The organism is Pelatocladus sp. (genome assembly GCF_059505505.1).
In genome coordinates, this window is sequence record NZ_JCACKS010000212.1 from 1 (window position 1) to 51,074 (window position 51,074).

Annotated in this window: 14 protein-coding genes; 7 read left to right on the forward strand and 7 right to left on the reverse strand. The window is 38.1% G+C overall.

All coding sequences use genetic code 11. From position 1 onward, the window contains the following. Positions 1-1,466, reverse strand: a 1,466-nt coding sequence (locus tag AC5JMK_RS18470) for a condensation domain-containing protein (protein ID WP_495910753.1), incomplete at its 3' end; no start/stop codon positions are given. Between the two features lie 16 nt (positions 1,467-1,482). Further along, on the reverse strand, positions 1,483-9,873 hold the full coding sequence (locus AC5JMK_RS18475) for an amino acid adenylation domain-containing protein (RefSeq protein WP_495910754.1): 8,391 nt from the start codon (positions 9,871-9,873) through the stop codon (positions 1,483-1,485). Positions 9,874-10,764: 891 nt separating this feature from the next. Between AC5JMK_RS18475 and AC5JMK_RS18480 the strand changes: the two genes are divergently transcribed. The 7 genes from AC5JMK_RS18480 (at position 10,765) to AC5JMK_RS18510 (ending at position 45,532) form a co-directional block, all read left to right on the forward strand. Continuing rightward, positions 10,765-18,687: an SDR family NAD(P)-dependent oxidoreductase gene (locus AC5JMK_RS18480; protein WP_495910755.1), complete on the forward strand. Its 7,923-nt coding sequence runs from the start codon at positions 10,765-10,767 to the stop codon at positions 18,685-18,687. 71 nt (positions 18,688-18,758) lie between these two features. Further along, positions 18,759-30,395 (forward strand): SDR family NAD(P)-dependent oxidoreductase, encoded by an 11,637-nt coding sequence (locus tag AC5JMK_RS18485; protein WP_495910756.1) that lies wholly within the window; start codon positions 18,759-18,761, stop codon positions 30,393-30,395. Positions 30,396-30,474: 79 nt separating this feature from the next. Then, positions 30,475-31,404 (forward strand): SAM-dependent methyltransferase, encoded by a 930-nt coding sequence (locus AC5JMK_RS18490; RefSeq protein ID WP_495910757.1) that lies wholly within the window; start codon positions 30,475-30,477, stop codon positions 31,402-31,404. Between the two features lie 35 nt (positions 31,405-31,439). After that, the gene (locus AC5JMK_RS18495; protein WP_495910758.1) at positions 31,440-41,831 is read left to right on the forward strand and encodes an amino acid adenylation domain-containing protein; all 10,392 of its coding nucleotides are present in this window, start codon (positions 31,440-31,442) and stop codon (positions 41,829-41,831) included. Positions 41,832-41,878: 47 nt separating this feature from the next. Continuing rightward, positions 41,879-42,643 (forward strand): aspartate/glutamate racemase family protein, encoded by a 765-nt coding sequence (locus AC5JMK_RS18500; RefSeq protein ID WP_495910759.1) that lies wholly within the window; start codon positions 41,879-41,881, stop codon positions 42,641-42,643. 36 nt (positions 42,644-42,679) lie between these two features. After that, entirely contained in the window at positions 42,680-43,705 is a 1,026-nt protein-coding gene (locus AC5JMK_RS18505) for a hydroxyacid dehydrogenase (RefSeq protein ID WP_096679357.1), read from the forward strand. A gap of 21 nt (positions 43,706-43,726) precedes the next feature. Next, positions 43,727-45,532: an ABC transporter ATP-binding protein/permease gene (locus AC5JMK_RS18510; protein WP_495910760.1), complete on the forward strand. Its 1,806-nt coding sequence runs from the start codon at positions 43,727-43,729 to the stop codon at positions 45,530-45,532. Between the two features lie 183 nt (positions 45,533-45,715). Here AC5JMK_RS18510 and AC5JMK_RS18515 read toward each other — a convergent pair whose 3' ends face one another. The 5 genes from AC5JMK_RS18515 to AC5JMK_RS18535 form a co-directional block, all read right to left on the reverse strand. Then, positions 45,716-46,147: a hypothetical protein gene (locus tag AC5JMK_RS18515; RefSeq protein WP_096679354.1), complete on the reverse strand. Its 432-nt coding sequence runs from the start codon at positions 46,145-46,147 to the stop codon at positions 45,716-45,718. Positions 46,148-46,215: 68 nt separating this feature from the next. Continuing rightward, the gene (locus AC5JMK_RS18520) at positions 46,216-47,883 is read right to left on the reverse strand and encodes a GUN4 domain-containing protein (RefSeq protein WP_495910761.1); all 1,668 of its coding nucleotides are present in this window, start codon (positions 47,881-47,883) and stop codon (positions 46,216-46,218) included. A gap of 155 nt (positions 47,884-48,038) precedes the next feature. Continuing rightward, on the reverse strand, positions 48,039-50,066 hold the full coding sequence (locus AC5JMK_RS18525; protein ID WP_495910762.1) for an ABC transporter ATP-binding protein/permease: 2,028 nt from the start codon (positions 50,064-50,066) through the stop codon (positions 48,039-48,041). Positions 50,067-50,194: 128 nt separating this feature from the next. Beyond that, entirely contained in the window at positions 50,195-50,599 is a 405-nt protein-coding gene (locus tag AC5JMK_RS18530; RefSeq protein ID WP_495910763.1) for a hypothetical protein, read from the reverse strand. A 243-nt stretch (positions 50,600-50,842) separates the two neighbouring features. Continuing rightward, the coding region (locus AC5JMK_RS18535; RefSeq protein WP_495910764.1) for a microviridin/marinostatin family tricyclic proteinase inhibitor at positions 50,843-51,074 on the reverse strand (232 nt) is incomplete at its 5' end.

Genomic DNA, 51,074 nt, shown 5'->3' on the forward strand with positions numbered 1-51,074 from the left:
ACTGCATTGGGGCTACGCTCTACTTGGTCTTCAAATAGCTGATGCAGACATTTATCTAAAGGATAGTCAGCCTGAATATCGTTCCACTCTAACAATAACTGATGTCGTTCTACTTGTGTCAATAGCGGTAGTTCAGCCACCTGCTGCTGAGGATTAGCGACAATGGTTGTTAACAAGGTCTGCAAATGACCAGCCATCCGCACAATTGTGTCGCTTGTAAAACGATTAGTATCGTAACCAAATTTTATAAGCAACTCTTTTTTGGGTATTGCTGCCACAGTCAAAGGATAGTTTGTCTCTTCAAAATTCTCCACCTCCCTGACTGACAATAATTGACTTGGCTCTTCTGACAAGCTATCCATAGGATAGTTCTCAAACACCACCAAACTTTCAAATAAGGGGACTCCTGGTGGCACATCACTCATCCTTTGTACTTCCGCCAGAGTGCTATAAGCGTACTCCTGAAGTTCCGCTTGCTTTTGCTGCAATTTTTGTAGCCAAGGTATAATTAATTCTGATTTGGGGATGGATACTCGCAGTGGTAAAGTGTTAATAAACAATCCCACCATATTTTCTACCATCGGCAAATTAGCAGGACGACCGGAAAGTGTAACACCAAATAAAACTTCAGACTCTCCACTGTAGCGACTGAGTAGGATAGCCCAAGCTGCTTGGATCAAAGTTGATAAAGTCAGACCATACTGCAACCCCAAGGATTGCAATCCTTGAGTGGTTGCACGGGATAAATGAATTTCCTGTTCTTGATAAGTTGGTTGTACCCTAGAACCATTTACCTGGGGTCTGTCTACCATCAGTGAAGTAGGAGCAGTAAAGCTCTCAAGGGTTCGCCGCCAAAAATTTTCAGCAACAGACAAGTCTTGCTGTTTTAACCAAACAATATAGTCTTGGTAGGGACGAGGAGGAGGAAGATAGCAGCTTTGACCTTGATTTTCAGAGGTATAGAAAGTTAAAACTTCTTGGTAAATGATGGGTAAGCTCCAACCATCTAATATAATATGGTGCCGATTCCAGAGAAATTTATAGATTTGGTCAGATAGCCGAATTAAATGGCAGCGCATCAAAGGTGCTTGGTTAAGTTGAAACCCGGTTTGGCGTTCAGTTTGCAACAATGAATCTAAACGCTCTTGTTGCTCTGTAGGGGAGAAGTTGCACCAATCTTGATAGTTCCAGGGTAAATCCACCTGCTTTCGCACTACTTGTAGAGGCTGTTGACGCTTTTCCCAGAGGAAAAGCGTCCGCAACACTGAGTACCGCTCTACAACTTTTTCCCAAGCTCGCTGAAAAGCAACAATGTTAATTGGGGAGGAGATGGTGATCAGCGTCTGGGTGCAATAAACTCCTGAGTCTGGAGTATATATGCTATGAAAGAGCATCCCCTGTTGCATGGGGGAGAGAGGATAAATTGACTCTACATTTTTACTTTTTTGAGATTTTTCGGCTATCACGTGTTTTTATCCTCCCTTAGTCAATTTCCGCCAGAATTTCGTCTAGTTCTTGTTGATTTAAGTCCGCCACTGGAAAATCTGAGGGAGTGTATCCCCCAATCTCAGGAGACAGACAATGGTCAATCAGTTTTAGCAAAGCTTGGAGATATTTCTGAGCTAGTGATTCCACTGTAGAATGCTGATGGACGTGACGACTGTAGCTCCAGTTAACTTGTAACTGCCCTTCTAATACTCTGGCAGTAATATCTAATAAATGAGTACGATGTCCCTCCAGACTTTGATTAGATCCTTTAGACTCAGCAGCCAATTTCCAATCAACTCCAAGTAACTCTCCCTGGTCGAATTGACCCAAGTAGTTAAAACTAACTTCTCTTAAAGGTAGTGCGGCTATTTGAGAACAAATTTTTTGATCCTGACTCAGATAACGTAAAATTCCATAACCGATACCTCGTTGAGGAATGGCTCGCAACTGTTCTTTAATTGATTTGAGAGCCTCTCCCGGATGATTTTGATTTTGTAGTTGCAATATTACTGGAAATATGCTAGTAAACCAGCCTACTGTTCTAGATATGTCCACATCTGCAAATAAATCTTCTCGGCCATGTCCTTCTAGGTCAATGCAGACTGTAGATTTTTCTGTCCATTGTGTCAAAGTTTGCACTAATGCTGTCAGTAGCACATCGTTGATTTGGGTATTGTAGGCAGAGGGAACTTTTTGTAAGAGAGCGCGAGTTTGTTCTTTACTGAGAGAAACAGATACATTAACAGCACTAGCTACTGAGTTATTGTGTTTTCCTATCGGATCATCTACTGGCAAAGAATTTACTTCAGACCAAGGCTGCTTTAACCAATAATCTAATTGCGATCGCATTACCTCAGCTTGTCCATATTCTTGCAAAAGAATAGCCCAATCTTTAAAAGCCAAGGTCTTAGGTGGCAATTGTATAGTTTCTTGTTGTTCTAGCTGCTGGTAAGCTGTGAACAAATCTTCTAATAAAATCCGCCAGGAGACTCCATCAACGGCTAGGTGATGAATGATAATCAGTAATCGGCTAACGTAGTTATTACCTAATTTAAACAATACCACTGTGATCAACGGGCCCGCCGACAAATTTAGGCTAGTCTGTTGGGTATTTGCTATTTGCTCTAAACTTTGTGCCAGTTGTGATTCAGGAGTTTGGCATAAGTCGATCACTTGCAAAGGTAATATATCAGAAACTCCAGAGTTTATTTGTTGCCATTTACCATCCTCAAAGTTAAACCGCAGACGCAAAGCATCATGATGTTCTAGTAATTTACCAATAGCTTGGGACAATAACTCCGATTTCAGATGCGAGGAAACTTGCAGTAGTACCGATTGGTTAAAATGGTGAGGCTGAGACTGATTCTGCTCAAAAAACCAATGTTGAATCGGAGTCAGAGGTACAATTCCCGTAACTAAACCCTGTTGAGCCAATATCGATTTAGCAATATCAGCTACAGCAGCTAATTCAGCAAGGGTAGGATATTGAAATATCTGTCTGGGAGTGATTTTGATTCCTGCTTGACGAGCGCGACCGACTACTTGAATACTGAGGATGGAGTCACCACCAATTTCAAAGAATTTATCGTAGCGACTTACTTGCTTGAGTCCCAAAACATCTTGCCAAATAGTCGCTAAAATCTGTTCAATAGCTGTCTGGGGATGGACAAATTCTTGTTCTCGTGTCGGTTGTGCTTCTGGTACAGGTAAAATTTTACGGTCTACTTTACCATTAGGAGTTAATGGTAGAGCTTCTAAGCACACAAAGGCTGAAGGAATCATATAATCTGGTAATTTCTGCTGTAAGAAACGGCGCAGATCACTAATATTTGTTGATTGATTTTGTGTGACTAAATAAGCTACCAACTTTTTATTACTAGGGATATCTTCCCGCAGAATCACTACTGCTTGTTTGATTTGAGGATATGTCTCTAGAACTGCTGCAATTTCTCCTAACTCAATGCGGAAACCACGCAGTTTAACTTGATTATCGCTCCGACCGAGAAATTCAATATTGCCATCAGGTAAATACCTAGCTAAATCACCTGTTTTATACAATTTGCCATCCCCAAAGGGATGAGAAATAAATCTCTGGGCTGTTAATTCGGGTTGGTTGAGGTAGCCACGGGCTAGACCCTCGCCACCAATGTATAATTCCCCGATAGTACCAATGGGGACAGGCTGGAGATATTGGTTGAGAATATAGATTTGGGTATTAGAAATCGGTCGCCCAATACTTGGTGACTGAGTTGACCCCTTTGTCACTAAACTAAATGTAGAGTAGGTTGTGTCTTCCGATGGCCCATAAAGATTGTAAACGCGTTCAATATTTTCTTGTTGGTAAAGCTGTTGTGCTAGTTGATTTGATAAAGGTTCACCTGCGAGGTTAATTGTCCGCACACTACTCGGTATAGCTTGAATTTTCAGCAATTGCGCGATCGCAGTTGGAACAGTATTAATTAATGTCACCTTTTGAGCAGCCTTTATACTAGGTAAATCTAAGGCATTCTCTGCAATAATTACCTTACCTCCCCAAGCCAAAGGTACAAAAAGCTCAAAGATTGACAAATCAAAACAAATCGAAGTTGTAGCTAAAATACCAGCTAGTTCCTCACTAGTAAATATTTCTTTAGCCCAATACAGCAGAGCTACACTACTTTGATGTTCAATGATTACGCCTTTGGGTTTACCTGTTGAGCCAGAAGTATAAATTACGTAAGCAGAGTTGCGAGGATTAACCTGACTTATGGGACTTTTCTGACTCTCCAAGGAAATGGCAGTTTTATCTGTATCTAATGTCACTACATTAGCTGTAGTTTTAGGTAATATTGCCAACAACTTCTGCTGTATGAGCAGCACTGATACCTGGGAGTCAGCCAAAATCATTTCTAGACGCTCAGTTGGGTAGGCTGGGTCTAATGGTACATATGCTCCACCTGCTTTGAGAATTCCCAACAGTCCTATCACCATTTCTAGGGAACGCTCTACGCAAATACCTACTAGTACTTCTGGTTTTACACCTTTGGTTTGCAAATAATGAGCTAATTGATTAGCTTGCTCATTTAACTGGCGGTAGGTTAATTGTTGATTTCCAAATATTACCGCTACTGTATCAGGACTACGCTCTACTTGCTGTGTAAATAACTGATGAAGGCATTTGTTTTGAACATAATCAGCTTTGGTGTGATTCCATTTCACCAACAACTGATGCTGTTGTGCATCTGTAAGCAGACAATGCTGTTCATATAGTTCTGACGATTGACTGGCCATTGCTGTCAGAGCTTCCCGATAATATCCACCAATCATTTTGATCTGTTCTTCACCTAATTGGTTGGCATCGTATTTCAGAGTTAACTCTACTTGCGAAGAAATGGGATGGAGACTAAAATTTGCTAGTAAAGTGAAGTTGGTTTGATTAAAAAACTTTCCACCTAATATTTCTAAATCTTTAACGTTTATGATGCTTTGGTAAACGTGGAAATGAACAAAGTTAAACGCAGTTTCAAACAACGGCTGTCCACCAAAAGTCCGTTGCAATTCAGCTAGGGGATATCTTCGTAAATGCAAGCATTCCCGTTCAGTATCGAAGGTCTGACGCACTAGGTCTATCCAACTGCCCCCAAGGAGTTGTAAACGCAATGGTAAAGTATTGAGAAATAATCCTAATACTTTTTCTCCGTCAGTATCCTCTAATCTGCCATTAGATATCAAACCTGTGAGAATATCTGTCTGGTTAGTTAATAAACTCAATACCCTAAAATGAGCGGCTAACAAAACACTTTTGAGGGGTACTCCCGTCGCTTTACTGAGCTGTTTTAAACCTTGAGAAACCCCAGAAGATATGGAAACTGACAACTCCCAATTTTTATTAGCATGGTTCGATTCCGACCACCGTGGCAGTTTAGTAATAGTAATATCGCTGAGTTTCTGTTGCCAATACCCTCGGTACTCTTGAGATTTCAGAGTTATTTGCTCTAATGCTACAAAATCTCGAAAGGTAATGGTGGGTGGTGCTAACAGAGGCAGAACTTTTTTACCGAGAAGATACAGATATTGTTGCAATAATTCAGTTAGCAATGAGGCTACACTCCAGCCGTCAAGAATAGAGTGATGAAAGCTCAAGGTCAAATTAAAGGTTTCAGAAGTGCGGCGATGCACATGAAAGCGCAGTAACGGCGGAACATTCCAATCAAAATGCCGTGTTTTCTCTTGTTCAATCCAAGTATCCAGAGCTACTTCTTGTTCAGTAGTCGATAAATGACTTAGATCATCTAAGTTTAAGGGAACATCCACTTGCTGATGAACTAGTTGTAGTGGCTGTTGGTAATTAGTCAGAGCAAAGCTAGTACGTAGCACTGCATGACGATTAACTACTTGTTTAATGGCACTGTGTAAAGCTTGGAGGTTGAGAGTGGCTCGAATGTGATAAGTAAAGACATCGTGGTAGATCGGAACGTTAGTACTATACTCACTGTGGAAGATCATCCCTGCTTGTAGTGCCGCGAGTGGATAAGCATCCTCCACACCCTGTGGTAGATTTAGACGCTGCTCTTCAGAGATCAGGCTGAATGCTTCTGTCTTCTGTGTGGTTAAAGAACTAAGTTCACTGCTGACTAAACTAGCCAACTCTTGAATTGTTTGATGTTGTAATAGCTGTAGTAGGGAAAAATCGAAACCAATTTGCCTAGCTTTGGCGATCGCCTGGATACCCCGAATTGAGTCTCCCCCTAGTTCAAAGAAGTTGTCGTGGATACCCACCTGTTCAATCCCCAGAACTTCAGCCCAGATCAGAGCTAACATTTCCTCAATAGGAGTACATGGCGCGACAAAGGTATCTGCTAACTCCAGACGGATTTGTTCGGGAGACGGTAAAGCACGACGGTCGATTTTGCCATTGGCCGTCAGTGGGATGGTATCCAACATGACAAAAGCATTTGGCATCATGTACTCTGGTAGATGCGTTTCTAGATAACTACGCAGTTGGGGTATGAGTTGACGGTTCAGCTTTGGCTGTAAAGGTTGGTTGGCATAAAATCGCGCCTCACGCTTGGCTTGCTTCTTGCTGGGAGCAAATACTCTTAGAGGGACTTGCCCCTGAGTTTGGCGTTGCACAAAAATAACATCATAGTAGTCTAAAACACTGCTATCTGACCAAGTAACAACTACAGAATAAGATAAAGCCTCAGCTAGAGCATAAAATTCATGGGGTTCTACTCCGGTTTCTGGAGCGATCGCATTTATGACTGCACGTAATTGGCTGGCTGTCTGGTATTCCTGGGGATTTTTCAGGAATTCTGCGCTCTTTAAGGCTGTAACTAATCGTGCATTAGATATGCGTGTAAACCCCAGTACTTCAGGTTGTGTATCTACTAGCAAATGTCGCACCGCAGACAATGTGAGTTGTTGGTTGTGCCAATCTATCCACTGAATATTCTGGGGGACATCCATCGCAGTTCCCACATACAGTAGGACGTTGTAGCGAAATTGAGTCAGTTCATTGTGGTGCTGACCTTGCTGTAGCTGAATCTGCACATGAGTAATTTGGGGAAAACGCTGCTGAATAGCCGTAAAGAAGGCTGGGTCAATGAGCAGTTCATTCTCTTGGGCAATTTGCCTCTGCACACGCTGTTGCCACTGGGCTACAGATAGATCAGGCGGAGCTTTATGCAGATCTACAGAGGCGTGGAAAGCTTCCAGTAATTGCAGATTTCGCACATCTCCCAGGAAAATACAGCCTCCAGGGGCAACCGCATTCACTGCACTTTCTAAGACCCGCAACAAATAATCAATATGAGGAAAGTACTGCACAACCGAGTTGAGGATGATAGTGTCAAATCCTTGTGCCTCTAAACCCTCAAAATTATCTGCTGCAAGTTGTAGTAGATTCACATGATCTAGGTTTGATCCTAGTTGGCTCAATTGCTGCTGAATGTAGTTTAGTGCTACAGGTGAGATGTCTGTACCCCAATAATGGCAACAGTGGGGAGCAACTTGAAATAATATTAGTCCTGTGCCGCAACCAATTTCGAGGACTCGCTTTGGTTGCTGGGCCAGAATTGTCTCCACTTTGTCGTTGAGCCAATCACGCATTTGTGTTGCTGGAATGGGCTGGTCTGTGTAGCTGCTGTTCCAACCAACTATATTAAATACCGGGTCTGGCTCTACATTAACTTGACTGTAAGTCTGGTTGTAGAGCATCTGCCATTGCCATACTTGTTCGTCGAATAACTCTACTTCTTGGTTATGCTCAACAGAAGTGCTGGATTGAGAATTCTGGACGATGTAAGCAATCAGACTTTTATTTCCAGTTTCTGCCTCGTGAGCTAGGACTACAGCCTGTTCTACTGCTGGGTGCTGGCTGAGTACAGTTTCAATTTCTCCTAATTCGATGCGGAAGCCACGAATCTTCACTTGGTTGTCGATGCGACCAAGATATTCAATATTGCCATCACTTAGATAGCGAGCTAAATCTCCAGTTTTATATAATCTACCCTGACCAAAGGGATTAGAGATGAATTTTTGGGCAGTTAATTCTGATTGATTGAGGTAGCCACGAGCTAACTGCACACCTCCAATATGCAATTCTCCCGCTATACCAACAGGAACTGGTTGCAGATATTGATCGAGGATGTAAATCTGGGTGTTGGCAATGGGACGACCAATGGGAATTATCTGCTGTTGAATCTGTGGTAAACAACGCCAATATGTAACATCAATTGCTGCTTCTGTTGGGCCGTAGAGATTGTGTAGTTCGCAGTTGAAACGCTCAAAGAAACGTTGTGTCAGTTCATAGGGTAGTGCTTCTCCACTACAAATGACTTGCTTTAAGCAACTGCAATCTGTTAACTCTGATTCTTGCAGAAACACTCGCAGCATTGAAGGCACAAAATGGATAGTAGTAATTTGCTGCTGTTGTATCAATTTGATTAAGTAAGCACTATCTTTATGTCCTTCAGGTTTCGCCACTACCATAGTTGCGCCTGCTAATAACGGCCAAAAGAATTCCCACACTGAGACATCAAAACTGAAGGGAGTTTTTTGGAGAATGCGTTGGCTTTGCCCACCGTAGGTATTGCTTGGTGTTAACTGATAAGTATCCTGCATCCACAGCAAGCGATTACTAATACCTTTATGGGTATTCATTGCTCCCTTCGGCTTACCTGTAGAACCCGAAGTATAAATTACATAAGCTAGATTCTCCCCTTTGACTCCACTGTTGAAATTGTTCTGATTTTCTTGAGCAATAACTTGCCAATCTGTATCCAAAGACACCACGATTGCCTGATGCTCTGGTAACAATTGTGTGAGCGATCGCTGGGTGAGCAACACTTTCACCCCTGTATCTTCAAGCAGATAACTTAAGCGTTCTGTTGGATAACTAGGGTCTAATGGCACATAAGCTCCCCCTGCTTTGAGAATTCCCAATAGTCCTACGACCATTTCTAGAGAACGCTCTATGCAAATACCTACTAGTACCTCTGGTTTCACCCCTAGTTTTTGTAAATAATGAGCTAACTGATTAGCTCGCTCATTCAACTGTTTATAGGTTAATTTTTGGTCTGCAAATACTACTGCTACTGCATCTGGGCTTTGCTCTACTTGCTCTTCAAATAACTGATGGATACATTTGTCTTGGGGATATGGAATGGCTGTATTATTCCATTGTGTCAGTAACTGGTCACGTTCTGCGGTGGTGAGGATGTCAATTGCTGACAATTCGCAATCAGGATTTGCTGTAATAATTTCCAGGATTTGCTGAAAATGCCCCGTCATTCTGTGGATAAAATCTGTATGAAAGGCATCCTTAGAGAAAGTTACAGCCACAGAAGTATCTTGAGCATCAATTTCAAAAACTAATTGAAAATTGTTTAACAAAGAACTACGACTACACAATCCCTGTTGTATGAGAGCAATATCCAAAATTGCTGCTGGATTTCCACCTCTAGCCAAAAACGTTTCTATCAGAGTGTCTACATCATAGTTTTGATAACGATACCCTTCTTGCAGATGATTACGGGTTATTTGGAGTAAATCTTTAAATGTAATAATTTTTTGGTGGTGAAATTGGGAGAATATCAGGCTATCAGATTTGTCTAGGTTCAAAGCTCCCGTGGCTATAACAAATTCTTCTTGAGTCGTATATTTAAATATTAAAATTTTAATAGCTGATAGATATAAAGCCAGTTTATTAACAGAAGAATTAGTAGTTAACTTGTATATTCGATTACGTGACTTGGCAGGTATAGCAGTAATTATTTTATCTTTATTTTTTGTTTGCTTCTGAGTTACATTGTTAATATTAAATAAAGGTGTGACTGCCTGGATTTCTCGAATTTGTCTAATTTGATAATCTATGGCAACAAGATTTGCTTTCCTCACTTCCATAAATTTCTCCATAAATGGTGTTGCATAATAAAGCTATCAATAATACATAAGTTGGCGTGTATAGTTCAATATATTATTGAGCTAAATTAAATAGTCAATTATTTGTTGGGTTAGAACAGTAGTAACTACCGGAACCATAGAGATTCAATTTACACCATAAGCATTTGGGACACAATAAGTCATTAACAACAAATTGCATCTATTTTTCACGATCTGATGAAAGTAACAGCCAGAATGCTTATATAAATAGAATTTCATACATTTAATTTATTTGTAAAATTTTTTAATAGGAATGCGATCGCCACTTTTACTCATGCAATATTTTATTTTTCATAAATACTTTAGTAATTAGCCTCCTTACTCATGCTAATCGAATTACTAGCTATTGTTCTTTTAGTTTGAGTATAAATATTCTTCAAACCACGCTAATTCTAGCATAATAGCGATTTCAACTATGATAATTGTGAGCAATTATTTAAGGACAGTTAAGACAGTTAAGACAGTTAAGAGAATAGTTAGCTTTAGTTAAGACAGTTAAGACAGTTAAGACAGTTAAGATAAAATAATCTATTTGCTATTTCATCTTTACTCTAATAGTGTAGTTATGTTAAAACATTATAAAGTTCAAGACTACCCATAGAATTAAGTAATAGCGTTAAGTTATGTATAAATATATATAAAAAATTAATAGTAAAATTTATATTCTTTTCTACAAAGAGCAGTTTATTCAGTAGGCAATACTATAGACTTGATGTTAGATGACAGACGAATGAGTAGTCGGGCAAGCTTTTTCCGTAAACAGTTAAAAAGACATTATGAAAATATTCAGGTAGAAATAAAATTGATTATTTAGTCAATAAAGCTTGAATCAATTGTCAAAAATTAAGATATATGGATATACCTCAGAACAGAAAACTAGCCGAAACTTATTTTCATAAAGAATCTTGTGGTGAGCATTTTCAAGAAGAAATTCTCAAAAGTTCTATATATTTTGGTGGACAATTAGAAGAGAATTTGCAAACTCTTCCAAATGTACTAGCTGATGCTGCCAAACATGAAAGCAAAGGAATTACATACATCCAAAATGATGAAACAGAATATTTTCAAAATTATAAAGATTTATATAAAGATGCTCTAATTATTTTAAATGGACTTTATCAGTGCGGACTCAAGCTAGGAGATAAAGTCATATTGCAAATTGGCAGAAATCAAGATTTTATTCCCGCACTCTGGGCTTGTTTTTTAGGTGGAATCATTCCTGCACCTCTGAGCGTAGCGCCTAATTATGATCTAGAAAACGCCGCAGTCAAAAAACTTTACAATGTCTGGCAGATTTTAGATAAGCCTATTATTTTATCGGATTGCGAGTTAATTAGCGATATAGAAAAATTAGCTACTCAACCTGATCTAGAGGGATTGCGAGTAGTGTCAGTCAATAATCTACGAACTAATCAATTTTTATCAAATCAACAGTCAGATGTAATTGTTGATCTTGCACCACAAGATCCGGCGTTGTTACTCTTCACATCTGGTAGTACAGGTCTTCCCAAAGGTGTGATGTTGACTCATTGCAACCTCTTATCCATGTCCGCCGGTACGGTGCGGATGAATAATTTTACTCAGCAAGAAGTTACACTAAATTGGATGCCCTTAGACCATGTGGGCGCGATAGTATTTTTAGGAATTATGGCTATGGATTTGGCTTGTGATCAAATCCATGTACCAATTGAATTGATTTTGCGTCAACCACTCAAATGGTTAGATTTGATTCAAAAGCATCAAGCTACTATTTCTTGGGCGCCCAACTTTGCATTCTCCTTAATTAATCAACACAGCGAAGAACTTAACGATTCTTGCTATAACCTCTCCTCAATGAAATTTTTAGTGAATGCAGGAGAACAAGTTTCAGTCAAAACGATTTGCTCATTCTTAGAACTTCTGGAAAAACATCAATTACGAGATAGAGTAATTAAACCAGCCTTCGGAATGACTGAATCTTGTTCTGGAATCACTTGGTCAGCAGGTTTAAGCAAAGATGAATTAACACAAGAAAATAGTTTTGTCTCTCTGGGACGACCTATTTTGGGAGCGACTATTAGGATTGTTGACCAGCAGAATAATATTTTACCAGAAAACGAAATTGGCAGACTTCAGATCAAAGGCCCTTCTGTAACCGAAGGATATTACAATAACCCAGAACTCAATCAAGAAGTTTTTCAAAATGGAGGTTGGTTTACTACAGGAGATTTGGGTTATCTATACAATGGGGAATTATTTATTACTGGCAGAGAAAAACAAGAAATTATTATTAACGGTATTAATTACTTTGCCCATGAAATTGAAACAGCGATAGAAGAATTAGATGGTGTAGCTATTTCCTACACAGCTGCTTTTGCAGTTTTTGATCAAAATAGAGAAACAGATTTATTAATTATTACCTTTAGTCCCGAATCAAATAATTTTGAGCAGTGGGTGAAATTAGTCAAAAAAATTCGCAGCCATTTGACACAAAAGGTGGGAATTGCGGCTACTCATGTGATCCCCTTAGAAGTTGATATAGTTCCAAAAACATCTATTGGTAAGGTACAAAAAGCTAAATTAAAAAAAGATTTTACCCAGGGATTATTTAGCGATCGCATCCAAAAAATCAATGAATGTTTAGCGAGCGATCGCAGCAAAAATCAAACTTTACCTCAATCTGAAACTGAACGTCAAATCGCAACAGTTTGGTGTGAAGTTTTGCAACTGACATCAGTTGGTTTACATGATAACTTCTTTGAGTTGGGAGGTCATTCTCTCCATCTAATTCGTCTACAAAACGAACTAGAAAAACTTTTTCATCGCCAGATACCTGTGGCTGAAATGTTTAAAAATTCTACAGTTGCCACACTAGCTCGTTTCTTAACTGAAGAATCAGATTCTACCACAAACATATCACAAAAGAGCCGCGAGCGTGCCGAAAATCGTTCGCGTCGTAGTCATGAAACTCATGACATTGCCATTATTGGCATGGCTGGGAGATTTCCTGGTGCTAACAATCTAGAAACCTTTTGGGAAAATCTCAAAAATGGTATCGAAACCATATCTTTCTTTTCGGAAGCAGAATTACTCGAATCGGGGGTTGAACCTGAACTGTTCAATCAGCCTAACTATGTCAAAGCTAGACCAATTATTGACAACGTTGAATGTTTTGATAGCGAATTTTTTGGCTACACAGATCGGGAAGCAGAATTACTCGATCCCCAGCAGCGTTTACTACTGCAATCTAGCTGGGAGTGTTTAGAAAACGCCGGCTATAATCCTCACTCCTACCAGGGAGCGATCGCGATGTTTGCTGGGGCTAGTATGAACACTTATTTGATTAATAACTGTTATCCCCATCGCGGTCAATTAGATGCTAATGATGAGTTGCAACCCTTCACATTAGATTCGCTGGGAGGGTTTCAAACGATGGTGGCTAACGATAAAGACTATTTGACAACGCGCATTTCCTATAAACTGAATCTGCGTGGCCCTAGTGTTAATATCCAAACAGCCTGTTCTACCGGATTAGTGGTTGTGCATATGGCTTGTCAGAGTCTGTTGAGTGGAGAAAGTGACATGGCTCTGGCTGGAGCTGCTTCCATTAACTCTCCCCAAAAGATAGGTTATTTATATCAAGAAGGGTTGATTGTTTCTCCTGACGGTCATTGTCGCGCCTTTGATGCTCAAGCTGAAGGGACTATTTTTGGTAGTGGGGTTGGGGTTGTCTTGCTGAAGCGATTAGAAGATGCTCTAGCAGATAACGATCATATCTATGCTGTCATCAAGGGTTCGGCGATCAATAACGATGGCGGGACAAAACTGGGATTTACAGCACCGGGAGGAGAAGGTCAGACTTCAGTAGCAGCCGAAGCCCTAGCTTTTGCAGGAGTCGAAGCTGATACTATTGGTTTTGTAGAAGCTCATGGTACGGGTACAAAACTCGGAGATCCCATCGAAGTCGATGCTTTAGCCAGAGCATATAGTGCTGCTGATCAGGGAGAGTGTGCTTTGGGGTCTGTGAAGACAAATATCGGACATATGCAAATCGCTTCCGGAATTGTCGGTCTGATTAAAACTGCGTTGGCTCTTAAACATCAAATTATTCCCCCGACTCTCCACTTCCAAACACCCAATCCCCAAATTGATTTCTCCAAAACTCCCTTTTACGTCAATACCCAAGCGATACCCTGGACTGCAAAACAACGAGATGGTAAAGAACTACCTCGACGCGCCGGGGTTAACTCTTTAGGAATTGGTGGCGTCAATGTCCATGTTGTGCTAGAAGAAGCTCCCAGCATCATTCCTCAGCAGCATGACAGCCAGCGTCCCCACCATTTACTCACACTGTCTGCCAGAACAGAACAGGCTTTGGTAGACTTGGCGAACAGCTATGCAGAATTTCTCGAAAATCATCCCGAAAGCGATATCTGCGATGTTGTCTTCACAGCCAATACTAGCCGAGTTCACTTCCAAAATCGTTTAGCGGTGACTGGTTCTCAAACTGGTGATTTGATCACTAAATTGCGTCAGTTTGGACAGTCAGATCAAGAGTCAATCATTCACGCTCAAATTGATGAAAAGCAGCCTCCTAAAATTGCCTTTTTGTTCACAGGACAGGGTTCTCAATATGCGGGAATGGCTCATCAACTTTATCAAACCCAACCAACTTTCCGGCGAACTTTAGACCAATGTGAAACAATATATCAAGAATTAACTGGTCAATCTTTACTGGAAGTTATATTTGCTAATTCTGATGCAGCTTTAACTCATACATCTTATACCCAACCAGCATTATTTATTGTTGAAGTCGCACTAGCTCAATTGTGGCATTCTTGGGGTATTCAACCGACTGCTGTTTTAGGACACAGTTTGGGAGAATATGCTGCTGCTTGTTTTGCAGGAATTTTTGATATTGAAAGTGGCTTAAAACTAATTATACGGCGAGCAAATTTAATTGGTGAATTACCCGCAGAGCAAGGAGCGATGGCGGCGATTTTTGTTGATGAAAAATCTGTGCGCCAAGTGTGTGAGAATCAGGGGATTAAAGTTGCGATCGCAGCGATCAATACAGATCAGCATACAGTCATTTCTGGCGAAAAAGAATTAATTAAACAACTGTGCGAACATTTTACCAACATCGGAATTAAAGTTCGTCAACTCAAAGTTTCTCATGCGTTTCACTCACCACTCATAGAACCTGTCTGCGAAGAATTTAAAAATACTCTGCGGGAAATTAAGTTTACCAAACCTCTAATTCCTATTATCTCCAACTTAACAGGAGAAATTGCTGATGACAGCATTGTGACTCCTGAATATTGGATTCAACATTTGTTGCACACTGTGCAATTTAACCAAGGAGTTCTGTCTTTACAATCTCTAGGATGTGATACTTTTATTGAAATCGGTTCCCAACCTGTTCTACTAGGAATTGTCCAATCATCAATAGCTTTATCTAACTCTTTAAGCTTACCGAGTTTGCGCTCAGGATTTTCTGACTGGGAAGTTTTACTAGAAAGTCTGGGTAAGCTTTATGTACGCGGTGTAAATATAGATTGGTTTGGCGTTGAGCAAGATTATCAACCCAGAAGATGCGCTTTACCAACTTATCCTTTTCAGCAACGCCGACATTGGATTCCCTTAAAAACTCAATTATCAACTGCATCAAAAGAATCGCATATTGTCAAGATGCTATCTCAAAAAGATACAAACAATTTGATGCAGACTCTACTAGAAACAGGGAATTATTCGCAAGCCGAAAAACAAACTGTATCAGCAATTATTCAACAATTAATTAATCTACATCATCAAAGCACGAATAATTTTAATCTTAAGAATTTACTCTACAAATTAGAATGGCTACCTTATGCTTTATCTTCAAAAAAAATACATAATTTAGAAAAAATTACAACTGATTTAGATGCTTATTTGGGAGAACAAATAAAATCTGCACAATTTACAGGAGTTTCTCTAGCGTTTGCGGAGATGGAAGAACTGAGTGCAGACTTTATTGTCAAAGCTTTAAAAGATTTGCAATTATTTCAACTCAATACTATTCTTTCTCCTGAAACCAGTTTTCGTGAAGCTGGTATGAAAGAAGAGTATAGATTGCTATGGGATCATTGCTTAAAAATATTAGCAAAAACAGGAATTTTAGAAAAGCACGGTGCTGACTGGAAAATTATCAGTGAAGTGCGACAATCTCAGCCTGATGTCATTATAGATAGTTTGATTTCTCAGTATCCAAATGCACTTATAGAACTAACATTCTTTAGGCGAGTTGCTACTAACTTAGCAGCAATACTTACAGGTAAAATTGCTCCTTTATCTATCTTGTTTCCACAAGATGGACAAATTGGTGCAGCCGAGTTTTATAAAAAAACATCTTGGGCAAAAATTCTCAACCTGACTATTTCTCAAACAGTTGAACTTTTATTATCCAACTATTCGTCATTAGAACCACTTCGCATTCTCGAAATTGGCGCAGGAACTGGAGGAACTACCCATGAAATTCTCAAAGTTTGTACTTCTCACCAAATTACCTATACATTTACTGATGTTTCGCCATTCTTTCTAGAGACTGCTAAAGATACTTTTGCTCAATTCCCCTTCATAGAATACAAAGTTCTGGACATAGAAAAAGACCCAGCATTGCAAGATTTTTCACCCAGCACTTATGATTTAATTATTGCGGCAAATGTATTACATTCGACGCGGGATTTACAAGCAGAAACCTTACCCCACATTCGCAATTTACTGCGTCCTGGTGGACATTTGTTACTTCTAGAACTGACAAATCAGTCCCGATGGATTGATTTAATATTTGGTGTAGCTCAAGGTTGGTGGCGATTTAGCGATCGCCATCTCCGCCCAGATCATCCCATTATTACAGCATCGACTTGGCAATCTATCCTGTTAGAATCTGGTTTTGCTGAAGTTGAATTTGTTTCTCCTGACCAAAAAATTGGTAGTGCTTTATTCCAGCAAAGTATTATTGTTGCCCAAAATACCGAAAAAAACAGTGATATTTCGGGAGATTGGTTAATTTTTACCGATAAAGCCGACAATCTAGCTCTAGCAATTCAAAAGCAACTCAACAAACATCATGGCTGTTGTGCGATCGCTAATCCCGAAAATAGTTCTGAACTAAAAACATGGCTAGCTACTTCTTCATCTGTGCGTGGAATTATTTATCTTTTGGATGCTGATCACAACCATCAATATGAATCAACTTTATTTAATCGCTGTAGCTATTTTTTGAATTTGCTCCAAGCGATTAAAAACATACCATCACCTCCTAAATTATTCCTTGTCACCCAAGGTGGTCAACCCTTTGGACTAGAGCAACCATCTTTCGTGACTCAATCTCCTCTTTGGGCGTTGGGGCGCGTTATGGCTCTGGAAGAACCAGAATTATGGGGAGGAATGATTGATCTCGACCCCCATGCAGATATTACTCAAAATACCAACCTTTTATTTTCAGGACTGACAAACTCAGTTACAGAAGACCACCTACTCTTCCGCAACGATCAGACTTATGTAGCGCGTCTAGTCTCAGTAGAATCTCTACCGACCAAACCAGTCACTATCCAAGCTCAGGCGACCTATTTGATTACAGGAGGTATTGGTCATTTAGGGTTACAACTTGCTCACCATCTAGTTGATTTGGGTGCGAAACATTTGATTTTGACAACACGCCGTCAGTTTCCCTCAAAAACAGAATGGGAGTCAAACACAGAATTTGCAGAAATTATCCAAAATCTGAAAATTTTAGAACAAAAGGGAGCATCTGTAGAAATTTGTCAAGCAGATGTAGGAAATTTTGAGCAAATGTCCCGCATTTTTGCTAACATCCAAAAAACATCTTATCCGCTACGGGGTGTTTTTCATCTCGCCGGAATATCAGGACGCAAAGCAAGATTAAGCGAATCTACATTAGATGATCTCGAAGAAGTTTTTCAAGCTAAAGTTCGCGGTTCTTGGAATTTACATCAGTTATCTTTAGAAACTAAATTAGACTACTTTGTATTGTTCTCTTCCGCAGGTGCAATTTGGGGAGCGAAAGAACAAGGTTTATACGATGCTGTTAATCATCTGATGGATGCGTTAGCTCATTTACGTCGTCTGCAAGCATTACCAGCTACTAGTTTAAATTGGGCATTGTTGGCTGGAAATGGCATAGTTTCCCAAGAGTATGAAGATTGGCTTAAACAGATTGGTTTGAAGAAAATTAATCTAGATAAAGCTTTTGAAGCGATGGATGATATTATAGGATCTGGCGAAACGCAGATTTTATTAGCTGATGTGGATTGGACACAGTTCAAAAATATTTATCAATTTCAAGGTAAGAAACCACTACTAGAAAAGTTAGGGAAATCGCAAGTTTCAGCAAAATATATTCAACAATTAAACTCTAAACGCTATTTTTTAGAAGATATACCACCAGGAGAACGTCGAGAAAAATTATTAGAATATGTTGGAAAGCAAATAGGGATAATTCTAGGAATTAAACAGATACCTGATTCGGAACAAGGATTTATAGAAATGGGTATTGACTCTTTGCTTTCTATTGAACTCAAAAATCGTTTAGAAAAAGGACTAGAAATAAGCTTACCCGCTACTTTAATATTTGACTTTCCTAATATGAGACAATTAACTGATTATCTAATTGAGCAAGTTTTTAGTTGGCAAGTAAATACTAATGTGGAGACAACTGTTGATGTTGTAGAAGTTAATGAAGATTTAATTTTGCAAGAACTGGCGGATTTAGAAGCTTTTCTAGGTAATTCTTAACCATCGCAATTACAAAAACTAAGAGTGTGGGGTGTAGGGTCAAACCTTTAATTCATAATTAATTCAGGTTTATGGATATATCAGATAACGACAAATCAATCCAAACAAGAGTCTTTAAAGCACTCAACGAAGCAAAAGAGAAATTAAAGGCTGTTGAAGCTAAACAAAGCGAACCTATCGCAGTTGTGGGTTTGGGTTGTCGTTTTGGGAAAAATGTTTCCACTCCTGAATTATTTTGGTCTTTTCTCAAAACTGGTGGAAATACGCTCACAAATATACCTAGCGATCGCTGGAATACTTCTGATTTTTATGACTCAGACAGAAGTAAACCTGGGAAAATCTATGTTTCTCAAGGTGGTTTTCTCGATGATGTTTCAATGTTTGATCCGCACTTTTTCGGGATTGCACCACGAGAAGCTTTGCATATTGATCCCCAGCAACGGTTACTCTTAGAAGTTGCTTATGAAGCTTTAGAAAATGCTGGAATGGCTGCACCTACCACTAGAATTGGCAAAACTGGTGTGTTTATTGGGATTACCAATAATGATTATGCTCGTTTGATTGCACCAGATGGAAATTATAGCACAATTGGGGCTTATCATATCTCTGGCAACCATACCAATGCTGCGGCTGGACGCATTTCTTATCTTTTGAATCTCAATGGCCCTAGCTTGGCTGTGGATACGGCTTGTTCTTCTTCGCTAGTGGCGGTGCATTTGGCGTGTCGTTCTTTACGCGCACAGGAATGTCGTCAAGCTTTGGTAGGAGGAGTAAACCTGATTCTGACACCAGAAGTACCGATCGCATTGTGCAAGAATCAGATGTTAGCTGCTGACGGTAGATGCAAAACCTTTGACGCCAGTGCGGATGGATTTGGGATTGGTGAAGGTTGCGGAGTCGTCGTTTTAAAAAGGTTGAGCGAAGCTTTAGCAGATGGCGATCGCATTTGGGCGTTAATTCGCGGAACAGCAGTTAATAACGATGGTGCGAGTGGCGGATTTACAGTTCCGAACGGCCCTGTGCAGACAGATTTAATTCGTGAGGCTTTGATTGACGCTCGTTTCAATGCAGATATCATTGATTACGTCGAAGCTCACGGTACGGGTACATCTTTGGGAGATCCGATTGAAATTAAAGCGATCGCTGATGCTTTGTGTGTTAATCGTTCTCAATCCCAACCTTTGTTAGTCGGTTCGATCAAAACAAATCTTGGTCATTTAGCGGCGGCGGCGGGAATTTCTGGTTTAATCAAGACTGTATTATCTATTTATTATTCGGAAATTCCGGCTCATCTCAATTTGCAAACACCAAATCCTCACATCCATTGGGATAGCTTACCCATCAATGTAGTGACACAAACTCGCCCTTGGACTGTTAGCAATAGCAAGATCAAAGCAGCTGGAGTCAGTTCTTTTGGAGCATCGGGAACTAATGCTCATGTAATTTTGAGTGAACCTCCGCAAATACAATCCACGGCTAAAAATAGACTTCCTGTACTGATTACTCTGTCTGCAAAAGATGAAGAACGTTTGCGTTTGCTGGCTAATAAGTTTGTTGATTATGTTGATCAAAAATCTGATGTTAACTTAACTGATATCGCTTTTTCTTTAAATACAGGTCGTTTTCATTATAAACAACGACTAGCTTTGTTGGTTTCTAGTGCTGCGGATTTTCAGGAACAACTTCGGGCTTTCACTAGTGATAATAGCCGAGAAACTAATATTATTCATGGCGAGGTGCAAGTAAATCCGAAAATCGCTTTTCTCTTTCATGATCAGCAAGCGATATTTTCGGGAATAACAAAAGAGCTTTTTGTGAATGAGCCTGTATTTCATCATGCTTTTGAGCGATGCGATCGCCTATTCCAAAATTATTTGGATTTTTCTATCGAAGACTTAGTTTATAAACATCAAAATATAGATGATCATTTATCTGTACAACCAGCATTATTTGCACTACAATATGCTGTTTGTGAACTCTGGAAATATTGGGGAATTCGTCCTGCTGCGGTTTTAGGTACTGGCTTTGGCGAGTATCTCGCTGCTCAACAAGCTGGAGTTTTGGCTCTGGAAGATGCAGTTAAGTTGATTGCAACTCGTGTTCGTTTATTTAGTCAAAATCAAAATATTGATGAAGAAAGATTTTTAGCTTTTAAAAAAGTAGCTGAAGAAATTAATTATAGCAATCCACAACTCACTTTGATTGATGTTCTAAATGGTGAAGTAGCTAGTAACTCTATTAAAACTGCTGCTTACTGGGTGCAACATCTACATCAATCAGCTCATGTAGCTCAAGGAATTTCTACCCTGAAGCAAATGGGGTATCGAATATTTATAGAAATTGGCAATCAGCCGATTTTAACTAATGTTGATCAGAGGAATTTATCTGAAAATGAAATCCTGTGGTTGTGTAGTTTAACAAAAGACAGTAATAATGATCAGCAAATCCAAACTGTCCTAGCTGAACTATATGTACGCGGAGTGAATATTAATTGGCAAGAATTTCATCGCTCTTACTCAGGACAAAAAATCAGTTTACCCAATTCTCCTTTCATTCGCAAACGCTACTGGGTAGATTCTGCTACTAAATCTCATCATGATCATTCTGGACATCCCTTACTAGGCGATCGCTTTCCTTCTCCTCTATCTTCTATTCAATATCAAGCTAGTATTAGTCAGCACAACCCAGCTTTTTTAGCAGAACATCAAGTTTTTGGTAAACCGATATTTCCTGGTGCAGCTTTTATTGAAATGGCTTTAGCTGCGACAGAAGGACAAGCGGTTATTGTAGAAAATATTGAATTTAAAAAAGCCTTAATACTGCAAGACAAAGCAGATATTTTACAAGTAATTCTTAATCAAGATAATTTACAAATCTATCATCAAGTTGATAATAATTGGGATCTACTCGTTGCTGGAGAGATTCAGAAATTAAAATCAGTCAATACAACTTTCCAAAATCTAGAACAAATAGCGGCTAATTCTCCAGAACATCTGGAAATTAATTCATTTTATCAAAAATATCAAAAATCGGGAGTCAATTACGGTAGTAGTTTTCAGCTAATCAATCAACTTCAGTGTAGTCAAAATACTGCATTTGCTGAAATTAAGTTAACAGATAACTTGCTTATAGAAGCGAAAAATTATCATTTTCATCCAGCGATGCTCGATGCTTGTTTTCAGGCGATAGCTGCGATTTTATTTCAGCAAGAATCATCTGTAACTTATGTACCAACTCGCATTGCTAAATTCCAATTCTTCAAGTCTCCGGGTGATTGTGTCATCAGTGCGGCTCGACTCACTGAAAGTTCTCATAATTTGATTATCTCTGATATTGATATTTATTCCGAACAAGGAGAATTATTAGTATCAATTATCGGGTTTGAACTCAAAGCTGTTCAACGCCAAGAAATCCTTCACCATGAAATTCAACCACAATCTTACATAGAAGAATGGATTCCCTTAGCACCATTATTACCCGATGGTAGAGATACTTTAGTTAGTCCCGATGTCATTAAAACTCAAATTAAACCACAGCAATTAGAACAGCAATCGGCTGAGAAATTACGCCAATATGAATGCTTGCTCGCGGAAATGGAAAGTTTGAGTGTAACTTATATTTGGGAAGGTTTAAAACAGCTTAACTGGGAACCAGAATTAGGTCAAATTTATCAAGAAGAACAGATCGCTGTTCAAGGTGGAGTAGTTGATTTTTATCGTCCCTTATTATCGCGATGTTTAGCTATCTTAGCCGAAGAAGGGATTCTGAATCAGCAACAAAATGGCTGGTTATTAATTAAAGAACCAGAAATATTTTCATCTCAATTGCAAATCCAACACCTTTGCAGTGAATTTCCTGATTATCTAGCAGAAATTAATCTCATAAAACGTTGTGCTTCTGTTTTAGCTGAGGTAATGCGTCGCCAAATTGAGCCGTTAGAATTACTATTTCCTCAAGGTGATTTGAATGCGATCGCATCTGTGTATGCTGATGCGGCTGGAGCTAAGTTAATGAATGAGCTAGTTGCAGCCACAATTAGATGTGCAGTAGCAAATTTACCTACAAATCGTCGGCTACGAATTCTCGAAATTGGAGGCGGAACAGGCTCAAGTACTGCCGCAATTTTACCACATTTAGTGAATGACCAAATTGAATATATATTTACCGATATTTCCTCTAGCTTTTTAACCAGAGCTAAAGAAAACTTTAGCCATTATACCTTCGTTAAATATCAAACTTTAGATATTGAAAAGAACCCCATTACTCAAGGCTTTATTCCTGGAAGTTTTGATATTATTATCGCTGCCAACGTCCTTCATGCTACAGCAGATATTAATAAAACACTTGAAAATGTTCGTTCTCTCATCGCTCCCAACGCTCTATTAATATTGTTAGAAAGTACAGGAGCGCGTCGGTGGGTAGATTTAACCTTTGGTTTAACAGAGGGATGGTGGTTATGTAGTCAAGATTCACTCCGTAATGATTATCCTTTAGTAGATACAGAACGTTGGCAAGATTTACTAACAAATCATCAATTTACAGAAATTAATGTTATTGAACCCAGCAACCCAGAGACACGCAATCTCTTACGACAAAGTGTGATTGTTGCTAAAGGAAATAGTGTTTGTAAATCTGTTTCCCATGAAATCATATTTGCCGATTCAAAAGGAATTGCTCAAAGTTTAGTTACTCCATTACAACAGCGAGGAGTTGCTTGTTCTCTCATCTTCCCTCAAGACATTAATACTGATTCTCTCGACACATATCTATCACTATTACAAAATTTATTAACTCCAGAAACTCGTGAAATAATCTATCTCTGGCCATTACAAGAAATCGCCGGCGAAATTTATCAAACAGTAGAAATTCATTGTAGACGTTTTCTATTTCTCATCCAAGCATTATTACAACAAGAAAATCTGCCGAAACTGATTCTTGTCACTCAAGGATCTGTACCAGCTAAAGCAGTCACAACCCTAACTTCTCCAGCCCAATCTTCATTATTAGGAATCGCTCTGAGCCTCATACTAGAACATCCCGAACTTAATTTTAGAGCGATTGATTTAGATCCCAAGACACAAGATGTGGGGAAAAATTTATTTCGAGAAATCTACAATAATACACAAGAAACTCGCATAGCTTTGCGCGGGGAAGAACGCTTTTGTCCGCGTTTAGTAGAGCGCAAACTAGCAGATGGTAATATCAATTTTCGTGAAGATGGCTATTATCTAATTTCTGGTGGTACAGGCGGATTGGGTTTAGCTACCGCTCGATGGATGATAGAACGTGGCGCTCGTCATTTGGTATTGTGCAGTCGCAATGGTGCAAAAGCTGTCAACACCAAAATCCTGACAAGTCTGCAATCAATTAACGCAGATATCCAAATCAAAGATGTTGATATCACAGATGCTGAAAAATTGCACACATTGCTAGAAGAATGCCGTTTTCAGTATCCTGTGCGGGGAATTTTTCACATTGCTGGTACTTTAGACGATACTACATTATTGCGACTGACGCCAGAAAGTTTTAACCATGTTCTAGCACCCAAGGTGAAAGGAACTTGGCTACTGCATCAACTTACCCTCAACGATCCTTTAGATTTCTTTGTTTGTTATACCTCTGCTGTATCGCTGATTGGCTCGGCGGGACAAGCGAATGCGGCGGCGGCTAATGCTTTTGAGGATGCTTTTATCTATTATCGTCATGCACAGAATTTGCCTGCAACAGCCGTTAACTGGGGGCCATGGAGCGAAATTGGTGCAGCAGTCGATCGCAATGTTTTAGAGAGATTAGCCGCGAAAGGTTATGATGCGATCGCACCTGAGTTAGCACTCCAGACTTTAGAAAAAATTTTGTTGAATCAGATTGTACGTGCTGGTGTGATTGCGATTGACTGGGAACGTTTCCCCTACATCAACCAAAGCTTTTATCAAAACTTCTTACCCAAAGGAGAAACGAAATCTGATACTGCATCAAATATTTTGGAACAATGGCAAACAGTATCTGTCAAACAGCGTCGAGATTTACTCATCCGCCATCTTAGTTTGCGAGTTTCCACTGTTTTAGGATTATCAACCGATGAAGTTGTTTCTCCCCAACAAGGCTTTTTTGATATGGGGATGGACTCTCTCACCTCCACAGAACTTCGCAATCTTTTGCAAACAGATTTCAATTGTTCTCTACCTTCAACAATTACTTTTCGGTTTCCCAATGTGGAAACTTTAGCAGATTATTTCCTGCGGGAAGTTTTAAATATCTCTGAGGTACAAATTCCTGTACAAAAGCTAATACCAGAAATCCCCCAAATCCAAGTTGAAAAATCTACCCCAAAAACACCACAACAAGAAGAAGATCCAATTGTAATTGTGGGGATGGCTTGTCGATTTCCTGGCGGTGCGAATGATGTGGAATCTTTCTGGAAACTGTTAGAGCAGGGGAAAGATGCGGTAGGAGAAATTCCGGGCGATCGCTGGGATAGTCGAGCCTGGTATCATCCTGATCCAGATACACCAGGAAAAATCTATTCTCCTTACGGTGCATTTTTGGAGCAAATAGATCAGTTTGATGCCGAATTTTTTGGGATTATTCCTCGTGAAGCTGTCGCCATAGATCCGCAGCAACGCTTACTATTAGAAACTACTTGGCAAGCTTTGGAATCGGCGGGACAAAATCCCCAGCAGTTACGCAACAGTCAAACTGGGGTTTTTGTGGGGGCGATGACTCAAGATTATGCCCAGTTGAGTTATGCTCCAGAAGCGATTAATGCCTATACTGGTTCTGGAACTTCTGTCAGCGTAGCTGCTGGTCGCTTATCCTATGTACTGGGCTTGCAAGGGCCATCAATGACAGTTGATACTGCTTGTTCTTCTTCTTTAGTAGCAGTGCATTTAGCTTGCAATGCTTTGCGGAATGGAGAGTGTGAGATTGCGTTGGCTGGTGGTGTCAACATTATTTTAACTCCGGTGATTTCCTTAATTGAAAGTCGCGCTCATATGCTTGCACCGGATGGACGCTGCAAAACTTTTGATGCAAGTGCAAATGGGATGGTGCGGGGCGAAGGTTGCGGAATGATTGTTCTCAAACGATTGAGTCAAGCAATTAAGAATGGCGATCGCATTTTAGCGAGAGTATATGGTACAGCTGTGAATCACGATGGCCCCAGTAGTGGACTGACTGTACCTAATGGTGATGCTCAGGAGAAATTATTACATCAAGCCCTGAAGATCGCGCAACTCAAACCAGAGCAAATAGATTATATTGAAGCGCATGGTACCGGGACTGCGATCGGCGATCCGATTGAATTAGAAAGTATGGCTGCGGTTTTTGGGAAACGTCCCCAAAATCGACCTTTAATTATTGGTTCTGTCAAAACCAATTTAGGACATTTAGAAGGAGCAGCCGGAATTGCTGGCTTAATCAAAACTGTTTTAGCCTTGCAACACCATAAAATTCCTCCTCATCTTCACTTTCAGCAACCCAACCCCCGTTTTGATTGGAATTCTCATATTTTTGAAGTTCCAGTACATGGAAAAAACTGGCATTCTAGCGAACGCCAACGCATTGCGGGAGTCAGTTCCTTTGGATTTAGTGGTACGAATTCCCATGTAATTGTCGGCGAAATTGCCGCTAATTCTCCCCAAAAATCAGATGATAAATTTTACTTATTACCACTTTCGGCTCGTTCTGAAACGTCTCTCCAAGAATTAGCCAAAAATTATCAATCCACTTTTAATGAATCTGTTAATTTAGCAGATGCGTGTTTCACTGCTAGTACAGGAAGGGCTGTTTTTCGCCATAGATTGTGTATTTTAGCCAATTCAATCACCACAGTTCAACAAGCACTTAGTGATTTTCAAACAGGTGAGGATTCTGAGAATTTGATTAGACCAATTTCATCAGAAACTCAGTCCAATGTAGCCTTCCTATTTTCAGGACAAGGTTCTCAATATTCAGGGATGGGACAAACTCTTTATAACCAAGAACCTGTCTTTAGAAATACTTTGGATCTTTGTGATCAAACCCTTGAACCAATTTTAGAAACATCGCTGTTAGATATAATCTTTGAATTGCAAAACAGCGAGTTGCTAGAACAGACTCAAATCACGCAACCAGCTTTGTTTGCACTTGAATATTCACTAGCTAAATTATGGCAATCTTGGGGAATACAACCCTCGGCTCTTTTAGGACACAGCATTGGTGAATATGTCGCCGCTTGTTTAGCGGGAGTCTTCTCTTTAGAAGATGCTTTGCAATTAGTTGTCCAACGCGGTCGCTTAATGGGAGAACTACCGCAGAATGGAGCCATGGCAGCAATTTATGCTGATTATCAAACAGTAGCAGATCATCTCATTCCCTATGAAAATCAAGTAAATATTGCCGCAGCTAATGGTGCAATTAATGTCATTTCCGGCTTGAGTAAAATTGTCGATCAACTAGAGAAAACTTTTATCAAGCAAGGTTATAAAACTAGACGTTTAGCAGTATCTCATGCTTTTCATTCCCCGTTAATGGAACCGATGCTTGATAATTTCACCAAGGTTTTGCAGAAAATTGATTTCCATGAACCAAGCTTGAATATTATTAGCAATCTCACAGGTAAACCAATTGGTAAAGAAATTGCTACTCCTGATTATTGGCTGCGTCATATTCGCAACACTGTACATTTTGGTCAAGGATTTAAATACTTAGTTGATAGTGGTTATCGCTGTTTTTTGGAGTTAGGCTCGAAACCAGTGTTACTAGGTATGGCACGACTAACTTATCAAACTAAAGATAATCAAAATAAAGATATATTATGGCTACCCAGCATCATACCTGGACAAGATGAACAAGTCCAAATGTATAAAAGTTTGGCAACACTCTTTGTGAATGGTTATTCTGTAGAATGGACAGAGGTATTTAAGTCAGGAAAACGGATTCCTTTGCCTAATTATCCATTTCAAAGAGAACGCTACTGGTTGTCAAATTCACAATTTTCTATAGCTGAAATTCAAACTAAATTGCATCCTTTTATTAGTGATTTCAAGAAACTAGCTACAGGAGAAATTATTTTTGAGGGAGAGATAAATTCTGAGCAGCCAGATTATCTTACAGAACACAAGGTATTTACCAAAACTATATTTCCTGCTACAGGTTTCATCGAAGCGATTTTAACAGCCAGCCAGAAAATATTTACTCATCATTTGGTAACTATCAAAAATGTATTAATTCACCAAGGATTACTGTTATCTTCATCTCCAACCACATTACAAATGATTTTTAAATCAAAAAAATCATTGGAATATAGTTTTGAGATATTTAGTAGTAATTCTGCAAAAGATGACTGGATTCTGCACGTGACTGGTGAGATTAAACCTCACAATCAAAAAGCACCTGCGTCTATAAATAATTGGTCTGATCTCAAAGGGGAATCTGTTGCTATTCCCAAATTTTATGAACTTTATCAGCAAATGGGAATCACCTACGGTGAGCGTTTTCAAGCTATTCAAGAACTCCGTTATTTAGGAAATGGTTCTCAGGCTCAGATTAGTATCGATCGCAGTTTAGTAGATCAACGATATTGTCTGCATCCCGTGCTTCTAGATGCTTGCTTGCAAAGTATTGGCGCAGCTTTTCCAGAAATTCATGGTCAGGAATTACATTTACCCTATGGCTTTTCTTCTTTAGAATTATTTGAAAATCCTGGTTCTCAAGCTGAAACACGCATTTTCGTTAAATCTGACACTAACGGTGAAATGCGCGTAGATGTAGAGGTTTATGACCAACAAGAACAGCTTTGCGCTCGGTTTATAGACTTAGTAGCAAGGCGTACTAATCCCGCAGTTTTACAGCATTTATGGCAGGAATCTGAGAAAAATTGGTTTTATCAAGTTAAATGGCAAAAGTTAAATTCAGTGTCAACTGTTGTAGCTAATACTAACAATTCTTGGTTAATATTTGTGTATCCTGATACAGCCTTGCATCAGTTGACAAACTTATTGAAACAAGCTGGAGAACGAGTCATTACTGTAGAACTTGGTGAGGATTATAAACGCCGTTCTCCAGATGATTTTGTGATCAATTCATCTCAAAAGTCTGATTTTAAACGCTTATATCAAGAAGCGTATCCATCGGGAGAATTTCCCACGGGGGTAATTTTCATCTGGGAAAATGCACCGATGACAGAATATGCAGATACAGTTTCCAAGAGTTGTCATGCTGCATTGAATTTAATCCAAACTATCACTACTAATTGGCAAAAATTACCTGATTTATGGCTAGTGACTCGCAATGCAAATCAAATACTAGCTGAAACTTCTATACAACCTCAACAATCTTGGTTATGGGGATTAGGAGCAGTAATTAATCAAGAATATCCGCAAATGCGATGTGTGTGTTTGGATTTATCACCAACCGAAGAAGCAGATGAAGCTGAATTTTTGTTCCAAGAACTTCATACTTTCAGTAGTGAATTACGCCTAGCTTTACGCCAAGGAAACCGTTATGGAGCAAGATTAGTATCTGCAACAATTCCCCCAGTACAAAAGCAGGATTTTGTGAGCAAAGAAGGAGCTTATTTAATTACTGGAGGTTTAGGTAAACTTGGCTTGCTATTAGCTCAATGGCTATCAAAAATGGGAGCTAGTCACTTAGTTTTGTGTAGCCGCAATGTTAAATCTTCACCAGAAGCGATCGCATCATTAAGGCAAAATGGAACACAAGTTACAATTATCAGTGCTGATATTACCTCAGCAGTAGATATAGAACAAATTTTCTTCCGTTTTGGTAAAGATTTACCTCCCTTACGAGGAGTAATTCACGCGGCTGGTGTTTTAGATGATGGGCTTTTAAGTAATCAAAATTGGCAAAGATATGAGAACGTAATGCGTCCGAAAATAGAAGGCACTTTATTATTAGATCGCTACACCCGCAATCTATTTTTAGACTTTTTCATCACCTTTTCTTCTGCTGCTGTTATCCTCGGTTCACCCGGTCAAAGTAATTATGCTGCTGCTAATGCTTTTATGGATGCTTTAATGCAGCAACGACAAAGTTTAGGATTACCAGGTATTAATATTAATTGGGGAGCATGGGATACAGAAAATGAAATTGAAAAACAACGTTTTGCGATCTGGGGTATTCAAAGCATGTCTTCTGATATCGCCCTGAAATATCTTAGTCAATTAATTATGGGAAATGTTTCGCAAGGAGTGATTATTGATATTGATTGGTCTATTTTTAATCAAAATTTTAATATTAATCAACCATTCTTCACAGAATTGTTGACAACAAAAGAAAATAGTCAAAATAATTCTGCAAAATTATTAGAGCAGTTAAAATCTGTATCTATAGATGAGCGAGCAGAAAGTTTATCTCAAGGAATTGAGCAAATTTTACGCGAAGTTACCGGGTTAACTGCAAGTAGTATTGTTCCTCATCAAACTTCATTTTTAGAATTAGGTTTAAATTCATTAATGGTACTAGAATTTAAAAATAAGCTAGAAAGCAATTTAGCTTGTAATTTACCTGCATCTATAATTTTTGATTATCCTCATATCACCAGTCTGAGCATTTATTTGCGGGAAGAAGTATTAGCAGAGCATATAAATTTTGAAATGAAAATCAATGACTCTAGTGATACTTTGAATCCTTATGACAGTCTCAATGAAGATGAATTAGCTGTACTACTTAATCAAAAGTTAGCAGAGCTTGATAAATATGATCAGTAAATATTGAGGTTGACCGTTCATAAAAGCCAAAACTTCCGCAGACTGAGAAGTTTTATTTTATATATAGGAGAGTATAGATTTGGAAAATATCGGCAAAATTCCCTTAAACTATGAATGGCGCAATCGCTGGATAATCATCAAAGAATTTATCCAGAATCCAGTTCAGGAAATCTGGTTTTTACGAGATAAATTTGAGGTATCTGAACTTTATACCAGGATAGCCAAACGAGAACGCGATCTTAACGATCCCAATATTCCCCAATGGCTCAACTTTGGCTATTGGAAAGAAGAAACAACTTATAATGGAGCCTGTGCGGCTTTAGCCCGGAAATTAGGAGAAATTGCCGAACTTAGCTCTGGAGACGAAGTTTTAGATGTCGGTTTCGGTTTTGCCGAACAAGATATCCTCTGGGTGCGTGAAAATAATGTAGATGCAATTACTGGGATAAATACTACAAAATTACAAGTAGAAATTGCTCAAGAACGAGTAGCTAGAGCGGGACTAGCTGAACGAATCAATCTTCAGGTAGGTTCAGCCACGAAAATTCCTTGTGAAGACAATTCTTTTGATAAGATTACAGCTTTAGAATGTGCTTTTCATTTCAATACTCGTGAGGATTTTTTTGCTGAAGCATTTCGAGTTTTGCGCCCTGGTGGGAAACTAGCATTAGCAGATTGTTTGCCTAGAATTGGACGAGATATTAACTTTTGGCTTCGCGTTAATAGTAAGAAAATGTGTATTCCTTTCACCAACCAATATGACCGATATACTTATGTTGAAAAACTCAAAAAGCATGGATTTGTAAATATCCAAGCTGTATCAATTAGCGAATATGTTTGGCCAGCTGCTGTTCGTTACTTTGCGGAGGTAGGTAAAGGAATTAGTAAACACGATCTAGTGATCAATCTTCAGAAAGATAATCCGGGACTGGAAGCTTGGTCGAGAGATCGGGGTTGGTTTATGGCGTTTGATGACTATCTTTTATTTTCAGGGGAAAAACCCGATTAGATATTTCCGGAAAATAAAAACTCGCGGACATAAAAATGGCTCAAAATACAGATTATAAAAAACTCATAGCAACAACTTTAACCAAAATGGAGGTCATGCAGGCTCGCATTACCGAATTAGAAACTAGACAAAGTGAGCCAATTGCTGTTATCGGAATGGGATGTCGTTTTCCTGGTGGGATAAATTCTCCTGAGACTTATTGGAATTACTGTCAAGCTGGACTAGACGCAATTGTAGAAGTTCCTAAAAGCCGTTGGGATATCTCCAATTTATATGCTCAGGAAGTTACCCCAGGAAAAATGAACACTCGTTATGGGGGATTTTTACAAGAAGATATTACAGAATTTGATGCCCGTTTTTTCTCCATATCTGCTCGCGAAGCCATCTCAATGGACCCGCAACAAAGATTACTTTTGGAGGTGACATGGGAAGCTTTAGAAAATGCTAATTTACCACCGAATAATTTAGCAAGCGATCGCGTGGGTGTGTTTGTCGGTATCACTAGTACTGACCATGCTATGACCGTCTACAAAAGCAACTATGAGCAAATCGATTCTTTTTTTGGTACAGGAAATGCTTTGAGTGCAGCAGCAGGACGCCTATCTTATTTTCTCAATCTGCACGGCCCTTGTATGTCTATTGATGCAGCCTGTGCTTCTTCACTGGTGGCTGTTCACCAAGCTATTCGCAGCTTAAGGAATCATGAATGTGAATTAGCTTTGGTGGGTGGGGTAAATCTCATCTTGAATCCAGCCATTACGATTAACCTTTCTCAGTCAGGGATGATGTCTCCCGATGGTCGCTGCAAAACCTTTGATGCGGCTGCAAATGGTTATGTGCGGGGAGAAGGCTGTGGGGTTTTGGTACTCAAACGCTTGTCTGTGGCTGAGAAAAAGGGCGATCGCATTCTTGCTGTATTACGAGGCTCTGCGGTCAATCATAACGGTGCAGCCGCCGGGTTAACAGTTCCCAGTGGTCCCGCCCAACAAGATTTACTCCGTCAAGCCTTAGCTGATGCCAGAGTTACACAGAATGAAATTGGGTATATAGAAGCACATGGCACTGGGACATCTTTAGGTGATCCCATTGAAATGAATGCGATCGCCGCCGTGTATGGAGAGCGATCGCAACCTCTTTATGTCGGTTCAGTCAAGACTAATATCGGACATCTGGAAGCAGCCGCAGGGATTGCGGGGATGATGAAAACGATTCTCGCCCTCCAGCATGGTAAAATCCCGCCACATCTTCATTTTCAAGAGCCTAATCCCTTGATTAATTGGCAAAAACATGCAATCAAAATTCCTACACAAACCCTACCCTGGCCTGACAATGGCGCAACCCGTATCGCTGGAGTCAGTTCCTTTGGTTTTTCTGGAACAAATGCTCATGTGATTGTCGAACAAGCACCCGTTGCAAACATACCAGAAATTAAGCAACAACTTCCTAGTCATCTGTTGACGATTTCTGCTCATAACCAAACAGCTTTGAAAGAACTGGCGCGACGTTTTAATACTCGCTTAGAGTCTCATCCAGAAATCGGAGATATCTGCTACAGTGCGGCTATTGGGAGATCGCCCTTACTTGAACGTTTAGCGATCATTGCAGATACATTACCAGAGTTGCAACAAAGATTAGCAGCTTTTGCTGACGAAAAAAGTCTTGATAATTTCACTTTTTATCAACGCTATACAGGAGAAAAACAGCCGAAAGTTGTCTTTCTCTTCACTGGTCAAGGAGCTTGTTATCCAGGGATGGGTGAGCAATTCTACCAAACCCAACCGACATTCCGTAAATATATTGATCAGTGTGCAGCAATTTTAGCCAATCATTTAGAGTATCCATTACTAGAGATATTGTTTGGCGATCGCACAGATTTACTCCATCAAACTGCATACGCTCAACCAGCGATCTTTGCTCTAGAATATGCAATAGCTATGCTGTGGCAATCTTGGGGAATCACACCCGGTTTACTGATTGGACATAGCGTTGGTGAATACGTAGCAGCTTGTGTTGCTGGGGTATTTAGTTTAGAAGCTGGTTTAGCATTAATTGTGAAACGTGGACAATTGATGCAAACTGCGCCCATAGGAAAAATGGCTGCAATTTTTGCAGATGAAGTCACAGTAAATTCTTTAATTCAAAACTATACTCATCAAGTTGCGATCGCTGCAATTAATCACCCTCAACAAATTATCATTTCTGGAGCCAGCGACAGTATTGATGAGATAATTACCAATTGTAAAAATCAAGAAATCGTGGTTCAATATCTCTCTGTCGCAGGTGCTTTTCATTCTCCATTAATGGAACCAATTTTAGATGAATTTGAAACTGCTGCTCGTGGAATTGACTACAATCAACCTCAAATTTTGCTCCTTTCAGGAATTGACGGACAACCTTTCAAAAATGCACCCGATGCAAGTTATTGGAGACAGCAATCTCGTCAACCTGTACAATTTTTGCAGAGTCTAATTACAGCCATTAACAAAGGATATAATCTATTTTTAGAAGTCGGGACAAGACCAATACTTGCAGAACAAGGTCGTCGCTATAATGATGAAGTTATTTGGCTAAGTTCTCTCGATAGAAATGTAGATAATTGGCAGACAATGCTTTCAGCACTTGGTCAATTATACATTCGTGGAGTACATTTCTATGCCGAAAAATTCAATGCAGATTACGGCTATAGAAATGTCCAATTACCAAACTATCCTTTTCAAAGAAAACGTTTTAAATTTCAAATATCTAACGAAATATATATAGAAAAAGAAGTAATTAAAATGACTGAATTAACAGTATCAAATAACCAAAAGCATCAGCAAGATATCCGTAATCAGTTAAAGTCTATTCTGGCTGTACTCCTTAAAGAAGATGAAAATGAGATTAGAGATGATGAGACATTATTAAATTTAGGAGCAGATTCTATAATTCTCACAGACTTTGCTCGCAAAGTTGAAGAGAAATTTGCTGTCAAGATCAAGATAGATCAATTATTTACCGATTTACAAACAATTATCGACATAGCTACATATATCGCTAATCTTGTTGCTCAAGAATCATTAGAAACATCGGATGAATTAGCAAATAATGACTCAGAATTAAATAATTATCTTTGGATAATTTCTCAATTACAACCAATTGTTGTTGGCTATATCTTAAAAGCTTTAGCAGTATTAGGTAAGAAACTAAATCAAGCCGAAATCTGGACAGCAGAAAACTTATTACAGACTTTACCCATTGCTCCAAAATACTATATTTTAATTACTCGTTATTTAAAAACTTTAGAGCAAGCCGGAATTATTCAAAATCAAGGTCATGTATGGACAGTAAAAAATCTGCCTACATCTGTTGATTTATCAAAAACTATAGAAAATCTGCAACAAACTTGTCCAGCAGCAAAACCTGAGTTAGAAATGCTGCAACGCTGCGGTGAAAATTTGGCAGAAGTTTTAAAAGGAAATATAGATCCTCTAGAGTTAATTTTCCCAGCAGGTTCAGTTGTTCATGCGGAAAGTATATACGGAGCTTCTCCTGTATCTCGATTGATGAATCAACGAGTAGCTGAAGCAATTAACGGGATTTTAAAGAGTTTTGCTTCGAGCGATCGCCCTTACCAAATGATCGAAGTTGGAGGTGGTACAGGTGCAACTTCGGAAGCAATTCTCAATCACTTAAATCTCAATCATGCGACTTATACTTTTACCGAACTTTCTCCTGTTTTACTAAATAAAGCTCGACAAAAATTTCAAAATAAGTATAACCTCAAATTCCATCAATTAGATATTGAAAAATCACCAATTTCTCAAGGATTACCAGCCCATTCTTATCATATAGTTGTGGCTGCTAATGTCCTTCACAGTACTTGCAACATTACAGAAACACTCAATCATATTCGAGAATTATTACTACCTGGTGGTTATTTAGTACTCCTAGAAACAGTAGAAAATAATTCTTGGCTGGATTTAACTTTTGGACTCACTCCAGGATGGTGGCGTTTTCAAGACAAAGAATTACGTGTAGATTCGCCCTTGTTGAGTGGCGAAACTTGGTGTACTGTTTTGAAACGCTGTGGTTTTGCTACTGCGGATAGTTTTTCCCAACAAAACAATCTTAGTATCTACAATGGACAAGAGTTAATTATTGCTTGTGCTGCTGAAAAATCGGTGAATGAAGTTGCAAAAGTTATATCGCCAGCAGCAGTAAGTTCTAGTCAAGAAGCTTTAATGATGGCGCAATTGCAATCTTTGAAAGAACTTAAAGATATACATGAAAAAACCATTATCAAACAATTAGAAATACTCCAATCTGTACCTGTTACACAAAATACAGAAGTATTAATTACACCTCCGCCTCTTCTTCAAACAAGCAAAAGAGAAACTGTATCTCCTCCTCAAAAAACCAAAGTTGAGAGAGTTAAAAAAATTAGCTCTCCCAATTTAAATCCACTGGCTTTAAAACTGAATGAAAATAAATCTTTAACAGAACAGCAGCAAGCTTTTATCTACAAATTGCAGGTTATTTATAATCAAAAAACTGCAAAATCTAAGGCATATTCACAAAAGAGCCGGAAAACAATGGTTGATGTCAAACCTACCATTGACTTCCGTATGACATTAAAAGAGTTTCAATATCCCATTGTTTCAGAATCAGCCCAAGGTGCATGTTTTCGTGATATTGATGGTAATGATTACATCGACTTAGCAATGGGGTTTGGTGTTAACTTTTTTGGACATAGTCCTGATTTTGTGTTGACAGCAATTCAGCAGCAAATGCAACACGGAATAGGACTAGGAATGCAGTCTAATATCGCAGCAGAAACAGCAAGTTTAATTAATGAAATTGCGGGTGTAGAACGGGTTGCTTTTAGTAATACTGGAACAGAAGCAATTATGGCAGCAGTTCGGATTGCTCGTTCTCGCACACAACGTCAAAAAATTGCTGTGTTTGCTGGTTCGTATCATGGTACTTTTGATGGCATTTTAGCGCGAGTTGCAGAAGAGCCACCCATAGCTCAACCATTAAGTCCAGGTACACCATCAGGAATGGTTGAAGACGTAATAATTCTTACCTACGGAGCCGAAGAAAGTTTAGATATCATTGCTGCTCATGCTAATAATTTAGCAGCAATTTTAGTCGAACCTGTACAAAGCCGTAAACCCGATTTACAGCCGAAAGAGTTTCTACAAAAGTTACGTAAATTAACTCATAAAAAAGAGATTGTGCTGATTTTTGATGAAATTATTACGGGATTTCGGATTGCTCCAGGAGGAGCGCAAGAATACTTTGATGTTAAGGCAGATATAGTAGTTTATGGTAAGGCAATTGGCGGTGGTTTACCTATCAGCATGATCTGCGGTAAAGCAGATTTTTTGGATACAATTGACGGCGGTTTTTGGAGTTATGGAGATAATTCTCATCCGCAAACAGAATTAACTGCTTATGGCGGAACTTTCTGTCGTCATCCTTTGGCACTTGCGGCTTGTCGTGCAGTACTGCTACATTTACGTGAACAAGGTGCAACAATTCAGGAAAGGGTAAATCAATTAACCAATCGATTAGCAACTGAAGTTAATCAATTCTTTCAAGAAGTAGGAATTCCGATCCGCATTGTTCATTTTGGCTCTTTGTTTCGCTTTGAACCTTTTGGAGCTTATAGTATTTTCCTGCAACCCATCGAATTGCCGCTTTTTTATTACTTGTTAAATCTCAAAGGTATATATACTTGGGAAAAACGAGTTTGTTTTCTCTCAACTAGCCATACCAATGAAAATATAGATAAAGTAGTGGCTGCTGTTAAAGAATCAATTATAGAATTGCGACAAGCGGGTTTTTTTGAAAATGCCAAACTACCACAAGCTAAGAAAAAAGAAGCAAGCGATCGCTCTGATAATGAGGATGAGAAGAATAATTTAAAAAATCAATTTTCTACCAGTGAAGCACAACGTCAATTGTGGTTGATGGGAGAATTAGATACAAACGCTTCCGCCGCATATAACGTCACAACTTCTTTGGAATTTCATGGTAATTTAGATATTTCATCTTTAGAGCAAGCGATTAATGAAGTAGTCAATCGTCATGAAGCTTTACGAACAAAAATATTAGCACAAGGCGAACTACAAGAAGTTATCAATAGTGTCAAAATTGACTTACCATTAATCAATTTAGTCCATGAAAATAACCCCGAAACCACTGCTTTAACATTCAGAACTCAGTTTGCTCAAAAGTCTTTTGATTTACATATTGCTCCTTTATTTGCAGCTGCGCTGATGCAGTTAGCTCCTGAACATTATCTATTATCTTTAAAAACCCATCATATAGTTGCCGATGGTTGGTCACTAGGGCTAATTTTAAATGAAATTGGCAAAGTTTACTCCGCAAAAATTGGGAATTCGACAGATTCTTTAGCTTCACCAATGCAGTTTCGCCAATATTTAGCTTTGCGACAGCAAGAAGCCCAAAGTCCACAAATGCTAGAGCATCGTAACTTTTGGTTGCAAACCTATGAGGGAGAAATCCCAAGATTTGAGATAACTACCGACTTTCCTCGTCCAGCTGTGAAAACTTACACCGGGAGTCGAGAAAGTAAAATTATTGATCCCCAATTATGGCAAAAATTGCAAGCTGTGGGACGCAAAAACCAAGCAACATTATTTATGACAATGTTCGCTGCTTACACAGCTTTTCTGCGACGGATTTCTGGTCATGATGATTTAGTAATTGGTATTCCTATTTCTGGAAGACAAATTGAAGGAAGTGAAACATTAGTTGGCTTTTGTTCACAATTTTTACCAGTACGTATCCAGCCACATTTGACTGCTTCGTTTGTGGAACATCTGCGTCATACTAAAGAAACACTCATAGCTGCTTTTAAACATCAAAGTCACGCTTTAGAAGAATTATTAGCAGCCTTACAATTACAACGGGATTTTTCTCGTTCTCCTCTGATCTCAGTTTCTTTCAACATGGACCCTAGTCTGACTCTACCTGAGTTTGAGGGATTAAAAGTATCGCTACCACCAGAGCCAATTGGCTATACTCCTTTCGACTTAGGATTTAATTTTATCGAAGTCAATAATGCGCTTATTATTTACTGCAATTACAATACAGAACTATTTAAACAAGAGACTATTCAACAATTTCTCGCCAGTTTTGAAATTTTGCTAGAGGGCGTAATTAACAATGCCAATAGTTTACTTTATCAGTTGCCTTTAATTACACAAGTGCAACAGGAAAAACTCTGGGCAGAGTTAACAGGGGAAACGATAGAATTACCTCAAGATAAAACAATTATTGATGACTTTATTGCTAAAGTCAACTCTACACCCAATGCACCAGCATTGATTGTGGGACAAACCACTTTCACCTATCAAGAATTGAATGAGCAGGTAAATAGGTTAGCAAATTATTTACATCAGCAATATCGACTAGGTGTTGGGAAAGCGATCGCCCTGATGACCGGACGTAATCAAAATTTAATTATCAGCATTCTAGCAATTTTCAAAATTGGTGCAACCTATGTCCCGATAGATCCCCAATATCCTACTAGCCGTATTGATTTTATTCTCAAAGATAGTGGTTGCGATATCTGTGTGACGGAGAGTAATTTTGTCTCCCAATTACCTCAAAATATAGAGAAAATTTGCTTGGATAAAATCGATAAAATTTTGGCAGATTTTGACAAAAATGAGCCTCAAGTTAAACCAGAATCTAGCCAAATAGCCTATATTTTATATACTTCTGGCTCAACAGGAAATCCCAAAGGAGTCATGGGTCGTCATGTCTCGATTTTGAATGTGATTCGCAGTTTACGACTCACATTTGACTTAGATCAACATCCTGAATGGCGCTATATCTTCACTGCACCGATCACCCACGATCCATCTTTGCGGAATATCTTTCTACCATTGACAATAGGTGCTGCTTTATATATATATGAAGTCCAGCATATAGGGGATTTAGTGGCGTTTTTACAAGCAAACCAAATCAATGCTTTGCACACAACGCCATCTATCTATCGGGAAATCTTGAATGTCCTCACACCCAAAGAAACTATCTCCAGCTTAAAATATATTTCTGCTGGCGGAGAGAAATTAGATCGAGAAATAGCGATCGCTTTACAAAAACGCTTCCCGTCTGCAATTGTCAGCAATGTCTACGGTTCGACAGAAACTTGTGTCGGAGTATCTCAACATACAATAGATACAAATTTAGATACAGACGTACCTCTTGGTCAAGTTTTCCATAATAATCGCTTATTTGTCCTTGATGAATTTAATAACACGGTACCTTTACACGTTGTAGGTGAAATTTGTGTAGAAGGTGCAGCATTAGCAGCTGGTTATCACAATCTCCCCCAAATCACCACAGAAAAATTTCAACCTAGCTTTATCAATGAGGGAAAAACTCTCTTTAGAACCGGAGATTTAGGGAAACAAACTGCTCCTGGTGTGATTGAATTTATTGGTCGTAAAGATAATCAAGTTAAAGTCAATGGCTATCGCATAGATCCAGGAGAAATTGAATATCAACTTAGCCGTCATGCTGATATTGAAAGAGCGGTTGTCTTACCTATCCAGGTAGATCATCAAACTCAATTATCTGCTTATTGTCAAACTGTCAAAGATATAGAAATTTCGGAAATACGAGAATTTCTCTCTTATTCTTTGCCAGTTTACATGATTCCTAGATCTTTTATCTTTTTAAAGCAATTTCCTCTGACCAGACATGGGAAAATTGACTGGCGATCGCTCCTTGAACTCAAAGAAACAAGTAAACTAGCACAGTTAGCTTATACTGCACCTCGTAATAATTTAGAGTTCAAGCTAGTCAAGATCTGGGAAAATTTTATTAGCAAACATCCCATTGGTATTTTTGATAATTTCTTTGAGATTGGTGGACATTCTCTGCTCCTTTCGCGAGTGGTAACTCATGTTCATAAAGAACTAAATGTAGCAATAAAATTAGCTGATTTCTTTAAAGTTCCCACCATCGCCGGATTAGCAGCTTTAGTATCTCAAGCCCAATATGACTATCAAGAACCCATACCAGCAATCACTCCGCAAACATCTTATCCTATGTCTCATGGGCAACGCCGTCTTTGGGCTTTAGAATTTCTTGATCGCCATCATAATGCTTACGGAATGCCTGGTGCTTATCAATTTAACGGTAATCTTAATATTGCTGCCTTTGGAACTGCTTTTCAAGATTTAATTCAACGCCACGAAATTTTGCGGACTACGTTTACTTTAATAGATAATCAACCGCGTCAAATTGTACATGAGCAAATGAATTTTGCTCTCCAGCAGATAGATTTGACAGAGTATGCAGAACCAGAACAAGCAAAAATTATCACTGAATATATTGACAAAAATGCCAAAACTACTTTCGATTTAGAAGTGGGGCCTTTACTTAAAGTCAGCTTACTGAAATTGAGTCAATACAGCTATATAATTTTGTTTAATATGCACCACATCATTTCTGATGGTTGGTCAGCAGGAGTTTTAATTAAAGATTTCCTCACATATTATCATGCCTATGGACAGCATAATTTTGAATTACTGCCACCTCTGAAAATTCATTATAAAGACTATTCTGACTGGCAAGATCAGCAATTAAAAACATCGAGATTACAAGCGCAACGTGAGTACTGGTTGGCTAAATTGACTCCTCTGCCTGCACGTCTTAACTTACCATTAGATTACACTCGACCCGCAGTACAAAGTTTTCAAGGTACTGCGATAATATGCAAGCTAAATCAAGAATTAATTAAGCATTTTAAGGTATTAATCAAAACTCAAGAAGCTAGTTTATTTATGGGGTTGGTGACTCTGATTAAGAGTTTTCTGTTTCGCTATACTGAACAAAATGAAATTACAGTTGGCTCTCCCATCGCTGGTAGAAATCATCCTGATTTAGAGGAACAAATAGGTTTTTACGTTAATACTTTAGTTTTACGCGATCGCATAGCAGCAGATGACAGTTTTGGTAGTTTACTTAGTAAAGTGAAAACAACCACACTCTTTGCATATGACAATCAAGAGTATCCCTTTGACAAACTAGTATCAGATTTAAATTTTCAGCGCGATCCTAGCCGCAATCCCCTTTTTGATATTGCAGTTGTTCTGCAAAACAATCAAAATGTAGATCTAGCATTAGATGGAATTACTGTTAACTCAATTGATCCCAAAAATGTTACTTCTAAATTCGATTTAGAATTCGTTTTTGTAGAGGAAACAGAACTCTATTTCAAGCTCATCTATAACACAGATATATTTACCAGTGAGCGTATTTTATTGATACTAAACTTGTTAGAGTCTCTTATGAAAACAGTAGTTAAATCTCCTAACATACCATTATTAAAGCTACCTTTTTACATAGAAAAATCTGAACAAGAAGATACGGAACTTTTCGCGACAGATTTTAATTTTTAATCATAAATATAATTAAACTATAGAAATCACTCATTGGGAGCATATTTATGAAGAAAAAACTACCAATTCTTGGAGTTTTAGGCGGTATGGGACCTGTAGTTACTGCCGAATTTCTCAAATCAATTTATGAATACAATCAATTTACTGACAACGAACAAGAAGCACCTAACGTCATTGTGTTCTCACTTCCCTCTGCACCTGATCGCACAAGTTCCATTAATAGTGGAAATGAAAGAGAATTTATTGATTTTATGCAATTGCATCTAGAAAACCTCAATAAATTTGTTGACCGCATAGTGATTGGCTGTTGTACAGCACATTATGCTCTACCTCATATTCCTGAACACCTTACTAATAAGGTAATTTCCTTAATTAAAATTGCAGACCAACAACTGCAAGAACATGATGAGCCAGCTATTTTACTTGCAGGTACAGGCGCTTACCATAAAAGATTGTTTCACGAAGGTTGTACTGCTGTTAATCGCATTATTTCTCTATCTGAAAAAGAACAGGACTGGCTCCTTGAAATTATCTTTAAAGTATTAAAGCGAGGACACGATCCACTGACAATTCTTGCAGACATCCAAGAATTGTTAGATAAATATAAGACTCGTTCCTTTATTTCCGGCTGTACAGAATTTCATCTTTTCACTAAATCTCTCAAATTAAATGGAATTGATTCTATTAAAGCGATCGATCCTTTAACTACCATCGCTCAAAACCTTTTTCAACTATTAGAGCCAGTCACATATAATATTAATTCACTTCCAGAAAAAATAAAATTACCTGAAAAAGTTCAAGTTCATTTATAAACTTCCTGATAACTTGTAGTGTATAGGAGAAATTAGATGACAGCTATTTCCCAAAAAAAAACCACAGTGAATCTTAAAAATTACAAGATTCTTTTAATAGGTAGAATGTACCATGAAAAAGGTGAAAAATTACTTGAAGAATATACAAATGTCGAAATTTTAAAAGAACCAACAAAGAATCAAATCAATGATGCTATTCAAGAAGCATCCGGTGTCTTTGTTCGTTATCCTACTAAATTAGATGCCCAAGCGATCGCATTAGCAAAAAATTTAAAAGTCATCAGTACCTCTGGGTTTGGAACTGATGCAATTGATATTGCTACTGCAACAAAACAGGGAGTTGTCGTAGTCAACAATCCTGGTTTGTCAACAACTGCTGTTGCAGAACACACGATTTGCATGATTTTAGCTTTGGCAAAAAAGCTAATTTTTCTCAATCAGTGTGTCAAAACAGGAAACTACCTAATTCGTAATCAGGTACAACCAATGCAAATCGAAGGAAAAACACTTGGGATTGTTGGTTTGGGAAGGATTGGTAGTGCTGTTGCTCATAAGTGCAATACAGCATTTCAGATGCGAGTTTTAGCATACGATCCTTACGTCCCAGCCAGCAAGGCAGAAGCATTGGGTGGAACTTTGGTAAATAATTTAGAATATCTTTTGGCTGAATCTGACTTTGTATCTTTGCATCCCGAACTAACCGATGAAACCTATGAAATGTTTGCTCTAGAAGCTTTTGGAAAAATGAAACCCACTGCTTTCTTAATTAATACATCTCGTGGGAAGATAGTTCGAGAAAAAGATTTGGTTGTAGCCATTCGTGAAAAATTGATCGCAGGAGCAGCAATAGATGTATTTGAGCCAGAACCCCCATCTCAGGATAATCCTTTATATGACTTTGACAATGTAATTTTGTCACCCCATCTGGCTGGAGTTACACCTGAAGCTGCTATGGCTGCTGCACTTTCCGCAGCTAATCAAATAGTGCAAGTGCTTCAGGGTAAAAAGCCACCTCATATTGTTAATCCAGAAGTTTGGCAAAAATTTCCAGACCTGCAATGAGAACCGCTATATTTCTAAAATATGCAAACTGAAGTTTTTCGCGATCAACACTCAACTAATAATCCTAATGTTTCAGGTTTTAATAATTTTTGGGATTATGTCGGAGCGATCACCGGGCCTTACTGGTATCCTACAGATCCCAAGGGAAGACCATTTGCAGAGGTGATGCGCTCATGGGGAATGCTCGTTCTCCTAATTGTATTAATCATTGGTCTTGTGGGCGTAACAGCCTTGAATAGCTTCGTTGATCGCTATTTAGTCGATGTTATTGTTCAAAACAAAGATATGTCTTTGTTTGTCAAGACCTTATCAATTTACGGCATTGGACTGCTATTGATCACGCTCTTGACAGGATTTACTAAATATGTAAGGAAAAAGATTGCCCTTGATTGGTATCAATGGCTAAACAAGCGTATTTTAGAAAAATATTTTAGCGATCGCGCCTATTATAAAATCAACTTTAAATCCGATGTTGATAACCCAGACCAACGTCTATCCCAAGAAATCGAACCTATCGCCAGGACATCTGTTAATTTTGCAGCTACTTTGTTAGAAAAAGTCCTGGAAATGACGACATTTTTAATAATTCTTTGGTCAATTTCTCGACTGGCCGTAGGTATTTTGCTGATTTATACGATTATAGGCAATTTGATTGCTGTGTACTTGAGTCAAGAATTAGAGAAAATTACTCAAGAGGAACTCGAATCTAAAGCTAATTACACTTACAGCCTGACTCATGTTCGTAATCATGCGGAATCAATCGCATTTTTTAACGGAGAAAACCAAGAATTAAATATTATTCTGCGCCGATTTAATAATCTCCTCGAAAGTTCTGCAAGTAAGATTGATTGGGAGAAAAATAAAGATATTTTTAACAGAGGATATCGATCTGTTATCCAAGTATTTCCATTTGTAATATTCGCACCTGCATATATTCGTGGGGAAATTGATTTTGGACAAGTTAATCAAGCAGTCATCGCTTGTAGTATGTTTGCTAATGGTCTGGCAACATTAATAGATGAATTTGGGACTTCCGGACGCTTTTCTAGTTACGTTGAGCGTTTAGCCGAGTTTTCGGAGGCTTTAGAATCTGTTACCAAACAACCAGAGAATGTTAGTACGATTAAAACTATTGAAGAAAATCGTTTAGCTTTCGAGAATTTGACTTTACAAACGCCGAATTATGAGCAAGTAATCGTTGAAGATTTATCACTTTCTGTTCAAAGCGGAGAAGGTTTATTGATTGTTGGACCTAGTGGTCGAGGTAAAAGTTCTCTGTTGAGAGCGATCGCTGGTTTGTGGAATGCTGGTACTGGTCGTCTGGTGCGACCTCCTCTAGAAGAAGTATTATTTTTACCACAACGTCCTTATATAATTTTGGGAAGTTTACGTGAACAATTACTCTATCCTCATACAAATGAGCAAATGAGCGACGCAGAACTCAAAGATGTTTTGCAACAAGTTAACCTTGAAAATATAGAAACAAAAGGCGGTGGTTTTGATGCGGAAGTACCTTGGGAGAATATATTATCTCTGGGAGAACAGCAACGCCTAGCTTTTGCACGATTGTTAATTAGCCAGCCTCGCTTTACAATCTTAGATGAAGCAACCAGTGCTTTAGATTTAAAAAATGAAGAAAATCTATATCAACAGTTACAATCAACCAAGACAACGTTTATTAGTGTAGGACATCGAGAAAGTTTGTTTAATTATCATCAATGGGTTCTGGAACTTTCACAAGATTCGAGTTGGCGACTGATTTCTGTGCATGATTATAGTCTTGAGTTAGGTCGAGGGGGAGTATTATCTTCGGCTCCTCCCATTTAGAGAACGGGAGCATCTTAATTTTTTCAATACACCGCTAACGGTTAAAACCGTTAGCTAATAGCACAAATAGTCTGAAGACGACTTCATAAAATCAAGCAATCTGCTTAAGCAAACTTTAGTTATGAGATTGAAATTTCAATCGTAGGTGAGTAGGCGAGTTTTTGAACTTGAGTTACTAATGTTCTACAGATTTACGGCTCTGTGATTAATTATTTTTGTACCAATTATTGATTCTTCTCCATCCTTGATCACAAATTTAGAATTGTTAATTTGAATAACCTCGTACTTTTCAGTTATAAATAAAGAACCGAAAGTGGCTAGTATATCTCCAAAAGAAACTTTAAAGAATAGTGGTATTTGTAAATTGAAAGGAGATTTGGGAATAGATTTAAGATTCAAATACAAGACTCTATCATTGATGTACCAAACACCATTAAATTTGTTACCTGTTAGCAATTCTTTGGGTTTAGATGAAATAAATGTTTGTACTCTAATTTGCTCATAGGTCATATCAGTTTTAAATTCAACAGAGATTTTTTCCTTAGAAGTATCAAAACGCCATTTACCAAAAAGTAAAACTTCTATATCTATATCACAAAGATCACTATTACTCATATATATCCTCAAAGCAGTTTTGACTTTTGATTATTACTCAAAAATATGCAGTTAACACTTAAAAATGTTCATTGACACACTTTCACACGAGCAAAAAATAAGTGCATCTGCCAAACTAACCAAGATCCTACTCTCCATGCTCCCATTGATAAGTTTTCTACTGCGGAATCTGGTGATAAATCAGAGGTCTGTTGCTCATAGTGTAACCATTTTGCTGGTAAATGTCCCATTGGTGTCATGGGGGACAATTTAAAAGTTAATTGCTCATAATTTAACCAGCTTCCGTCTTTTCGCCAACCAAGGCGATCGCCAAGTCTTTTTTCTGTTTCATAGTCAACTCTACCACCCATTTCACTCCAGATACTTTGCTGAATACTGAAGCCGAAATAACCGTAACTGTAGTGATCCCACAGTTGATCAATAATGTGGAGGTCTTGACAAGAAAAATTATCAATATCTTCTTTATAAACTTCATTCCAGTAATTTTTAGCCATGACTTGTAGCATAACTTTAGCTGTTTCTAGATCAGCTTCTTTCCACTCTTGTTGAGCCAGGAGATTTCGCAGTTTAGTATAATCAATATTTTTAGTACTTTGAAATTCTTTTGAGAAACTAATATCATTAGTTAGCCCTATAAATTGCGTTTCCTCAGATAAAGATAGAGGTGGTATGGAGATACAATTAGCTTCTGCTATTTCTATTATTTTTGTTTGATCTGTGAGTTGTTTTGATATGTAGTTAGATATTAAATCAATCCCATTATCTAAAAAAGTCTCATTTTCAGTGAAATCAAAATTATTGAATTCCCATTCTAATAGTTGGGATTGCATAGAAGCATCTTTTAATCTTGTTTTTTTCTCATAACTTGTCACAATAAAATCGACAATCTTTTCAGAATTTATCTTGGTTTCATCCAGATTTAATAAGTTTGATTGATGCTTCAAAACATTATCTGCTAAGATTTTAATATCTCCAACAGTGCTGTAAAAATCTTCATCGATTTTGACTATTGCATCTATGAGACTTTGAAGAGGAGTAAAGTGATCTTGCAGAGAATTTTTAAAATTCATTGCGATGTTAGCTATGTTTGCTATTTCTTGACGAACTTTATAAGCTTTTGCTTGATATTCGTAAATTTCTTGATAGACTTCTAATTCTTTAATTACTTGTTGAACAATTTGCTTTTGAATTTTGGTATCATTTGCAATATCTTGAATGCCTTTACCCAAAAAGTTTATTTTTTCTATCATTAGCAAATAAGCATTACTTAACAGTAAAACTGCCTTCAAGTTCTCCTGTTTTTCCCATTTTAATTTCTCAAGTATTTTTGCATTGTTATTATTTCTAATCTCTAATTTTGCTCTTTCGTCTTCTAAACTCTTTATTTCCAAATATTTTTGTTTAAATATTTTTTTTAAATCATCTGTAAGCTTTAACAAGAAAAGCTGATAACTATCTTTGTAATTTTCCAAAAAATTAATAATATAAGTGTAATCTCTAATAAATAATTGTATTTCCTCTAAAAATTTTCCCTGACTGATTTCTTCTTTCCGCTTAATTATGCCCCATAATAGATGACGATATCGAACGCCTTCTTTAATTAATCTTTGACGCTTATTCATTTGTTTTTGAAGTTTTTTGACTCCATAATTTTTCAGAGCAGGTAACTGATAAGTTAGTTGATAAATCGTAATTTTTTTGTAAGTAATTAGTTGTCTTTGCTGTTTAGTTAACATGATTATGATTCTCAAAAATATGAGCAGACACAATTATTGTATTATGTCTGTTTTGCATAATTCTCATATCAATATGTTACCTTATCTCGTGATTCTATAGTAAGCATTTCAATTTTATCAATATAACGCTAAGGGTTTAGATTTTTTAAAATGCATTAAAATCTGACCCATTTCAACACTTTTGGATCTTTGTCATAGCGGTAGGTAATATTGTCTTTAGTAGTGATCGTCTTTCCCAAACTAGCTTTACCTCTAATAGTGTTAATCGGAGAATCTGTTAATGTCTGCATTTGTTTATGAGAAAGACCCTCAATTGTATCTATTGGTGATTGAGTTTCTGATTGATTTGGCAATTCATTCTTGTGAGGTTCATTTGCTATGATTTGAGTCTTTTTACTATTCTTAACGACATTTTTTTTATTTTTTTGATTCTGATAATCCTTGATGCTTACAAGTCGCCAACTCGAATCTTGTGAAAGTTCCAGAACCCATTGATGATAATTAAACAAACTTTCTCGATGTCCTACACTAATAAACGTTGTCTTGGTTGATTGTAACTGTTGATATAGATTTTCTTCATTTTTTAAATCTAAAGCACTGGTTGCTTCATCTAAGATTGTAAAGCGAGGCTGGCTAATTAACAATCGTGCAAAAGCTAGGCGTTGCTGTTCTCCCAGAGATAATATATTCTCCCAAGGTACTTCCGCATCAAAACCACCGCCTTTTGTTTCTATATTTTCAAGGTTAACTTGTTGCAAAACATCTTTGAGTTCTGCGTCGCTCATTTGCTCATTTGTATGAGGATAGAGTAATTGTTCACGTAAACTTCCCAAAATTATATAAGGACGTTGTGGTAAAAATAATACTTCTTCTAGAGGAGGTCGCACCAGACGACCAGTACCAGCATTCCACAAACCAGCGATCGCTCTTAACAGAGAACTTTTACCCCTACCACTCGGTCCAACAATCAATAAACCTTCTCCGCTTTGAACAGAAACTGACAAATCTTCGACGATCACCCGTTCATAATTCGGTGTTTGTAAAGTCACATTCTCGAAAGCTAGACGATTTTCTTCGATAGTTTTAATCGTACTGATATTTTCAGGTTGTTTAGTCGCTTCTTCTAATGCATTTGACAATTCAGCTAAACGTTGAGCATAACTGGAAAATCGTCCAGAAGCTGCAAATTCGCTGATTAATTGTCCCAAAGCATTAGAAAACATAAAGCTAACTAAACTAATTTGATTAATTTCTCCATAATCAATTTGATCTTGAATAAATAAAGGTGTAAGTATGAACATTGAGAACACACTAATGGCAGACTGATATGCTCTGTTAAAAATATCTTGATTTACTTCCCAATTCAGCCTGCGTTCACTATTTTTTAAGATATTATCAAATCTGCGTTGAATTATGTTTGTTTCTTCGTTTTCTCCCTGAAAAAAAGCTATTGATTCTGCGTGATTACGAACATGTGTCAGTGCATAACTATAATCGGCTTTAAATTCGAGTCCTTCTTGATTAATTTTATTCGTTTCTTGATTCAAGTAAATAGCAATTAAATTACCTATGATTGTATAAATAACTAAAAGCACTGCTATTTGTTGAGAAATTGTCCAGAGAATAATTAAATAACTTATTATTTGTAGGCTTTTCTCTAGGAAAGTAGCCGAAAAGCTTAGAGCATTGCTGGTGATGGGTTCAATTTCTTGGGAAAGACGTTGATCTGGATTATCAATGTCTGATTTAAAATTTATTTTATAGTAGGCGCGATTACGAAAATATTTGTCTAAAATATGATTATTAAGCCATTTATACCAATCAATAGCAATTTTTTTTCTCACAAATTTAGAAAATGCTATAAAAGCTGTTTCCAAGACAAGAACAAGCATGGAAATCCATAAGGTATCAAGATACTTAGAAAGGTCTTTTTCTTCAATGACAATATTGATTACATAGCGATTTAAGAAACTGCTTGCAGCTGTTATACCCACCAGCGCAACTATTAAAAAAACTAGAAGAATGAGCTTTCCCCATGCACTAATAACATCTGAAAATGCTCTTAATCCCGGCTTAGTTGGATACCAGAAAGGTTGAGCAACCACTCTCACATCTTCCCAAAATTGAATAAAAGCTGAAAAAAGATTACTTGAGGGTTGATCACGAATAACTTGAGCTTGCATGTTGTAAAAACCTATAAAGCTTTAATCTGGTGAAATTGTACTTAAAGAAAATTTATCCATTCATAGTAATTAGATGCTGTCACTTAGCGCAGCATTTTGCATTCAACGAATCCCTTGACTAAAGACAATCAGAATCGAAATATCACCGCAATGATTTCAATTGTTTTTGGGATCTTAACCTCTTCAACCTCAAGAATAATATCTTGACAGATTTGATTTTTAAGTTTTAGTTTTAGATCCTCTGTAATGGGTAAATCTTTTATTTCTTTAATGAGATATTTTACCGATTCAGTTTTGCTACGTTCTTCATATATCGCCTTAAGAATGGCTTCAATTCCATATCCCGCTACAATATCTCCTACAATGGTTATTAGACCAAGCAAGGCTATAGCTCCTACAATGCCAAATGGTCCTCCTAATGTTGTGAGAGTAGCTGCAACGGCGGCGGAACTACCTTCTGATGCAGCCGTTAGAATCACAAGAATTACGCCAAGAAGACCAAGACCAGCAAGTTTTTTAACAATTTCATCCATGCTAATTACCTAAAATACTAACATAATACACATTAATAAGAACTTTAAAACCCGCCTATGCGGGTTTTATCTGTCTAGCTGCGAATTTTATTTGCTAGGAATGAACGATTAAAAAACAGGAAAGCGTATCCGTTTCTAAAACATGCTATGAACGATGCAGAAACGAATATGCTTTTACAAGTAGTTTTGATTTATTAAATAACTGAAATTGATTGCTTTAATTTCAGATGTAAATCAATAGAGTTAACGATCTTCCCAATCGGAGGGAAACTTATAAGTAAAAGGAAAAGGTTTTGGAGCATCCTCTTCTGGTTCTGATTGTTGTTCTTCCAAGAAACGAGCAAAAAATGGTAACGCTTTGTTATTATTTTCAGACATGCTATTTCCTCGTAGAAAATTTACTTTAACAATATTATATATACCAATCAATACCTTCGCCAAATTTATGAACTGGTAGAACAAGGATCGGCAGGGT

What these genes read in the sequence shown, in the direction of transcription:
- AC5JMK_RS18495 (WP_495910758.1), top strand. Translation starts at nt 31,440, where the DNA reads ATGGCTCAAAATACAGATTATAAAAAACTCATAGCAACAACTTTAACC.
- AC5JMK_RS18515 (WP_096679354.1), bottom strand. Translation starts at nt 46,147, where the DNA reads ATGAGTAATAGTGATCTTTGTGATATAGATATAGAAGTTTTACTTTTT.
- AC5JMK_RS18525 (WP_495910762.1), bottom strand. Translation starts at nt 50,066, where the DNA reads ATGCAAGCTCAAGTTATTCGTGATCAACCCTCAAGTAATCTTTTTTCA.
- AC5JMK_RS18505 (WP_096679357.1), top strand. Translation starts at nt 42,680, where the DNA reads ATGACAGCTATTTCCCAAAAAAAAACCACAGTGAATCTTAAAAATTAC.
- AC5JMK_RS18480 (WP_495910755.1), top strand. Translation starts at nt 10,765, where the DNA reads ATGGATATACCTCAGAACAGAAAACTAGCCGAAACTTATTTTCATAAA.
- AC5JMK_RS18500 (WP_495910759.1), top strand. Translation starts at nt 41,879, where the DNA reads ATGAAGAAAAAACTACCAATTCTTGGAGTTTTAGGCGGTATGGGACCT.
- AC5JMK_RS18520 (WP_495910761.1), bottom strand. Translation starts at nt 47,883, where the DNA reads ATGTTAACTAAACAGCAAAGACAACTAATTACTTACAAAAAAATTACG.
- AC5JMK_RS18530 (WP_495910763.1), bottom strand. Translation starts at nt 50,599, where the DNA reads ATGGATGAAATTGTTAAAAAACTTGCTGGTCTTGGTCTTCTTGGCGTA.
- AC5JMK_RS18510 (WP_495910760.1), top strand. Translation starts at nt 43,727, where the DNA reads ATGCAAACTGAAGTTTTTCGCGATCAACACTCAACTAATAATCCTAAT.
- AC5JMK_RS18475 (WP_495910754.1), bottom strand. Translation starts at nt 9,873, where the DNA reads ATGGAAGTGAGGAAAGCAAATCTTGTTGCCATAGATTATCAAATTAGA.
- AC5JMK_RS18485 (WP_495910756.1), top strand. Translation starts at nt 18,759, where the DNA reads ATGGATATATCAGATAACGACAAATCAATCCAAACAAGAGTCTTTAAA.